Raw genomic sequence first — 46,982 nt, forward strand, 5'->3', positions numbered from 1 at the left:
AAAGCATAGACAGACTTCGGGGGCACTGCCATCAGCCCTCTGAGCAAGGTCCCTTCGCCGGGACGATGGATGGGTTAGGCCGCAACCGCTCACGCAGCACTCAAATGACTGCGCATCTTTAGATTGGCCAGCCGGTCCTCAGCAGACCCCATACAGCAGCGGCCCCAGCGTCGACTGCGGACAGAAGCAAGCACTCGGCGAGGGATTAAGCTCAAAAGGGATTGACTCAATGCCCGTTACAGAAGAGCGTTTTTGCGATTCGAAGGATAGCGGAAATGCTCTATTGGGCGGCGGCGAGCCGCTCCTTGCTTGCCGCATAGTCGCGCACGGCATCGCCGAAGGCGACGAAGAGCTTGCGTGACGGCGAATCCGTCTCAGCCCAATATTCCGGATGCCATTGCACGCCGACGGCAAAGGCCCTGGCGCCGATAACGGAGACGGCCTCGATCGTGCCGTCCTCGGCCAGTGCTTCCACCTGCAGCCTCGGCGCCGTATCGGCAATCGCCTGGCGATGCAGCGAGTTGACGCGCACTTCGCCCGGGCCGACGACGCGGGCGATGCACGAGCCTTCCTTGACGAAGACGCTCTGGCGGATCGAATACATCGTGTCGCGATCGACATTCTGCGGTTTGCGATGGTCCCAGATGCCAGGCTGCTCCTGGATCTCGCTGGCAAGCGTGCCGCCGAGCGCGACGTTCAGCTCCTGAATGCCGCGGCAGATGGCGAGCATCGGAATGGCGCGCTCGATGGCGCGGCGGATGAGCGGCAGCGATGTCGCGTCGCGCGCCGGATCGAAGGGGCCGTCGCTGTCGCGTGCTTCTTTCCCATAGAGCGAGGGATGCACGTTACTGGCGGAACCGGAGACGAGCAGCCCGTCGACGCGGTCCAGAATGGCGTCCGCATCGTTGCCGTCCTCCAGCGCCGGAACGATCAGCGGCATCAGTCCTGCAGCCTTGACGGTGGCGCGGACATACTGCTGCTGAACCGCATGCCAGGTCGTTCCGTCGAACTCGCGGATGTCGGCGGGGATGGCGATGATTGGTCTGGACATTCAAGGCTCCGGAAGGTGCAAACGGCTATTCGCTGAGACCCCTGGAAGACGAAAATGTCAATCCGAGGGCGGATTATCCTTGCTTTCAATCTACGCGCATATAGGCCTGCCGGCAACGCGGAGTGGTTTCAGTAAGGCTTTGCCTTCATTCGTCACAAGGATGTACAGGAATCGCCATAATGCGATGCGAGAGCAAACTTGAAAGACCGTGTGCGGCGTGGTTAGCTCCATCGCTTGCGCCAATCGGGGAGCGTTCCGCTCTCCAGCATAGCCGTCCGTATGGGAGATTTCGATGGATCGCCGTTCCTTCATAAGGCGGGCAGGAGCAGTTGGCGCAGGTGCTGCCGCCTCCGCGCTTGCCAGCCCGGCTCTGGCTCAGGAGTATCCAAAGATCACCTGGAAGATGACGTCTTCCTTTCCGAAAAGCCTGGACACGATCTATGGCGGCGCCGAAGATATCGCCACCCATGTTTCCGATGCGACGAACGGCAATTTCACCATTCAGATCTATGAGGCCGGCGAAATCGTGCCCGGCGCGCAGGTTGCAGATGCGGTGAGCGCCGGCACGGTCGATGCCGCGCATACCTGCTCCTATTATTTCGCGGACAAAGATCCGACCTACGCCATCGGCACGACGCTGCCGTTCGGCCTCAATGCCCGGCTGACCAATGCCTGGTTCTACCAGGGCAACGGCAACAAGCTGATGAACGAGTTCTATGCCACGCAAGGCATATTGGGGCTTCCCGCCGGCAATACCGGTGCGCAGATGGGTGGCTGGTTCCGCAAGGAAATCAACACGCTCGACGATCTCAAGGGCCTGAAGATGCGCATAGCCGGCCTTGCCGGCAAGGTGGTGCAGAAGATCGGCGTTGCCCCGCAGCAGGATATCGCCGCGAATGATGTCTACAATCTGCTGGACAAGGGCGCCGTCGATGCGGTCGAATGGGTCGGCCCCTATGACGACCTGAAGCTCGGACTGCAGAAGATCGCCAAATACTACTATTACCCCGGATGGTGGGAGGGCGGTGCCGTGGTGCACGCCTTCTTCAACCTGGAAAAATGGAACGGGCTGCCGAAGAACTATCAGGCCATCCTCATCGATGCCTGCGCTTTCGCCAACACCAACATGCTGGCGAAATATGACGTGAAAAATCCCCAGGCACTGAAGGATATCGTGCAGCAGGGCGTGACGCTACGCCCCTTCAGCCAGGAGATCATGGAAGCCTGCTTCCAGGCCGCCAACGGACTTTATGCCGATCTGTCCAAATCCAACGATTCCTTCAAGCGTATCTATGCGGATCAGGTCGCTTATAAGAAGGACGCGTATCTGTGGATGCAACTCTCCGAGTATACGTTCGACACATTCATGATGATCCAGCAGCGGGCGGGCAAGCTCTGATACGTATTCCACAAGTGTCTAATGGTGTTTTATTTTATCTATTAGTCACTTAAATATTGTCTCGGCGTTCGAATTCACTTAGGTCGATTGCACGAATACGATGCGTTTCGTGATCTAAATTCAACCTAAGTTGCCGACATAATTGGAAAATCTGTCCATATACGTGCTATTTGGGCAATCAAATTTTAAAAAGTTTCGACTAGGGTGTCCGCCGCATCAGGGGAACTCTGAATGAAGCCTCCAAGCCCGGACACCGTGCCGACGGATGTTTATCTGTCGTTCGTCAGTTCGCTTTTCGGAAACCGTAAAACGCTGTTTACGGGCGTGGTGGTTCATATCCTGACGTATGTCGTCGTGTTTATGAGCACGCGCGCGAGCATCTATCTCGTTCTTTGCCTGGCTTTTGCAGCGGTTTTCGTGCTGCGGATATATTCGTTCCGGCTCTTCGACGCGGCCGACAAGCATAATTTTACGCGCGCCGACATTTCGAGTTGGGAAACGCGCTACGTCATCGGGGCGGCGGCGACGGCGTCCATACTCGGCATCGGCAGTGGCTATGCCATCCTGATCGTGCAGGACCCGCTGGCGGAATTCATCTGTATCGCCGTGACCATGGCGTCGATGGTATCGATCGTCGGCCGCAACTACGGCTCACAGAAGGCGATCGATCTCCAGACGCTTGCCTGCTGCCTGCCCATCATCATCGCCTGTCTGATGTCGGAGCAGCTCTACAAGGCGATCGTTTCCATCATGCTCGTTCCGTTCGGATTGACCACGCGCGCGATGGCGAACGGCGTGCGTGAATTTCTCTACAAGAACGTCATCGCATCGCGCGAGATATCGCAGATCGCCGACCGGTTCGATACCGCGCTCAACAACATGACGCATGGCTTGTTCATGCTCGACGCGCATAACCGCATTCTCGTGGTCAATCGCAAGGCATGCGAGCTGCTGAATTTCTCGCATCAGGAACAGCTCAAGGATTGTGAATTCGACGTCGTGCTGCGTTACGGCGCGCGTCACGCCTTCATCGACGGATCGCTGCCGGGGCTCATTCAGCGGCAGATGGCGCAGCTGGTCAGCGGCACGCTGTCGCGCACCCTGATCCAGTTCAATGAAGATCAGTTTCTGGAGTTTTCGGCCAGCCGCCGTGCCGATGGCGTCGTCATCCTGATTTTCGAAGATGTGACGGTGCGCATCCGGGCAGAGCGCAAGATCCTGCACATGGTTCGCTACGATCCTCTGACGGGGCTGCCGAACCGCGAATATTTCGTCGAGCTGGTCAAGGAAAAGCTTGCTGCGCGCAGCGGCGAAACCCAGGTCGGTATTCTCGTGCTCGACGTGGACGACTTCAAGCATGTCAACGACACCAAGGGACATGTGACGGGAGATCGTCTGCTGGTCGCTATCGGCGAGCGCTTGAAAGAGCTTGCGGGCACCACGGTACTTCCGGCCCGTCTGGTGGGCGATCAATTCGTGCTGTTCTTTCCAAATGAGAGCAATGAATCCGATATCGATTCACGCGTGCGCGCATTGCATGCCGCGATGACTGGCACCTACGATGTCGATGACAACAGCTTCCGGATCTCGTTCAGCGGCGGCTATGTCACCATGTCGAGCCGCGAGTTCCGTCCGGAAGAGTGGCAGATCAAGGCCGATCTGGCGCTGTTCGATGCCAAACTGCGGCTGAAGGGAAGCTGCAGCGCCTTCGAGCAGGAGATGGATGCGCGCTACGTCGAGCGGCAGAAGCTGAAGGACGATCTGCGCGAGGCGGTGGAAGCCGGCAATCTTCTGGCCATGTATCAACCGATGTTCACACCGGATGGCTCCCGCATCGATTGTTGCGAGGCTTTGGCGCGCTGGACTCATCCGGAAAAGGGTTCGATCCCGCCCAACATCTTCGTGCAGATCGCCGAAGAGATGGGCATTGTCGGCGGCATCACCCGCTTCATGATCAATCAGGCCTGCCGGGATTGCGTTTCGTGGCCGGGACAGGTCGCGGTTTCGGTCAATCTCTCGGCCCAGGATCTGCGCAGCAACGATATCGTCGATATCGTTGCGGAAGCGCTCGATGCATCGGGATTGGAGCCCTCGCGGCTGCATCTCGAAGTGACGGAAAGCTGCCTGATGGACGAGATGGCGACCGTTCGCTCCATTCTTGCGGATCTGCGCGCCAAGGGCATCACCATCGCCATCGACGATTTCGGCACCGGCTTTTCCAGCCTCAGCTATCTCGACTCCTTGCCGGTGGATGTTGTGAAGATCGACCGGTCGTTCGTTCGTGACATCACGACGGACAGCCGCCGTTTCAAGCTTCTGTGCGGCATCGTCGATCTTTCCCGCGCCCTCAGTCTCCACATCGTGATCGAGGGGGTCGAGACGCCGGAGCAACTGGCGCTGATCGTTGAGAACAATCTCGCCGATATCATCCAGGGCTATGTTTTCTCCATGCCCGTGCTGCGGGAACAGGTTGTCGGAACAGTGGACAGCCTCGCCCGCCGGCAATCGGGGCTGCGGCACGATCACGTCGCCTGATGCTTTGGTAGCCCCCTAAGTCATCTCTCGATGCTAGGGTCGTTCGCAACGATCACTCACCTCATTGAAGGCCAACTGACAGGGATCGAGCGTGGCTGGCGCTGGCTCATTTCCCCATGTCGGAGTGGAGAGTCGAAGCTGTGAGAGCGCCGCCTTGTAGCAATGGAAGCTAGAGCGCTTTCGCAACCTCAGCTTTTGCCGGTATTGGCCAAGAAAATTAACCTTAATGAACGAATAGTTAATAAAATTTAAAACAAATATTGATCAAATTTTGCTTTAATACCAAAGATGTTCCGTTAACCATTACGGAACATTAACCATGACTCATATGAGTACTTTGAAAAACAGCTTCGCCGGCAAGCTGATGGAGGTGCTCGATCACGTGGAGTACCGCCGGATCGAAAGCAGCGAAGACATGGAGGATGTCGCGCGGCTACGCTACAAGGCTTACAAGGCACGCGACGTCCTGCCCGTGGCCGCCCAAAACCTGATTGATGATATCGATTTCGATGATCACGCCTATATCTTCGGAGTCTATTACTACGAGGAGCTGGTGAGCACGGTGCGGATCCACCATGTGACGCCGGATCACCGGGTATGCCAGTCGACCGGCATTTTTCCAGACGAGATTCATGCCTTCCTCGATGCCGGCATGACGCTGATCGATCCCGCGCGCTTTGCCGTGGATCCCGATTTCGAGCTGGAACTGCCGGCTTTGCCCTATCTGACGCTGAGGCCAGCGATCGTCGGCGCCATTTATTTCAACACGGATCGGGTAATGCAGCACATTCGTCCGGCCCATGCGGCGTTCTACAAGCGTGTCTTCTATGCCGATACGGTCGTACCGCCCCGCATGACCAAGACCTATGGCTTCGAACTCACGCTGCTGGCGTCGCGGTCGAAGGAGATTCGCGGAAAACTGATGAAGCGCTATCCGTTCTTCGATTCGGAACCGTATGAACGGCGCATGATGTTCTCGCGCAGCGAGGACAATGGCTCGCCTCCGTTGACCATTCTGCCCACTGCGCGGCTGGCAAGCGGCGGCAGGCGCGAGATTGGCGCGCAATTCAGCTAAGCTGCGCACCGATGCGACCTTCTCGTGCATTGCATTTCCCGCCGCTTTGTGTAACCCCTCGATAGAGGAAATTTGGCTGCGGCACCTTAATACTGGGTGCCGCTGCTTTTGAGGACGAACTCCAGCTCCCGGTCAGTTTTTAGGCCTATGGAGTTGAGTGCATCGAGGGGAGATTTTTGAATGGCCGAACATCACACTGGACCCGCTGAAACTGGTGCTCCCATGGACTATAAGGAGCACGAGAAGACCTATGGTCTTTTCATCGCGGGTGCTCGGGTCGGGTCCGCGATCGTTGCAGCATTGATGATCGCGATGGCGGCCGGTTTCTTCGGTCATGCCGGGTTCCTCGGCGGCCTGCTCATTTTCATCGTTCTTTCCATCGCCAGCATCATTCTGCTGCGCTGACGTTCCAGCGCTGATCGACGCGCCGGACCTTTCTGGTCCGAGCCTTCCCGTGATTCTGCAGGCTGCAGCGCCGCCTCACCAGGCGTGCCGCCGTTCGATGCGAGGTGTTGTCGTTGAGCAATCTGGTTTTCGTGGCCAAGGAAAGCGTGGCGGAGGAGACGCGTGTTGCGGCCTCCGTCGAGACGGTAAAGAAGATGAGGAGCCTCGGTTTCGACGTCGTGATCGAAGCTGACGCCGGCGCCTTGTCGCGCATCCCGGATGCGGAGTATGAGGCCATCGGCGCGCGGATCGGCTCTGTCGATGATGCGAAAACGGCCGATGTCATCCTCAAGGTCAGGCGGCCGACGAGTGCTGAGATCGCCGGTTACAAGAGCGGCGCAATCGTCATCGCCATCATGGATCCCTATGGCAACGAGGCGGCGCTTGAGGAGATGGCGCGCGCCGGGCTCACCAGTTTTGCCATGGAGCTGATGCCGCGCATCACCAGGGCGCAGTCTATGGACGTGCTGTCATCGCAAGCCAATCTTGCCGGTTATCAGGCCGTGATCGACGCCGCTGCCGTCTATGACCGGGCGCTGCCGATGATGATGACGGCGGCGGGCACCGTGCCGGCGGCCAAGGTGTTCGTCATGGGTGCCGGCGTTGCCGGACTACAGGCGATCGCTACGGCGCGGCGTCTCGGCGCGCTGGTCTCTGCAACGGATGTGCGGCCAGCAGCCAAGGAACAGGTCGCCTCGCTCGGCGCGAAATTCGTCGCCGTCGAGGACGAGGAATTCAAGGCGGCGGAGACCGCCGGCGGCTATGCCAAGGAAATGTCCAAGGAATATCAGGCCAAGCAGGCGGCTCTTGTCGCCGATCATATCGCCAAGCAGGACATCGTCATCACCACGGCGCTGATCCCCGGCCGGCCGGCGCCGCGCCTCGTCAGCCGCGACATGCTGAAGGCGATGCGCCCCGGCGCGGTCGCCGTCGATCTTGCTGTCGAGCGCGGCGGCAATATCGAGGGCGCCGAATACGGCAAGGTCGCCCATGTCGAGGGTGTCAGGGTGGTCGGCTATCCCAACATGGCCGGCCGCATCGCGGCCAGCGCCTCGGCTCTCTATGCCAAGAACCTTGTCACCTTCCTGGAAACGATGGTCGACAAAGATAGCAAGAGCCTCGGCCTCAACCGCGCCGATGAACTGATCAAGGCGACGATGCTGACCGATGACGGCGAAGTCGTTCACCCGAATTTCGTCGATCCCGACCAGCCGACGGTCAACAAGGGAGATCTCTGAGATGGCCAGTCAAGCAATGGACCAGGCACTTCAGCAACTGAATGATGCCGTCACCGCCGTCAGGACCGCCGCTACGCAGGCGCCAGAAGTTGCCGGCGCGGCAACGGGCGGAGTGATCGATCCCTTCGTCTTCCAGCTTGCCATCTTCGTGCTGGCGATCTTCGTTGGCTACTACGTCGTCTGGTCGGTGACGCCGGCCCTGCACACGCCGCTGATGGCGGTCACGAACGCCATCTCCTCGGTCATCGTCGTCGGCGCATTGTTGGCGGTTGGAATTTCGGCGAGTGGTCTCGCCACCGGCTTCGGCTTCGTGGCGCTGATGCTTGTCTCGGTCAATATCGTCGGTGGTTTCCTTGTCACCCAGCGAATGCTGGCGATGTACAAGAAGAAGGACAAGTGAGGGCGGCATGCTGAGCAATATCGCGGCTTTCCTCTATCTCGTCTCCGGCGTGCTGTTCATCCTGGCACTGCGCGGGCTCTCCCATCCGGCAACCAGCCGGCGCGGCAATCTCTACGGCATGATCGGCATGGGCATCGCCATCGCCACGACGCTTGTGCTGGCGACGCCGTCTTTCGGCGGCTTCGTGCTGATCGTTCTCGGCCTTGCCATCGGCGGCGGGGCAGGTGCCTATATCGCCCGCGTCATTCCGATGACGTCTATGCCGCAGCTCGTGGCCGGTTTCCATTCGCTGGTCGGTCTCGCGGCTGTCCTCGTGGCCGCTTCTGCGCTCTATACGCCATCTTCCTTCGGTATCGGCGAAATCGGCCATATCCACACGGAAGCACGCATCGAAATGGCGATCGGCGTCGCCATCGGGGCGCTGACCTTCACCGGCTCGATCATCGCGTTCCTGAAGCTCGATGGACGCATGTCCGGCAAGCCGATCATGCTGCCGAACCGCCACATCATCAACGCTACCCTGCTTGCCCTGATCGTGTTCTTCATCATCAGCCTGGCGGCAAGCGAGAGCCATTTCGCCTTCTGGGCGGTCGTCCTGCTGTCGCTGGCGCTTGGCGTGCTGCTGATCGTGCCAATCGGCGGCGCCGACATGCCGGTCGTCGTTTCGATGCTGAACTCCTATTCCGGCTGGGCAGCCGCCGGCATCGGCTTCACGCTGGGCAATCTGGCGCTCATCATCACCGGCGCGCTTGTCGGGTCCTCGGGTGCGATCCTGTCCTACATCATGTGCAAGGGCATGAACCGCTCCTTCATCTCGGTCATTCTCGGTGGTTTTGGCGGCGAGGTGGCATCGGGCGGAGCCGATAATTCCGACAAGACCGTGAAGCTCGGTTCTGCCGAGGATGCCGCCTATCTGATGGCGAACGCCTCCAAGGTCATCATCGTGCCGGGCTATGGCATGGCGGTGGCGCAGGCCCAGCATGCGTTGCGCGAAATGGCCGACAGGCTGAAGGCGCATGGCGTCGAGGTGAAATATGCCATCCACCCCGTTGCCGGCCGCATGCCGGGCCACATGAATGTGCTTTTGGCCGAGGCCAATGTGCCGTATGACGAAGTCTTCGAGCTCGAGGACATCAATTCGGAACTCGCCCAGGCCGACGTTGCCTATGTCATCGGCGCCAACGACGTCACCAATCCGGCGGCGCGCGACGACAAGACTTCGCCGATCTACGGCATGCCAATCCTCGATGTCGACAAGGCCAAGACCTGCCTCTTCGTCAAACGCTCGCTCGGCTCCGGCTATGCCGGCATCGACAATACGCTGTTCTATAAGGACGGCACGATGATGCTTTTGGGCGATGCCAAGAAGGTGACCGAGGAAATCGTCAAGGCTATGAACGAGTAGGCGGCTAAACACCCTAGTCGTTCAATCGAAGCTTGCCCCATTTAGAATGTCGGATCTGCAGACCACCTCGACCGGAAAGCGGTCGAGGTGGTCATTGCGGCGTGCGGTGTTCCTCGCCTTTTGTCCTCCTTCGCGCGCCTCATAAGAAAATGCGTTTATTTTTCTGGCTCCCGTCGATTCTGCTATAGCTCGTTCGTCGTGTGGTATGTTCAACCCAACCAAGGAGAAAGAACCCATGCGATTCATGATGTTGATGATCCCCGGCGGCTACGCATCTGCTGCGCCCGATGCCATGCCCAGCCCTGAGGCAATCGAAGCGATGATGAAATACAATGAGGAGCTGAAGAAGGCCGGCGTGCTCCTGGCCCTGGAAGGGCTGCATCCGCCGGCTTCGGGGGCTCGGGTGAGCTTCAAGGGCGGAAAACCTGCCGTCGTCGATGGCCCGTTTGCTGAGGTGAAGGAAGTGCTGGGCGGGTATTGGATACTCGATGTGCGCTCGCGTGACGAGGCTATCGAATGGGCACGCCGCTGCCCGGCATCGGAAGATGATATCATCGAAGTCCGCCGCATCCATGAGATGAGCGAGTTTCCCGAGGATGTGCAGAAGGCAGCGGAAGGCTTCAGCGAGCTGAAGGGGTGACCACGACCGGTGCCATCGAAGCGGTCTGGCGGATCGAGCAACCAAAGCTCGCCGCCAGGCTGAACCGCTTGCTGCGCGATATCGGCCTCGCGGAAGAGATCGCGCAGGATGCCTTCGTGCTTGCCCTCGAACGCTGGCCTCGCGCTGGCATTCCGCGCAACCCGGCGGCCTGGTTGACGCGGGTTGCCAAGAACAGGGCGCTCGACCGGCTGCGCCGCACCACACTGATCGACGGCAAGCATCGCGAACTGTCCATAGACTTTGCCGAGCTTGAGCGCGAAACGCCCGATATCGAGGCGATGCTCGATGAGGACATAGACGACGATCTGCTGCGGCTGATTTTCACCGCCTGCCATCCGGTGCTGCCGGCCGAGCAGCGTGCAGCGCTTGCCTTGCGGTTGCTGGGCGGGCTGTCGACGCAGGAAATCGGTCGTGCGTTTCTTCTGCCTGAAGCCACCGTCGCGCAGCGCATCGTGCGCGCCAAGCGGACGCTGCGCGATGCCGAAATCGCTTTCGAGACGCCGCGGGGCGAAGAGCGCCGGGAGCGTCTCGCCGCGGTGCTGGAGGTGGTCTATCTGATCTTCAACGAAGGATACGTAGCAACGGAAGGGCCGCATTGGCTGCGTGCCGATCTTTGCGGTGAAGCCTTGCGGCTGGGGCGCTCGCTGGCGGCGCTGATGCCGCAAGAGCCGGAGGTACTGGGGCTTCTGGCTCTGATGGAGTTGCACGCCTCACGCTTTGCCGCCAGGGTCGATGGGGTGGGCAATCCAATCCTGTTGCTCGATCAGGACCGCAGCCGGTGGAACTGGTCGTTGATCCGCAGCGGCCTCGATGGTCTGGCCCGCGCCATGCTCCTGACGTCGATGCCCGGTCCCTATTTGCTGCAGGCGATGATCGCGGCCTGCCATTCCCGTGCAGCGACCGCCGCCGATACCGACTGGATCGCCATCGCCGCCTATTATCAGGCGCTCACCTTGGCAGCGCCGTCGCCGATCGTCGAAATCAACCGGGCGGTGGCCGTTGGCATGGCGTTTGGTGCTGCCCAGGGTCTTGCCATCGCCGACGCGCTGGCTGACGAGCCGCGCTTGAAGGGATCGCATTTGCTTCCGACGGTGCGGGGCGATCTTTTGGCGAAGCTGGGGCGCGTTGCGGAGGCTCGCGCCGAGTTCCGCCGCGCTGCCGAATTGACCGGCAATGAAAGGGAGCGCGCATTGCTGCTTGGCCGCGCCGAGGCTCCCGTCACCCAGTCATAAGCGTCAAGTCCGCTCGCGTTCCATCATGTTGCGCGGCGCGATCAGCGTCCAGACGAGGCCGGTAGGACGGAAGTCAACCTCGACATGCCCGCCGAAGGACGCAGCGGCATGGACTTTCGTAACGGTGGTGCCGAAGCCGGTTTCAACCGGCGGCTTGACCTCGGGACCGCCGCTTTCGGTCCAGATGAAGTGGATCATCGACCCGTTCTCGCCGATCTCATTCGTCCATTCGATGGCGATCCTGCCTTCTGTCGCCGAGAGTGCGCCATATTTCACCGAATTGGTCGCAAGCTCATGCAGGATCAGACCGAGATTTTGAACGGCTTCCGGCTTCAGCAAGAAGTCATTGCCCCGGACATCGAGCTGTTGCGGCGCTTGCAGGAAAGTCGCGAGATGGATGTCGATCACCCGTCGCAGCGAGACGCCGGACCATTGCTCGCTGGTCAGCACCTCGATCGAACGGGCCAATCCCTCCAAGCGGTCGGCGACCGCCCGCTGGAAGGTATCGACGCTGTCCGTCTGGCGCGCGAGCTGGCGGGTCATCGCCTGGGCAAGCGCCAGCAGGTTCTTGGTGCGATGGACGAGTTCATGCATGACGAAATGCAGGCGGTCTTCCGTGACGCTGCGGTCGAAAGACGCGTTGGAGAGCGCGACGGCCACCTGATTGGCTTCGATAACGCTGGTGTCGATCGGCGCGACGATCTCGCCGCGGCCCATGCGGTCGGCCATGTCGGCGATGCTTTGTATGGTGATGCGCACCTGCCGCGCCAGCGCGTAGACGGCGATCAGCGCGACCAGCAGCAGCGTGACGCCGCCATAGATGAGAAAGCGCCAGGTGCTCATCAGCGAGGATTGCGCCGAGGTGACCGGGCCCCAGACGATTGCCTTCCACGACCAGCCGGAGATTTGTGCGTATCCGAGCAGCGAGTGCGGCAGGATTTTGTCGTCCTGATAGACGCCACTTGAGGCGATCAGCTTCGACAGGATCTCCTTGTTGAATGCGTCACCCGGCGCATGGGTGGTCGGACCGCCGGCGGCAACGATATGGCCGGATTTATCGATGACGGCCGCGGACCAGCCCGGCGGCAATGCTTCCGTCGTTATAAGCTTGGCAAGATCGTCGGCATCCTGGGTTATGGCGAGCGCTGCACCGGCCGGGGAGTGCTCCAGGGGCAACGTGACATTGTAGACCCAGCGGCGGACTGTGGCGCCGATAAAGACATCGGAGGTTTCGATGCGCCCGGAATCAAGCGCCGATTGCAGCGCGGCCATGTTGCCGGTCTTGCCGAGCGCCTTGCCGAGCGGCCAGCGGGTATTCAGCCGGATCTGACCATCCTTCTCCATCAGCAGCACGAAGAGTGAATCGGTGCGCAGGACCGTCTCCGTTCGGGCGAAGAAGGTGGCGATGTCATTGTGCTCGAGTTCCGGCGAGGAAGACAGCAGCCGCAACGTCGTCGCCATGTCCTGCAATTGCCGGTCAATGACGCGCGCCAAAGCCTGTGCATCCTGAACCGTCTCGCCCTTCAACGCATCGCGCTCATTGTTTTCGAGCTGGACGAGAAGCAATGCGACGAAAGCCAGGATCGGCAAAGCGATCGCCAAGGCTATGGCGATGAGATAGGCCCCAATCGACGCTTTCGGGAAATGCGGCTTCCTCATGGGGCGATCAACCGATCGTATCTCCATGACGATCGAAAGCCCTGGCAAAAGCGGAAAGAGTGGTTCTGGTCATCATGCCAAGCGCCCCCAATGCCTAGACTTGAGCTACATGCTCTCGGAGCGCCCATGTTAGGGCTCGGTAAATTGCCTTGCAACATCTGAAAAGTCATTGCCGTGAAATCATAAGCGATCCCCGATATTTACGGCGCTGGTAATGCATCCCTTGAGTTGCGTTGGCGGCTTTCTTTGCCAGGTCAGGCAAAGCGGGAAAGGCGGAACGAGGCAAGTTGTGGATCTTCACTGTCGTCGACGAGCTCTTCTGCTGCAAGCAAGCCGACCAGCGGCGCGAGCGTGACTCCGGAATGCAGGACCGCGAGATAGAGACCCGGCGCTGCATCGACACGACCCAGGATGGGGAAGCCGTCCTTCGGTGTCGGGCGATAGCCGATGCTGTGGAAATCGAGCTCCAGCGTCTCGCCGCCTTTCAAGGCCGCTCTGGTTTTGGCGAAAAGCTCGCCGGCAGCCACCTGCGGATCGTCGCCGGGGTCGGTGCCGCCGAAGTCGCTGCCGGCGATGATCCGCCCCTCCAGCGTCTGGCGCATATGCAATTCCGGCGCCATCACCAGACCGTTCAGCATTTTGTGCACGGGGCGGGAATGGACGATGAGCCCCGGCGGCGTTTCGAGCGGCACCAGGATATCGGCCGATGCCGCAAGCGCCGCCGTGCCGGCGCCGGCGGCAAGAACGACATGATCGGCGTGCATCGCCCCTTCGCTCGTTTCGATGCCGACAATCCGGTTGCGCTCCGAGAGCAGACGCTTGACCTCGATGCCGGATAGAAGCGCTGCGCCACGGTGCCTTGCATCGTTCAGCAGCAGCTCGGCGGCTGCAACCGGCTCGACGGCGCCTTCCTCGGCGACATGTAGCGCATAATCCGGCAGGTTTGCGAGGTTCGGTTCGATCAGCGCGCTGGTCGCGCGATTGACCGGCTGTATGCCGTAGCCCCATCCATGATGCTGTGCGGCATAGGCATCCAGTTCGGCCTCTGGGAGATCCCAGCACAATCCGCCACACCATGACAGTGGCAGGCCGGGCAGTTCCGCCGCAAGCCGCGACCATTCGGCCATCGAGGGGTGACGAAGACGGAAATAGAATTCTGGGTTTCCCCAGCTGGCGTTGATCCAGGAGAAAGAGTTCGGTGTTGCCACGCCGCCGATCGTCTGCGCGACCACCGTGACGTCGGCGCCTTTGCGCTGGAGATGCCAGGCGATGGAGGCACCGATGATTCCAGCGCCGACGACGATGATTTTCTGCGGAGAGGGCATGTGGCTGTCTCGTTCGGATAAGGGTGTTGCGAGACTAAGCGCTCGATCGCGCAAAGAAAAGCCGCCGGGCAGGGATTGCCGGCGGCTGAACGTCTCTTATTGCTATGCCGTTATTTTAGGAGCCGGCGCCGACGCGTGCCAGGCCGTCTCTGGCCGGCTGATAGTTCTGGTCGAGATTGACCGCGTGCTGATAGGAACGGCGGGCCTTTACCTTGTCACCCTTGCGCTCGTAGACGAACGCCTGGTTTGCCCAGGATTCTGCGACCTTGTTGTTCAGATCGATGGCGTGATTGAAGTCGGCGAAGGCGTTGTCGTCGTCATTCTGCGCGAGATAGGAGATGCCGCGGCTGTTGTAGGGCTCCGGCGAGTTCGGCGACAGCGAGATCGCCTTGGAGAAATCGTCGATCGCCTTGTCCTGCTGATTGCGCTTCTGGAAGATCACGCCGCGGCCATTATAGGCGCGGCCATCCGTCGTTCCCAAGCTGATCGCCTTGGAATAGTCGTTGAAGGCATCGTTGTCGCGACCTGCCTGGCGGTAGAGATTGCCGCGGCCAATATAGGCGACGTCATAATTACCGTTGATCTGCAGCGAGGCATTGTAGTCTGCGATCGCCTCCGGCAGCTTGCCCATATTGCGGTAGATGAGCGCGCGGTTGGCATAAGCCTGGTAGAATTTCGGATTGAGCTGGATGGCCTGATTGAAGTCCGCAAGCGAGCGGCTGAAATCGCCGCCGCGGCCATAGGCCGTGCCGCGCACGTTGTAGCCTTCCGGATCCTGTGGATTGGCATTGATGACCGAGGTCAGCGAAGCGATATTTTCCGAAGAGCCTTGCGCTTTGTCGATGCGGATCACGCTATCGGTGGAGGCTGTCTGGCAGCCGGAGAGGCTGATCGCGGCAAGAACCGCCAAGGCCGGCAGGGCCGCAATCTGCTTCGAAACACGGGAGGAGAGGTTCGAAGTGCGGTACTTTTCGAAAGTCGTCATTGCCATTATCGGGTTCGCTTTCCCCATGCGTCATATCAGACGGTTCTGATTTAATCCGATTTGCGCAGAGAACAAATCAAAAAGGCGGCGGCGAACGACTCGCCCCCGCCACACATGCATCTGAAAACGTCGAAAAAACGGCGATTACTTGGCAACCAGGCCTTCGCGCTGAGCGCGCTTGCGAGCAAGCTTGCGAACGCGACGAACAGCTTCTGCCTTCTCGCGAGCACGCTTCTGCGACGGCTTTTCATAGTAGTCGCGCATCTTCATTTCGCGGAAAATACCTTCGCGCTGCATCTTCTTCTTGAGAGCGCGGAGAGCCTGGTCAACATTGTTATCGCGGACAAGTACCTGCACGAGAATCACGTTCCTTTGGTTTGGTTGATGCCAGCGGCGACGGCAGCGCCAGGAGGCAAAAATATAACGTTCGCGCAGCCGCGGCCTTGCGATTGGTTAGGCGAGATAGCAGATCGGTTTGTCAAAGTCTAGCCAGATCGTGAGTTTGCAGAGGAAAAAGCGGTTTGTCGAGTACCGACTTTGGCTATTGATGCCGTGTCTGCGCTGTTGCGGCTATGGGATGCGGGCTTGATTTTCCGTCTTTTGCAGACTGGCATGCCTAAGGGAAATTCCCGATCCCTGTCATTCGGGCAATGGCGACAGCCTGATTCTCGCAGTTGCCAGATAATAAGAGGGAAGCGCACTATGACGTCGTTCGATCTCGCCACCGCCTGGAGGCTGCTCGTTGCGCCTGCGCTTGCCTTTATTCGTCCTGACCGCAACGCTTTTGCCTGCGGCGGCCGGCGAAGTGCGTTTCGGCAAGAACGTGCGCGTCGGCGGCCACGATTTTTCGAACCAGACCTTCGATAACAAGCATCGCGCGAAGATTTACCTTTACAGCCAGAAGCCGCGCAAGGAAGGATGCGTCTGGCGCAGCGACGGCCATGCCGGCCGGGTAAAGGTTTGTCACCTGCAGCGCAAGTAGGACGGGGGGACTATGAACGATCAGACCATGCCGAAGAGCGTTCGGTACTACGAACGCCTCACATATGCTGGGATGGTGGTCGTTTTTATCAATCAGTTGGTGAACTGGGATAGGACGGCCAGTCATTTTGCTGAAGCGCTGCACATTTTTACGATTGTACAAATTATGTTTCCTTGTGTCCAAATCTTCTGGGTTTGGCTGGTTGTTCGTAAAAGGGTGAACTGGGCGCGCTGGATGACGCTTGGCGCTCAATTCGCGGTGATGTTCGTCATTGGTTTCGGCTTCGGCATAATCGCCAATAAGGGCCACGCCGACGGAACCGTTTTGGAACTCGTTTTCCTAATTCTGGCGACGTCGCTTTATCTGCTTGCGGCGTGTCTTCTTTTTACGCGTGACGCAATACTGTGGTTTGTTCCTCAGAGGGCTGAATTCGGCCATGCGGTCGCGGGCTCCTCAGATAGTTCGGCCTCGCCGCCCGCTCATTCTTTTAGCCGTGTCGAAAGCTGGTCCTGAATGCGTCGCAAAAGAGCCGTTGTGTCGGTTTCTGATTTGCGATTTGTATGACCCATAAAGAAGGCGTCTTGCCTGAAGGAGTTGAGGGCGAATGCGTAAATACTCGGTTTTTGCCGTGGCAAGGGAAGCGATGCGGGCTCACAAGGGCTGGGAGGCTCAGTGGACCTCGCCGGAGCCGCGCAAGGAGTATGACGTCATCATCGTCGGCGCCGGCGGTCATGGCCTGGGTGCGGCCTACTACCTCGCCAAGGAACACGGCATCACCAATGTTGCCGTCATCGAAAAGGGCTGGCTCGGCGGCGGCAATACCGGCCGTAACACGACGATCATCCGCTCGAACTATCTCTATGAAGAGAGCATGCACATCTACGAGCATTCGATGAAGCTCTGGGAGGGGCTGTCTCAGGATCTCAATTATAATGTCATGTATTCGCCGCGCGGCGTGATGATGCTGTCGCACAATGTGCACGACCAGCAGTCCTTCAAGCGGCATATCCACGCCAACCGTCTTTACGGCATCGACAATGAATGGCTGACGCCCGAACAGGCGAAAGCCTATTGTCCGCCGCTCGATATCGCGAAAACGGCGCGCTACCCGATCAACGGCGCTGCGCTGCAGCGTCGCGGCGGCACGGCACGACACGATGCTGTCGCCTGGGGTTTTGCCCGCGCTGCTTCCGATCGCGGCGTCCACATCATCCAGAACTGCGAAGTGACCGGCATCCGCCGCGGGCCGGATGGCCGAGTGACCGGTGTCGACACGAGCAAGGGCTTCATCGGCGCCAAGAAGGTCGGCGTTTCGGCGGCGGGCCACACCACCGTCGTCATGCAGATGGCGGGCGTCCGTGTGCCGCTGCAGTCGAGCCCGCTGCAGGCGCTGGTTTCCGAGCCGCTGAAGCCGATCTTCCCCTGCGTCGTCATGTCGAACACGGTGCATGCCTATATCTCGCAGTCCGACAAGGGCGAGCTTGTTATCGGCGCCGGTACGGACCAGTACAACTCCTATAGCCAGACCGGCGGTCTGCAGATCATCACCCATACCCTGGATGCGATCTGCGAGCTCTTCCCGATGTTCCGTCGCGTCAAGATGATGCGCTCCTGGGGCGGCATCGTCGACAATACGCCGGACCGTTCGGCGATCCAGTCGAAGACGCCGGTGCCGGGTCTCTATGTCAATTGCGGCTGGGGCACGGGCGGCTTCAAGGCGACGCCGGGTTCGGCCAATCTCTTTGCGCATCTCATCGCCCGCGACGAGCCGCATCGATTCAATGCCGGGCTTAATCTGGATCGCTTCCGCACCGGCCGATTGATCGACGAGGCTGCGGCTGCGGCCGTGGCGCACTGATGCCGACGGCGGTCGGGATCGTTCTTGCTGCAGGGCTTTTGTTGCCGGCAGGAGCGATCGTGACCGAAGTCAACGATCTCTTTCCAGGGGCCGAGGATTTTCGCATGCAAGTGATCCATAAGGCGAAGGATGAGGTCGAATGGCCCTTCGTGGCCGAAAGCGGAACGCTGATCTGCGCCAAGGTACTAAACAAGCCGGGTGTCTTTTTCGTCCCGGAGCAGAAACCTGAGGCAACGAGGGCTTTCGTGCTCGACACGGATCTATTCGCCATGGGCCTGGTCAATCTGGGAATGACCAACGTGCTGAAACCCTACGGATCGCTGGAGGCGCTCCTGAAGCGCATAACGCCTTTCGTCACCATGGGACGGCGGCTTTGCGCACAGCCTCCCGGTACAAGCCTCTCGGGCTCCGAGCTTTAACACAGGTAGAAAACGATGCTGCTGATTTACTGCCCCTATTGCGAGGAAGAGCGTTCGGAACTCGAATTCCGCAGCGCCGGCGATGCGCATATCGTGCGGCCCGCCAATATTGCCGGGATCTCGGATGAGGAGTTCGAGGAATATTTCTTCATGCGCGACAATCCGAAGGGCCTGATCTTCGAGCGCTGGCGGCATATCCATGGCTGCGGCCGTTTCTTCAATGCGGCGCGCGACACCGTGAGCGATCATTTCTACCGCACCTACAAGGCCGGCGAGCCGAAGCCGGATCCGGCGACGCTGCTATCGCGCACTTCCGAGCCGGTAGCACAGCATCAGAACGAACAAGAACAGACGGCACAAACAGAGGGATTTGCTGAATGAGCGGCGCCAATCGTATCGCGGGCAAGGGACGTCTGACGCCGGCCAGAACCGCTCGCTTCACTTTTGACGGCAAGACCTATACGGCGCTCGAAGGCGATACCGTCGCCTCCGCGCTGCTTGCCAACGGCGTCCATCTCGTCGGCCGATCCTTCAAATATCACCGTCCGCGTGGCATCCTTTCGGCCGGAGCCGAGGAGCCGAATGCACTGCTCGATATCTCCCGCGATGCGGCGCGGCGGCAGCCGAACGTGCGCGCCAGTGTGCAGGAAGTCTTCGACGGCATGAAGGCGCAGTCGCAGAACCGATGGCCGTCGTTGGCTTTCGATATTGGCGGCGTCAACAATTGGATGTCGCCGTTCTTTGCGGCCGGCTTCTACTACAAGACTTTCATGTGGCCGAAGTCTGCCTGGAAGCACATCTATGAGCCCTTCATCCGTCGTGCAGCCGGTCTTGGCGTCGCGCCGACGGAAGAGGATCCGGATCACTATGCCAGCCGCTATGCCCATTGCGACGTGCTCGTCGTCGGTGCCGGCGTCGCCGGTCTTTCGGCAGCGCTCGCCGCTGCCGAAACAGGCGCCAAGGTCATCCTCTGCGACGAGCAGCCGGAAGCCGGCGGCGCGCTGCGCTTCGACACCGGCGTCAAGATCGACGGCGTCGAAGGCTATGACTGGGCGCAGGCTATCGTCGCCAAGCTCGAGGCGATGCCGAATGTTCAGGTGCTGACCCGCACGACCGCTTTCGGCTACTACAATCACAATTTCATCGGCCTTGCCGAACGAGTGACCGACCATCTGGCGAAGCCGGGCCGCAACCTGCCGCGCGAGCGCCTGTGGCAGGTTCGCACCAAGCGTGTCATTCTGGCGACGGGTGCCATCGAACGTCATATGGTGTTTCCGAACAACGATCGGCCGGGCATCATGCTCGCTTCGGCTGCTCGCGCTTACCTCAATCACTATGGCGTCGCCGTTGGCGCCAAGATCGGCGTCTATACGGCGCATGATTCGGCCTATGAAGCCGCCTTCGATCTGAAGCGTGCTGGCGTTTCCATTGCTGCCATCGTCGACAGCCGCGCGCGGCCGAGCGAGGCAGTGTTGGCCGAGGCAAAGCGGCTCGGCATCGAGGTGATGACCGACTATGCCGTCGTCGATACCGCCGGCAAGCTGCGCGTTTCCTCCATGACCGTCGCGCGCAACGGCAGCTCCGCCACTCGCAAGATTGCCATTGATGCATTGCTGGTCTCGGCCGGCTGGACGCCATCGGTCCATATGTTCTCGCAATCGCGTGGCAAGCTGAAGTTCGAGGCGGAGAAGCAGCGCTTCCTGCCGGGCACTTACGTTCAGGATTGCCTTTCCGTCGGCGCCTGCAACGGCACGGATGGCCTGCAGGCCGCGATCGAGGAATCGCTGGCGGCCGGCGAGCTGATGGCGCGCGCTACGGGTAGCACCAATGGCGGCGAGAAGATCCAGCTTCAGGCGGAGCAGGCTTTCGAATGGACGGGCGGCATGATCGGTGCGGCCGAAGGGGCAGGGCCGAACACGAATGCCAAGGCCTTCGTCGATTTCCAGCACGATGTCTGCGCCAAGGATATCCGTCTCGCCGTGCGCGAAGGCATGCATTCCATCGAGCATATCAAGCGCTTCACCACCAACGGTATGGCGTCCGACCAGGGCAAGCTTTCCAACATGCACGGGCTGGCGATCGCTGCCGAAATGCTCGGCAAAGATATTCCGCAGGTCGGTCTCACCACCTTCCGCGCGCCTTATACGCCTGTCACTTACGGCACGCTGATCAGCCATTCGCGCGGGTTCCTCTTCGATCCCGCCCGCAAGACGCCGATGCATGCTTGGGAAGAGGCACATGGCGCCATCTTCGAAGATGTCGGCAACTGGAAGCGCGCCTGGTTCTATCCGCGCGCCGGGGAGACCATGCATCAGGCCGTCAATCGCGAATGCCGCACGGCGCGCGAAGTGGCCGGCGTGTTCGATGCCTCGACGCTCGGCAAGATCGAAGTGGTCGGGCCGGATGCGGCCGAGTTCCTGAACCTGATCTACACCAATGCTTGGGATACGCTGAAGCCCGGCCGCTGCCGCTACGGCATCATGACTCGCGAGGACGGCTTCGTGTATGACGACGGCGTCGTCGGTCGTCTTGCCGAGGATCGCTTCCATGTGACCACCACGACCGGCGGTGCGCCGCGCGTGCTGCATCATATGGAAGATTACCTCCAGACCGAGTTCCCGCATCTGAAGGTGTGGCTCACTTCCACCACGGAGCAGTGGGCCGTCATCGCCGTGCAGGGGCCGAAGGCGCGCGAGATCATTGAGCCGCTCGTCGAGGGCCAGGACCTGTCCAACGAGGCCTTCCCGCATATGAGCGTGGCCGAGTGCAAGGTCTGCGGCGTGCCGGCACGGTTGTTCCGCGTCTCCTTCACCGGCGAAGTCGGCTATGAAATCAACGTGCCGGCCGATTACGGCCAGTCGGTTCTGGAAGCCGTCTGGGCCCGCGCCGAGCCGCTGGGCGCTTGCGCCTACGGCACCGAGACCATGCACGTCCTTCGCGCCGAGAAGGGCTACATCATCGTCGGCCAGGATACGGACGGCACGGTGACTCCTGACGATGCCGGGCTTGCCTGGGCCGTTTCCAAGAAGAAGACCGATTTCGTCGGTATTCGCGGCCTGAAGCGGCCGGATCTCGTCAAGGAAGGGCGCAAGCAGCTGGTCGGTCTCATCACCCGAGATCCGAAGGTGGTGCTGGAGGAGGGCGCACAGATCGTCGCCGATCCGAACGAGCCGAAGCCGATGACCATGCTCGGCCATGTCACCTCGGCCTACTGGTCCGAAAATCTCGGCCGCTCCATCGCCTTTGCGCTGGTTGCCGGCGGACGCGAGCGCATGGGCAAGACGCTCTACGTGCCGATGCCCGACAAGACGATTGCCGTCGAGGTGACGGATCTGGTGTTCTTTGACAAGGAAGGAGGCCGGATCAATGGCTGAGCTCGCTACCCGCAAACTGCCACTCGCCGGCCGCCACGGCGGCTCCGCCACCGTCCGGCTGACGGCCGCAGCACCCGCAAGCCGGATTGCATTGAGAGCGCCTGCCGATTCCATCGGCAGCCTTTCGCAGGCGCTCGGCTTGCAAGTGCCGACCCGGCCCAAAACCTCGGCCAGCAACAATGGTCGTCACGCGCTCTGGATCGGCCCGGACGAATGGCTTGTTATCGACGAAAATGGCGCTGATCTGGTGGGCGTGGCTGCATCGTCTGGCGTGTTGCACTCGGCGACCGATGTGTCGCATCGCAATACCGCTGTCATCGTGTCCGGCCCCGGTGCCGAAGCGACGATCTCGGGCGGCTGCCCGCAGGATCTGTCGCGCGAGGCCTTTCCGGTTGGAGCCTGCTCGCGCACGCTGCTCGGCAAGGTCGAAGTCGTGTTGCTGCGGCTGGATGAGGAAACGTTCCGCGTCGAGGTCTGGCGTTCCTTTTCCGATTATGCCTTCGGCCTTCTGAGCGAAGCTGCGGAGGATGTGGGCCTTTAAGGCCCACATTCGCTCAGGTCAGACCTCTTCCGGCCGATCCTTGGGGTCGAACTGCGATATGGTCGTCCATGTCGCCGTCAGCGCCGGCTTGCGCTCGCTTTCGATCTCGACGGTCACGTCATAAGTCAGCATCAGCATGCTGGCGCCGCGCAACCGCGTTTCGGCAAGCAAGAAGCGGCCGCGCACGCGTGCGCCGCATTTGACCGGCGACATGAAGCGGATCTTTTCAAAGCCGTAGTTGATGCCCATGGTCTGCTCGCGGATCTTGGGCAGGCCGCTATAGTTCATCGCAGAAAGCAGGGAAAGCGTCAGGAAGCCATGGGCGATGGTGCCGCCATAGGGCGTTTCCGCCTTGGCGCGTTCGGGATCGACATGGATGAACTGATGATCGAGCGTGGCATCGGCAAAGGTATCGATCATCGTCTGATCGACCGAGATCCAGTCGGAGACGCCGATCTCCGTTCCCACCAGTTTCATGATCTCAACAAGCGAGATATCGCCAGGCATTCCGTCCTCATCGTTCCGAATGGTCATTGCTCCTTTCTGGCGAATCGCAACGGAAAGTGCAACGAAGATCAGGTCTCAACGAGGAAGATGACGGAGCGCGCGGGAATGGTGATCTGCTCGCCGGCCGGCGTTTCGCCTGCTGCGATTAGCAGCGACCAGCCGCTTCTTTCGGATGGTGGTGGCCTGATGCCAAGTTCATTCGGTGTGCGATTAACGACAACGGCGAGACGTGTGGATCGGCCGTTGTCGAGATCCTGCGTTCTGATCGCCATGCCGAGCATATCGGCATCCGGTGCTTCCCACTCAGCTGTCGTCAACGACGATCCCGCCGCGGAAAACCAGCTCACGTCGCCATCGCCGCGGAAAAAATCCATCTCGCCGAAGGCGCCGAAGCGGCGGCGCAGGCCGGAAAGCCAGGCGGTATGGCCGATCAGTTCCTCGTCGAGAGTCGTCCAGTCCATCCAGGTGATGGCGTTATCTTGGCAGTAGGCGTTGTTGTTGCCCTGCTGGCTGCGTCCGCCTTCATCGCCTGCCGTCAGCATGATCGTGCCGCGCGTGGCAAACAGGGTCGAAAGCATGGCTTCGATGTCGGCGCGGCGTTTACGCTGGACCGATGGATCGGCCGTCTTGCCTTCGACGCCATTGTTCCAGGAAAAATTCTCGTTGTGGCCGTCGCGATTGTTCTCGCCGTTGGCCTCATTGTGCTTGTTCTCGTAGGAAACGAGATCCATCAGCGTGAAGCCGTCATGGGCGGCGAGGAAGTTGACGCTGCGGGTCTGCGTGCGGCCGTCGCGGCCGAAGATCGAAGAGGAGCCCGCAAGCACCGTTGCCAGGTCGCCGATCCTGGCGTCGCCGCGCCAGAAGCGGCGCAGATCGTCGCGGGCGCGATCGCTCCACTCGAGAAAGGGTGCTGAAAAATTCCCCAGCTGGTAGCCGCCGGGACCGATGTCCCAAGGTTCGGCGATCAGGATGCGATCCCGGAGAACCTCGTCCGCCAGCATCGCGCGTAGCGTCATACTGTCGGGATCGAAGCCCTTGCCGCCGCGTCCGATCACGGTGGCGAGATCGAAACGGAAACCATCAATGCCGGCGTGCCGGACGAAATGGCGCAGGCTGTCCATAATCAACCTGCGCGTCGCCGGCTGGTCGCAGGCGACGGTGTTGCCGGTGCCGGTATCATTGACCAGCGTGCCGGGCTGATCCGGTAGGTGGCGGAAATAGGTGGGATTGTCGAGGCCGCGCAGCGAAAGCGTCGGCCCGTGGCGATCGCTCTCCCCGGTGTGATTAAAGACGAGATCGAGGATGACGGCGATGCCTTCGGCGTGAAGGGCGGCGACGGTCTCGCGCAATTCCTTCATACCGCCGGGGACAAGACGCGGATCGAGCGCCATGAAGGCGACAGGATTGTAGCCCCAGCCATTGGTGAGGCCGAGCGGCGGCAGGTGCCGTTCATCGATCCAGGCGGTGATCGGCATCAGCTCGACGGCATTCACGCGCAGCCGTTTGAGATGGGCAATCACAGAGGGATGGGCGAGGGCGGCGACCGTGCCGCGTTGTTTCGCCGGCACATCCGGATGCAGCATGGTGAAAGGCTTGACGGCGATCTCGTATATCAGGCCGCCTGGCTGGAACAGCGGCTTGGCCGGGGCAACGGCGACGTCCCGCGTGACGATCGCCTTCGGCATCAGGTCCCGCGTGTCTTCGCCGACAATGCTCAGGCGCGGATCATATTGGAAAGGCCGATCCAGTTCCTTGGCATAGGGATCGATCAGCAGCTTGGATGGGTCGAACCACAGGCCCTGATCGGGATCGTATGTGCCATGAGCGCGCAGGCCGTAGCGCATGCCATGTTTGGCGTTCTTGACGAACAGACGATGCTCGTCGCCATCGCGGGTGAATGGCAGGCACAGGATTTCCTTCTTGCCCTCCGCATCGAACATGCAAAGCTCGATCCGCTCGGCATTCCTCGACCATACGGCAAATTCAACGCCGGTGTCTGTGAAGGTAGCGCCAAGGGAACGGATTGTCTGATCTGACATGTCTCGTGGGCTTTCCGGGTCGCTAGGAGTAGTCCCCTCTCCCTGCTTGCGGGGAGAGGGTCAGGGTGAGAGGCGGAGCGCTCGGCGAGTTATGCGGTTGCTGTGAATTTTGAGAAGGCCACTCATCCGACCAGTCGCCGCCCAACTTCTCCCCCGCGTTTGCGGGGCGAAGTTAGGCTCACGCCATCATCAGGTGATGACCGTCGGCGCGTCGCGGCCGGTGTGGCCCTTGATATCTGCGATAGCCTGAGCTGCGGCAATCAGGTCGGCGAGCGCTTCCTGCGTTTCGATATTGTGACGGGTCGAATCGGGCTCGTAACGTTCGATGTAGACGCGTAGCGTGGCGCCCGTCGTGCCGGTGCCGGAGAGGCGGAAGACCACGCGTGAGCCGCCTTCGAACATGATGCGGATGCCCTGATGCTGGCTGACGGACTTGTCGACCGGATCGTGATAGGCAAAGTCGTCGGCGGCGGAAACGGTGAGATCACCAATCTGTGTACCAGGCAAGGTCGGCAGCTTTCCGCGCAGCGCTGCAATCAGGCCATTGGCGGCATCGGTGTCGACGCCTTCATAATCGTGGCGGGAGTAATAGTTGCGGCCGTAGGTGGCCCAATGCTGCGTGACGATGTCGATGACGCTCTCGCCGCGCACGGCCAGGATGTTCAGCCAGAGCAGAACGGCCCACAGGCCGTCCTTCTCGCGAACGTGGTTCGAGCCGGTGCCGGAGCTTTCCTCGCCACAAATCGTCGCCATGCCCGCGTCGAGCAGGTTGCCGAAGAATTTCCAGCCGGTCGGCGTCTCGTAGATGCCGATACCGCGCTTTTCGGCAACGCGGTCGGCAGCGCCGCTGGTCGGCATGGAACGGGCAATGCCGGCGATGCCGTGCGAATAGCCGGGGGCGAGATTGGCGTTGGCCGCCAGGATCGCCAGGCTGTCGGACGGGGTAACGTAGATGCCCTTGCCGATGATGAGGTTGCGATCACCGTCGCCGTCCGACGCCGCGCCGAAATCGGGCGCATCGTCGCTCATCATCTCGTCGTAAAGCTCCTTGCAGTGGACGAGATTCGGATCCGGGTGATGGCCGCCGAAATCTGGCAGCGGCAGGAAATTGCGCACCGAGCCATCGGGCGCGCCGAGGCGGATCTCGAAGATTTCCTTGGCGTAAGGGCCGGTTACGGCGCTCATCGCATCGAAGTTAAGGCGGAAGCCGAGGCTGATCAGGTTGCGGATCGCACCGAAATCGAACAGCTCTTCCATCAGAGCCGCGTAGTCTTCGACCGGGTCGATAACCGAAACGATCATACCGCCGACATCTTCGCGGGCGATGCGATCGAGGTTGATATCGGGGAAGTCCGATATCTTGTAGCTGTCGATGACCTTGGAGCGCTCAAAAATGGCGTCGGTGATCTTTTCGGGCGCCGGGCCGCCATTGCCGATATTGTACTTGATGCCGAAGTCTTCCGTCGGTCCGCCGGGATTGTGGCTGGCCGACAGGATGATGCCGCCGAAGGCCTTGTACTTGCGGATGATGTTCGAAGCTGCGGGCGTCGAGAGGATGCCGCCCTTGCCGACCATCACCTTGCCGAAGCCGTTCGCGGCGGCCATCTTGATGGCCTTCTGGATGACCTCGCGATTGTAGTAGCGGCCGTCACCGCCGATGACCAGGGTTTTGCCCTGGTAGCCCTCGAGCGAATCGAAGATCGACTGGATGAAGTTCTCCGCGTAATTCGGCTGCTGGAATTCGGGGACCTTCTTTCGCAGGCCCGAGGTGCCGGGCTTCTGATCCGCATAGGGGGTGGTGGATACGGTTTTAATCATCGGGTTAAGCGCCTCTCGAGACTAGACTGGAGTAGAGAGCGGCATAGCGTTCTGCGCTCCTGCCCCAGGATACGTCGGATTTCATGCCCTGCTTTTGCATCTGCGTCCAGACCTTTCGATCCTGAAAAAGATGCATGGCACGGCGCATGGCTTGTAGCAGTCCTTCGGCGGTGACGGGCGAAAATTGAATGCCGGTGGCGACTTTCGCCTGAAGTGCGGCGTGATTGGCGTCGATAATGGTATCGTTGAGCCCGCCCGTACGCGCAACGATCGGCAGGCAGCCATAACGTAAGCCATAAAGCTGCGTGAGGCCACAGGGTTCGAAGCGCGAGGGGATGATAATCGCGTCACAGCCGGCCTGCATCAGATGCGACATCGGCTCATTATAGCCGGCGGAAACGCCGACGCGGCCGCGATGACGGCCGGCTGCGGCAAATAGCGCGCCTTCCAGTGCCGCGTCGCCGGCACCCAGGATGGCAAGCTTGCCTCCCATCTGGACAATTTCGCTGGCAATACTCGCCAGAAGGTCCATGCCTTTCTGCCAGGTCAGGCGGCTGACGACGCAGAAGATCGGGCCGTCATCGGCATCGAGGCCGAAATGCTCGATGATGCGCTGACGGTTGATGGCGCGATCCTTCAGCGTTGCCGCGCTATAGGTCTGCGCGATCATCGCATCGGTTGCCGGATTCCAGATGTCGTCGTCGATGCCGTTGACGATGCCGTGCAGGCTGTCCGCCCTGCTGGCGATGACGCCTTCCAGACCCATGCCGAATTCCGGCGTCAGGATTTCCGCGGCATAGGACGGGCTGACGGTGGTCAGTGCATGGGCCGTCTGCAGGCCGCCCTTGAGGAAGCCGACATCGCCATAATATTCGATGCCTTCCATGGAAAACGCATGCGCCGGCAGGCGCAGGCCGGGGAAGATGTCGGGGCCGAACTGGCCCTGAAAGGCAATGTTGTGGATGGTGAGCACGCTCGGAAGTTCCGGCGCCGGATAGTAGCGCATGTAGACCGGCACCATGGCGGATTGCCAGTCATGCGCATGCACCAGATCCGGTTGCCATCCGGGCAGTCGGCCGGCGGCGATTTCCGCACCCGCCAGCGACAGAGCGGCGAAGCGCCGCCAGTTGTCGGGATAATCCTTACCGGTAGCATCGACATAGGGGCCGCCGGTGCGATTGTAGTAGGCTGGCGCATCCAGAACGAGAAAGGAAATGCCAGCGTGCTCGACTTCCAGCACAGTCGCCTTTTCGCCGAGCAGGTCGGCAAACTCGAGGCAGACGACCGGATCGCGAATGACCTTCATGACCGCGGGATAGCCCGGGATCAGGGTCTTGGTTTCAATGCCATAGGGATTTAGTGCAATAGGCAGGGCGCCGGCCACATCGGCCAAGCCCCCTGTCTTGATCAGGGGGAAGACTTCGGACGATACCGAGAGAACCTTCATAAGTTACAAATCCAGCTTGTCGATCATCGTCTGCGTGATGAGGCAGATGCCGCTTTCCGTGCGGCGCCAGCGCTTGGCATCCAGCTCCGGATCCTCGCCGACGATCAGCCCTTCGGGAATGGTGACACCATGATCGATGACGACGTTCTTGAGCTGCGCGCGGCGACCGACCTTGACGCTGGGCAGCACCACGGCTCCCTCCAGCTTGGAGTAGGAGTTGGCGCGCACGCCGGTAAACAGCAGACTGTTGTAGAGGCTGGCGCCTGAGATGATGCAGTCGCCGGCGACGACGGAAGAGACTGCCGAACCGCGGCGATCCTCGTCGTCATGGACGAACTTGGCCGGAGGGCTGATTTCGGCATAGGTCCAGATCGGCCAGGACTTGTCGTAGATGTCGAGCTCCGGCACCACGGCGGTCAGGTCGATATTGGCCTGCCAATAGGCATCGATCGTGCCGACATCGCGCCAATAGGCCTCACGCTCGAAATCCGAGCGGACGCAGGATTGCGTGAAGCGATGCGCGACGGCTTTGCCGTTCTTGACGATGTAGGGGATGATGTCCTTGCCGAAGTCGCGGCTCGAATTCGGATCGGCCGCATCGCGCTTCAGGCATTCGATCAGGAACTTGGTGTGGAAGACATAGATGCCCATCGATGCTAGCGCGAAATCCGGATTGCCGGGAATGCCTGGCGGATCTGCGGGCTTCTCGACGAAATCGATGATCTCGTCTTTCTCGTTGACGTGCATGACGCCGAAGCCGACGGCTTCCATGCGGGGCACTTCGAGGCAGCCGATCGTGACTTGAGCGCCAGAATCGACGTGCTGCTGCAGCATCCATTCATAGTCCATCTTATAGATATGGTCGCCGGCGAGGATGACCATGTATTCCGGGCCATAGGGCTCGATGATGTCGATGTTCTGGTAGACTGCGTCGGCGGTGCCCTCATACCATTGCGTTTCCGACACGCGCTGCGAAGCCGGCAGGATATCGAAGCTCTCGTTTCGTTCCGGGCGGAAGAAGTTCCAGCCGCGCTGCATGTGGCGGATCAGCGAGTGCGCCTTGTACTGGGTGGCGACACCGATGCGGCGAATACCGGAATTGAGCGCGTTGGAGAGGGCGAAATCGATGATTCGGGTCTTGCCGCCGAAGTAGACCGCTGGCTTGGCGCGGCGATCGGTCAGTTCCTTCAATCGGCTGCCTCGGCCCCCGGCAAGAACGTAGGCCATGGCGTCGCGTGCCAGCGGCTGGAAACGTTTTTCTACCATTTTATTCCTCCCTGTCCGTAGTGATCTCAAAATTCCGGTTCGAGCATGATGGTCGCCAGCGGAGGCAGCGTTATTGTCGCTTGTATGCCACCGCCGGCACTTACGGCCTGCACACGCCCGCCGTTGCCCTTGCCGCTGCCGCCATAAATGTCGGCATCGGTATTCAGTATCTCACGCCACCGCCCCTCAACTGGCAAGCGCAAGGTATAATTTTCACGGTAGACTGGCGTGAAATTGGTGATGACTGCAACCGGTTTTTCGCCGGGCGCCTTGCGCAGCCAGGCAAAGACCGAATTCTCGAAATCATCGACAATCAGCCACTCGAAACCATCGCCCTCGCAGTCGCGGGCATGCAATGCCGGCTTGCTGCGATAGGTGAAATTGAGATCGCGCACGAGGCGCCGCATGCCTTCATGCATACGGTATTGCAGCAGATTCCAGTCCAGAGCGCGCTCTTCGCTCCACTCGCTCCACTGCGCGAATTCCTGGCCCATGAACAGCAACTTCTTGCCGGGATATCCCCACATGAAGGCATAATAAGCGCGCAGGTTGGCGAATTTCTGCCAGTCGTCGCCGGCCATTTTGGCGATCAGCGACCCTTTGCCGTGCACCACCTCGTCATGGGAGAGCGGCAGCACGAAGTTTTCCGAGAAAGCGTAGATCAGGCCGAAGGTCAGCTCATTGTGATGATATTTGCGGTGCACGGCCTCGCGGGAGAGGTAGCTCAGCGTGTCGTGCATGAAGCCCATGTTCCACTTGAAGCCGAAGCCGAGGCCGCCTTCGTGAACTGGTTGCGATACCTTCGGCCAGGAGGTCGATTCCTCGGCGATGGTCATGACGCCCGGATGCGCGCCATAGACCCTCGTATTCATCGACTGGAGGAAGCGCACCGCCTCAAGATTTTCGTTGCCGCCATATTCGTTCGGGATCCATTCTCCATGCTTGCGGGAATAGTCGAGATAGAGCATGGAGGCGACGGCATCGACGCGCAAACCGTCCAGATGGTATTTTTCTGCCCAGAAGAGTGCGTTGTTCTCCAGATAGGAGAGGACCTCGGTACGGCCGAAATTGTAGATCGCCGTATTCCAATCGGGGTGAAAGCCCTTGCGCGGGTCTTCATGTTCGTAGAGCGCCGTGCCGTCGAACCAGCGCAGGCCATGTTCGTCGGTCGGGAAATGTGCCGGCACCCAATCGAGAATGATGCCGATGCCGACTTTGTGGCAGCCGTTGACGAAACGGGCAAAGCCTTCCGGCTCGCCGAAACGGGCGGTGGGCGCATAAAGACCAGTGGTCTGATAACCCCAGGAAGGATCGTAGGGGTGCTCGGTGATCGGCAGGAATTCGATATGGGTAAAGCCCATGTCGACACAATAGGGGATCAGGCGCGAGGCCAGCTCATCCCAGGACAGCATCGATCCGTCATCGCGGCGTTGCCAGGAGCCTGCGTGCACCTCATAGATGCTGATGGGCTGGCGACGCTGGTCGACGCTTGCCCAATGCTCGCGATGGGCCGCATCTTCCCAGACCTGATTGAGTCCGTTGGCTGTGACGGACGCCGTCTTCGGGCGGAGCTCGCTGCGGCGGGCGAAAGGATCGGCCTTCAGCGGCAGCAGCACGCCATCTTGGCCGCGAATCTCGAACTTGTAGGCAACGCCGGCCGGAACATCCGGAGCAAAGATTTCCCAAATGCCGGAGTCGGAGCGGAAGCGCATGACATGCCGGCGGCCATCCCAACCATTGAAATCGCCGACGACCGAGACGCGCTGGGCGTTTGGTGCCCAGACCGCGAAGTGAAAGCCCTGAACGCCCTCGTGTTTCAGGGGATGGGCGCCCATCTTGTCGAAGAGGCGCAAATGCGTGCCCTGGCGGGCGAAATAGTCGTCCATCGGCCCGAGAACCGGGCCGAAGCTGTAGGGGTCGGTGATCGCCCATTCGGCATCGCCGCGCCTGGCGCGATAGCGCACCGGTTGCTGCTTGGAGAGTTTTACCTCGCCGGAGAAAAAGCCCGCCGGATCGAGACAATCCAGCTCACCGATTACGGTGCCATCCAGCGCGGTGGCGGTTACTGCCTCCGCGCCAAGGATGAAACAACGCGCTACAAATCCGTCATCCATCCGATGCACGCCGAGAACGGCGAATGGGTCGGAATGTGTGCCTGCGAGAATTGCAGCAATATCGCCTGCCGAAATGTCCCTCAAGCTTGTGCCGTCAGCGGGTCTCTTCGGCTTTTTCATCCAGCTCTCCAGATTTCCTTGGCATATTGACGGATCGTCCGATCGGAGGAGAACCAACCCATGCGCGCGGTGTTGTTGATCGTCTTGGCGTACCACTCGGACGGATTGGCCCAGAGGATGTCGACTTCGCGCTGGGCTGCGGCATAGGCATCGAAATCGGCGGCAACCATGAACCAGTCATGGCTGTAGATGCCTTCGATCAGGTTGGCATAGCGGCTGCGGTCGTCCGGCGAGAAGACGCCCGAGGCGATGGCCGCAAGCGCCTGAGCGAGCTCGCGCGAGCGTTCGATGACGGCGCGAGGGTCATGGCCGTCGCTGCGCAGGCTGGCGACTTCATCTGCCGTGAGGCCGAAGATGATGATGTTGTCCTCGCCGACATTATCGCGCATTTCGACATTGGCGCCGTCGAGCGTGCCGATGGTCAGCGCGCCGTTGAGGCCGAATTTCATGTTGCCGGTGCCCGACGCTTCCATGCCGGCTGTCGAAATCTGCTCGGAGAGGTCAGCGGCCGGAACCATGACTTCGGCGAGAGAGACGTTGTAGTTCGGCACGAAGACGACCTTCAGCAGGCCACGTACCGACGGGTCGTTGTTGATGACGCGGGCGACGTCGTTGATCAGCTTGATGATGAGCTTGGCGTTATGGTAGCTCGGCGCCGCCTTGCCGGCGAAGAGCTTGACGCGCGGCTGCCAATCCAGCTCGGGATGCGAGCGGATCTGGTCGTAAAGAGCGACTGTTTCGATGATGTTGAGAAGTTGACGCTTGTATTCGTGAATGCGCTTGATCTGGATGTCGAACATCGCATTTGGATCGAGCTTGATGCCCATGCGGCTCGCGACCAGATTGGACAACTGCACCTTGTTGGCGCGCTTGACGGCAGCAAACTTCTGCTGGAAGGCGCTGTCGCGGGCGAACTGATCCAGGGGTTTCAGTTTTTCGGCATCGTCGAGGAAGGCGTCGCCGATCGTTTCGCGGACGAGGTTTGTCAGACCGGGATTGCACTGCATCAGCCAGCGGCGCGGTGTGATGCCGTTGGTCTTGTTGTTGATGCGATCCGGATAGAGCTTATGCAGGTCGGCAAAGACGGTGACCTTCATCAAGTCGGTATGCAGCGCGGAAACGCCGTTGATCGAATGCGAGCCGACGAAGGCGAGATTGCCCATGCGCACGCGGCGATCGCCGTTCTCGTCGATCAGAGAGATCGAGCGGATTTCCGTATCGTTGAAGTTGCGAGCCTTGCGGGCTTCGACAAGAATCTTCGCATTGATGGCGTAGATGATCTGCATGTGTCGCGGCAGGAGCCGTTCGAACAGCGGCACCGGCCAGCTTTCGAGCGCTTCCGGCAGCAGCGTATGGTTGGTGTAGCCGAAGGTGTTGCGGGTGATATCCCAGGCTTTGTCAAATTCGAAGCCATGGACATCGACCAGGAGACGCATCATTTCCGTGACGGAAACGGCTGGATGCGTGTCGTTCAGCTGGATTGCGACCTTGTCGGCCAGGTTGGTCAGATCGTCGTACTGCTGGAGATGGCGGCGAATAATGTCCTGCAGCGAGGCTGACGAGAAGAAGAATTCCTGGCGCAGGCGCAGCTCCTGGCCGGCGGGCGTCGCATCGGCCGGATAGAGGACGCGCGTCAGGCTTTCGGCCTTGTTGCTTTCACGCAGCGCGCCGATGTGGTCGCCAGCGTTGAAGGCATCGAGCAGGATTGGGTCGATCGGCTGCGCCGACCAGAGACGGAGCGTGTTGACGCGCTTGGCGCGCCAGCCGACGACGGGCGTGTCGAAGGCAGTGGCGATAACGCGCTCGGCCGGCTTCCAGACATAACGGGGCTGATCGTCATGGCCACCGACGGTTTCGACGCCGCCGCCAAAGCCGATTTCATAGGAGCTTTCCTGGCGCTCGAATTCCCATGGGTTGCCATGGGCCAGCCAGGTTTCCGGCAGCTCCACCTGCCAGCCATCCGCCATCTGCTGCCGGAACAGGCCGTGCACATAGCGAATGCCGTAGCCATAGGCCGGCACATCGACGGTCGCCATGGATTCCATGAAGCAGGCGGCGAGACGGCCAAGGCCGCCATTGCCGAGCGCCGCATCAGGCTCGAGGCCGGCGATGACGCGGATATCGACGCCGAGCGAAGAGAGCGCGTTGGTGATCTCTTCCATCAAGCCGAGGTTGGAAACCGCGTCGCGCATGAGGCGCCCGATCAGGAATTCCAAGGATAGATAGTATACGCGCTTGGCGCCGGTCTCGTAGACCCGGCGGGTCGATTCCATCCATTTGTCGATGACGCGGTCACGAATAACGAGGATCGTCGCCGTCAGCCAGTCGTGCGGCTTAGCCACTTTCGCATCCTTGCCGATGCGATAGGTCAGGCGTTCGATAATTTCTTCCGCAAGGATTTCGGGGCGGGAACTGCGTGGGGCTGGAACGGGGAGATCAGCCTTCGTCAAATTATTCATACTATCAACTCTCGCCATTTGTGTTTTATATTCAGGGTGTTATGCCCGATTAAACCAAATTTCCTCTCCTCTTCACTATCAGTTTACGCACTGATGTAAAGCAGTTGCAACAGGGGAGTTGAGCAGATGCCAAAATAGCCGCCAAATGCTTGTTTCCGGCGGGAAATGACTTGATTCCGATGATGTTTCCGGCTCTTATTCGCGCATCATTGAAACGAAAAGCCGCGCGATACACGTTCCGCGCGGCTTTTTCTTTTGCATCGTCCTGTGATTGCTTCGCGCGAGGCGCCTGCAAGGTCAATTGGTCAGCAGTGTCATCTGCTTTGCCGCTTGAGCGCCGATGGTCTTGAAGGCGGTGACCAGATCGGACATTTGCTGCGCATCAAAATAATTGGATGGGCTTGATGCGCAGGAGGCGAGCAAGGTTTGTCCACGCGTCGGGGCCATGAAGGCGACCGTGTAAATCTGCACACCGGCATCTTTTGCGGCTTTACAGGTCGCCAGTGTTTTTTGATCCGAGCTCGTGTCGTTGTTTTCGCCGTCTGTCATCAGAACGATATATTTCTGGAAGCTTTTATTGCCTCCATTGCTCTGCGCAGTTGCTTCAGTCGTAGATGCGACGCTGTTATAGGCTTTTTTCATCGGGGCGTTCGACTCAGTGCCACCCGACGCATTCAGTCCGCTAACGACGTTGGTGCGCGTCGTCTTTGTTCCCCAAGCAAGGTTGCTGAAGCTATCAACCTGGCTGCTCCACGCAATGGCTGCAGTGCGAACATATTGTGACTTGGGATCGGCAGCATCCAGTTGGTCAAGAAGATTGCCAACTGCCGTCTTCAGCGCATCTATCTTTTTGACGTAGCAGGGGCTTAATGGATTTGGATACTGATAGAGATAGGTCCCATCAGTATAGTATTGCGTGCAGCTGCTCTGTGACTTGTCGATGGCATTCGTGTTCAGCAGCATCGATCCGGACTTATCGAGTGCGATCTCCATCGATAGGGCGGTTTTTTGAATAGCCGTTCCGCTTGTTGTCGAGCTGGATGCCGCGATGGATACCGATTGCATGCCAAGCAAGCGGCTCATGCTATTGACCGGCATGCTATAGGAAGCGTTGACCGTGACCGAATAGCTTGTGCCGCCGGATGAATTGCTGCTCGACGTTACCGAGGTCGACGTTCCAGCCTTTAGTGCATCCGCTGTCGCGCCATCTCCGGACAGGTAGTTAGACATCTGCCCCAGGACGAAATTGTTGCCGAGATCCTTGGCGGTCGTCGTGGTCGCCGTGCCATTGGCGAGCGCCGTTGCGGCGGCGAGCGCGGCGGCATCCGTTGCCTCCTGGAGCTGGCTGTGCGACAGCGTCATGTTCGTGACATCGAGCGCAACGCCGCCGGTAGCGACCAGCACCGGTATGGAAACTGCGGTCAAAATGCCGAAGTTTCCAGCGCTATTGGCCAGAAATTTCTTAAATATACCAAGTATATCCGAACCGGAGATCATCATGTCCGCCTGCTGGAGGGAGTTAAAAGCCTCAAGAATGGGCCGGACTATCGACGAAAAATATGAGTCAATCGTTTAAGTAGTAGTTTGAATTTTTACAAACCGCCTGATTGGTCTCATTTTGATGTGGTTCTATATTGTATTAGCTTTGTATTAGCTTTGTATTATATTAGAGGGATTACATCTACAGCTTGAACGGTTTTTTGGTCACCGTAACCTTTAAGCACGCCGATGACGGGTGCCACATCGGAATAATCGCGGCCATAGGCGACGACGATGTGATCTGTGCCGGCCGGGATATTGTTGGTCGGGTCAAGCTCGATCCACCCCGCCGTCTCCCCACACCAGACGCGCACCCAAGCATGCATGGCGTCGGCGCCTTCGAGCCTTTCCTTGCCCGGTGGCGGAATGGTGCGCAGGAAGCCGCTGACATAGCCGGCCGGAATGCCGAGGCTGCGCAGCGCGATGATCATCACATGCGAAAAATCCTGGCAGACGCCGCGCTTGATACGGAAAGCCTCCTTGGGCGTGGTGTCCACCGTCGTTGCCTTGGGATCGTAGGTAAAATCCTTGTGTATCTGCGCGCAGACCGCATGGGCGATCTGCAGAGTCGTCAGATTCGTAGCCTTCCACTGCCTGCTATAATCGGCAATCTCGCTTGTTTCAGGCAGGCGCGGGCTGCTGCCGCGGAAATGGTGAGGGGAAGAAGGATCGATTGACCAGCAATCGTCGATCTCTTCAGGCAACTTGGCGAGCAGGGGTGAAAAGTCGGCCGTGACAGGCTGGCTTTCCACCTGCACACGTGCCTGCATGCGGATGTCGAGCCTTTCATGCGGATCTCGCACCAGGATCGAGGTTGCCGGATGCTGGAAGAAATCCGTGAAGTTCGATTGCTCGTCCGGCCCCGGGGTTATTTTCACCGAGCCGGCGATCAGCCGTTGCCGATTGGGCAGGGAGAGCGGCATGACGCGCAGAATATGCCGCGCGCCGCTTGCCGGTACGTCATAGATATAGCCCATATGAAGCGAGAGGTCGTAGAGCATCACGTCATCCGAGATAGGTGCGTGCCAGCAGGTCGGAAAGCCGCTCCAGTTCGCGCGCGAGCTGCTGGTAGACCTCGACTGTCATCGTTTCCGGCGTCATCACGGCCAACCCCGAATGCAGCCGCATGGCCTCGCGATAGAAGGGCGACATCTGGCCGTTGACGAAAGCATTCGGCAGTTGCTCGACCTCACGGTGGATCTCATTCATCTGGAAGAGGATCGAGCGCGGGTTGAGGGGATCGAGCGCCAAAAGGTCCGTCACCGTCAGGCGAGCGGTATTGACGTTGTAGCGGCGGCGATGGGTCATGACGCTATCGCCGATTTCCAGCAGCATGTCGAGTGCGCCATCGGGCGCATCGGGGCCGGACATATGGCCGAGCAGTCGCGTCATGTGCAGGCCGCGTTCGATATAGCGGCCGAGCGACAGGAAGCGCCAGCCGGTGAAGCGATACATGTTCTCGTGCACGAGGCCGGCAAAGCCCGCGAGCTTGCGCAGCAGGATCGTCATCGCATGGCTGGCGTCATCGCCGTGCTTCACGCCTTCCTTGAAGCGGCGTGCCGTCTTGGCAAGGTCGTTCAGTGCCAGCCAGCCGTCCGGAGAGAAGCGATCGCGGATATTGCTGGCCGAATAGACTGCGCTATCGATGTTACGCAGCAGATTTTCCGGCACCGCCTGCTTGGTATCGATGTCGATGGCGGCAAGATAGTCGCTGACGTCGGCAAGCAGCGGCTGCTTCGGATCGGCCGCTTCGGCGAAACGCCCGTGCCAGGCGCGTAAGATGCGCAGCGCCCCTTCGGCACGCTCGATGTAGCGGCCGAGCCAGTAGAGGTTGTCGGCGGCGCGGCTCGGCAGGCTGCCCGGCATATTGCGGGTGAAAGTTTCTTCGGTCGGCAGCAGCGTATGGGCTTCGACGGGCTTGTCGGAGACGATCCAGACGTCGGCCGCCGAGCCGCCGGCCTGCATGGCGATGGCGGCGACATCATCGCCGCTGCCGATGCGGGCGAAGCCGCCGGGCATGATCTGCCAGCCGTTTTCCGTGCGGGCGGCGAACACGCGCAGGCTCATCGGCCGCGGCGTCAGCTTGCCGTTGACCCAGGCCGGCGTGGTCGAAAGCGTCACCACTTCCTGGCCGACCAGCTTCTGGCCTTCGGTCGCCAGCCAGTCTGCGATCGAATCGCGGGCGGTGCTGCGCAATGTCGAGCCCAGCACTGATTGGCCGTTGTCATCGAAGAATGGCATGCGGGAATAGGCTGGACCGATCACCATTTTCTCGATGTTGGCGGCGACATGCTCGCGTTCGCTCTTCTGGCCGCACCACCAGGTCGCGATCGACGGAAGCTTCAACTCCTCACCGCGCAGATGCCGGCAGATGGTCGGCATGAAGGCGAGCAGGGCGCGTGTCTCAAGGATGCCGGAGCCGAGGGCATTGACGATGGTTACCGTCTGTGCCCGCAACGCTTCGACTATGCCTGGCGTGCCGATATGGGATTGCTGGTTGAGCTCCAGCGGATCGGCATAGGCTGCATCGAGACGGCGCCAGAGCACGCTGATTGGCCGCAACCCTGCGACCGTGCGCACCATCAGCTGGTCGTTGACGACGGTGATATCCTCGCCTTCCAGCAGCATGAAACCGAGATAGCGGGCGATATAGGCGTGCTCGTAATAGGTCTCGTTGGCAGGCCCCGGCGTCAGAACGGCGACGCGTCCCTCGGTGCCGCGCTTGCCGCCGAGCAGCGCATCGCGAAAGGCGCCGAAGAAGGAGGCGAGGCGATGGACTTTGGTTTCGGCATAGATATCGGAGAACGCTCGGGTGGTGGCGACGCGGGTTTCGAGTGCGAAGCCGGCACCCGATGGTGCCTGGGCGCGGTCGGCGAGCACCCACCAATTACCATCCGGACCGCGGCCGACTTCGAACGCCAGGAAATGCAGGTAGTGGCCATGCGCAGGCTTAACGCCGACGAGCGGGCGTAGGAATTCGGGATTGGCCGCGATCAAGGCCGGCGGCAACAGTCCTTCGTTCACCAGACGACTGTCGCCATAGATGTCGGCGATAATCTCTTCGAGCAGATCGGCGCGCTGGCGCAAGCCCTCCGACAGCGACTGCCACTCGCGCTCATCGATGAGCACGGGAATATGCGAGATCGGCCAGCCGCGTTCGCTGACGCCCGTCGTCCCATAGGCTCGATAGAAAACGCCCGCATCGCGTAGATAGCGATCGGCGCGGGCGAAGCGCTCGGTCAGCTCCTGTTCCGACATGCGCGACAGCGCCGACAGAAGGTTTTGCCAGACCGGGCGGACGGCGCCTTTATTGTCGACCATTTCATCGGCGACACCAGGCAAAGGACGATAGGCAAAGGCCGGCGCCTTGCCGATGCCAGTCTTTACGTCGTCCCGCCGTTCCGTCGCCGGTTTTCTACTCATGCATAGTTCCGTCTCAAATTCCTGCCGGCCGCCTGAGGTCGAGTGTCAGCGGGAATTCCACCGATGCAGTCTCCGGTCTCAGGGCATAGCCACCCGCTGTATGCCCCCAAGGCTCGAAACGCGCAAGACGTCGCGCTTCCGCCTCGTTGCCATTGACGGGGAAGGTGTCATAGTTCCGGCCGCCCGGGTGAGCAACATTGTAGATGCAGCCGCCGATCGAACGGCGTGACCATGTATCGTAGATATCGAAGGTCAGCGGCGTGTCGATGGGCAGGACGGGATGCAGGCCCGAGGCCGGATGCCAGGCCTTGTAGCGCACGCCGGCGACCGAAACGCCCGCCATTCCCGTCGGCGTCAGCGGCACGGGACGGCCGTTGCAGGTAACCGTATAGCGGGAGGGATTGGCGGTCTCGAACCGAACCTGCAGGCGCTCGACCGATGAATCGACATAACGCACGGTGCCGCCGACAGCACCTTCTTCGCCGAGCACATGCCACGGCTCCAGCGCCTGGCGCAGTTCCAGCTTGCAGCCCTCATATTCCACCTCGCCGCAGAAGGGGAAACGGAATTCGAGCTGCGCCTGAAACCATTCCGGCCGCAGATCGAAGCCGTTTTCACGGAGATCGGCGAGCACGTCAAGGAAATCCTGCCAGATATAATGCGGCAGCATGAAGCGATCATGCAGCGTCGTGCCCCAGCGCACGAACCGGCCGTCGATGGGGTTGCGCCAGAAGCGGGCGATCAGCGCGCGCACCAGCAATTGCTGGGCAAGGCTCATGCGGGCATTCGGCGGCATTTCGAAACCGCGGAACTCGACGAGGCCGAGGCGTCCTGTCGGGCCATCCGGCGAGAACAGCTTGTCGATGCAGATTTCCGAGCGATGGGTGTTGCCGCTGGAGTCGGTCAGAAGATTGCGGAAAAGCCGGTCGACCAGCCAGGGCAGAGGCGAGTTGCCGCGGCCGGGCGCAGGCACCTGTGCAAGCGCGATTTCCAGCTCATAGAGGCTGTCATGGCGGGCTTCGTCGATGCGCGGCGCCTGGCTGGTCGGGCCGATGAACAGGCCGGAAAAGAGATAGGAGAGCGATGGATGGCGCTGCCAGTGCAGCACCAGGCTCTTCAACAGGTCGGGGCGGCGAAGGAACGGGCTGTCGTTCGGATTGGCGCCGCCAACGACGACATGATTGCCGCCACCGGTGCCGGTGTGACGCCCGTCGATCAGGAATTTGTCTGTGCCGAGACGTGTCTGTCGCGCCTCTTCGTAAACCGCCGTCGTGATGTCGACGCAGTCGTGCCAGTTCGACGCAGGATGGATATTGACCTCGATCACGCCCGGGTCGGGCGCGACGCGAATGACGTTGATGCGTTCGTCCTGTGGCGGCGAATAGCCTTCGATGTGAACCGGCAGCGCAAGTTCAGCCGCGGCATTCTCGGCGGCCGCCAACAGTTCGAGATAATGTTCGATCTTTTCGACCGGAGGCATGAAGACGCAAAGCCGACCGTCACGCGGTTCGACAGAGATCGCGGTGCGAACGGCGCCGCCGATTTCGCCGAGCGTCTGTTCGACCCGCGATTGCGAGCTTTCGTCCACCTGGAACGAGGCTTCTGGCATGGCGCGGCCAGCCGGCACGATGACGTCGGGCAGAGGCGTGCGCGGAATGGAGGGATCGGCCGTGTGGATATAGGGGTAGCGTGACGGCGGCACATAAGGGAGCGTGCCGAGCGGCAGGCGATAGCCGACCGGCGAATCGCCGGGGACAAGGAAAATCTTGCCGCGGCGTGTGCGCCACTTTTCACTGACCCAGCGGGTACCGCCGGCGCGCGCGTTCCATGCCTGTATGGGCAGTATGTAGCCGGTTGGAGTCGTCAGACCGCGCTCGAAAACACGGGCGATGCGGCTACGCTCCTCGGGATCCTTGAGCTTCGAATTGGAAGGATCGACGTTCTCGGGCAGGCTCCCCTCCTTGACGATCCATTCAGCCGGGTCTTCGTAAGCCGGTTGCACCATGTCAGGCTCGATCGCCAGTTCCTTGGCAATCGCATTCAGAAGCTTGCCGGCGCTCTCCGAGTCCGCACCGGTCTGTGCCGTTTCTTCGGCGATCAGAGCGGGGTTCTGCCAGATCGGCCGGCCGTCCTTGCGCCAGTAAAGCGAGAAGGTCCAGCGGGGCAGGCTTTCGCCGGGATACCATTTGCCCTGGCCATAATGCAGGAAGCCGCCGGGCGCGAAGCGCTCGCGCAGGCGCCGGATCAACTGATCGGCAAGGTCGCGTTTGGTCGGGCCGACGGCGGCGGTGTTCCATTCTTCAGACTGGAAATCGTCGATCGAGACGAAGGTCGGCTCGCCGCCCATCGTCAGGCGCACGTCGTCTTGTCTGAGGACGGCATCGACCTTTTCCCCGAGCTCATTCAACGCTTCCCAGCTTTCGTCGGAGAACGGCTTGGTGATGCGCGGATGTTCGGCGACGCGGGTGACCGTCATTGCGAAGTCGAATTCGGTCTTGGCCTCGCCGAAGTAGCCGCCGGAGATCGGGGCGGCATTGCGATAATGCGGCGTGGCGGCAAGCGGAATATGGCTCTCGCCGGTGAGCAGCCCCGAGGTCGGATCGAGGCCAACCCAGCCGGCGCCGGGAAAATAGACTTCCGCCCAGGCATGCAGGTCGGTGAAATCGACTTCGGTGCCGGAAGGGCCGTCGAGCGCCTTCAGGTCGGGCGTGAGCTGGATGAGATAGCCGGAGACGAAGCGGGCGGCGAGGCCGAGGTGGCGCAGCACCTGCACCAGCAGCCAGCTCGTGTCGCGGCAGGAACCCCTAGCCGCTTCCAAGGTCTCCTCGGGCGTCTGTACGCCGGCTTCCATGCGGATGACGTAGCCGATCTCATTCTGCAGGCGCGTATTGAGGCCGACGACCATGTCGACGGTTTTTTGTTCTGAGCGGTCGAGCGTGGCGAGGAAGGCTTTCAGCCGGGGGCCGGGCTCCTCTGGCTTCATATAGATCGACAGATCCTCGCGGATGGTCTCGGGATAGTCGAAGGGCCATCTGGTGGCTTCCTCTTCGACGAAGAAGTCGAAGGGATTGTAGACCGTCATGTCGGCGACGAGATCGACCTCGATCTTCAGTTCTGTCACCGGATCGGGAAAGACGAACCGGGCGAGATAGTTGCCGTAGGGATCCTGCTGCAGATTCACGAAATGATTTGATGGTGTGACCTTCAGCGAGTGGCTCAGCACATGGGTTTTGGAATGCGAGGCGGGTTTCAAGCGGATGATCTGGGGGCCAAGGCGGACCGGATTGTCATACTTGTAGTGAGTGAGATGATAGATGCTTGCCTTGATCGCCATATGTCTCTTCGCCTAGCCCGCATCATTGTGCGATGATTGCCGTTCCCACGGGCAGTGTGTGCAATGCAGCGAAAGAAAGCAAGGCGTGTCGGCATTTCATCAAAGTCTTGCGGTTCAAAGCCAAAAGCAAAGACGGCGAGCTTTCGCCCGCCGTTCTGAAATCTCAATCGATCTGCTTGCTGTCAGCTTCTGCCAAACTCGTCGACGAGGCGGATGATATCGTCTTCGCCGAGGTAGGAGCCGGTCTGTACTTCGATCAGTTCCAGCAGGATCTTGCCCGGGTTAGCCAGGCGATGCACTTCGCCAAGCGGAATATAGACCGATTCGTTTTCGCGCAGCATCTGCACATTCTCGCCGACCGTCACTTCCGCCGTACCCTTGACGACGACCCAGTGCTCGGAACGATGGTGATGCTTCTGCAGAGACAGCTTCTTGCCCGGCAGCACGAAGATGCGCTTGACCTGGAAGCGGTCGCCATTCAGCACCGACGTGTAGCCGCCCCATGGGCGATAGGAGGTCGGGTGCGTCTCTGTGAGCTTGGCGGTCTTTTTCTCGCTTGCCAGCAATTTGACGAGCTTGCCGACTTCCTGGCTGTCCTTGAGAGGCCCGACATAGACGGCGTCTTCACTGGCGATGACGGCGACGTCTTCAAGGCCTTGCACGGCCACATGGAGGCTGTGCGACATCACGAGCGAATTCTTCGTGTTGACCAGCGTCGCGGCGCCGGTGGAGACGTTGCCGCTTTCGTCGCGCTTGCCGACTTTCCAGACCGCATCCCAGCTGCCGAGGTCGGACCAGGTGAAGGGCGAGGGAACGACGGCGGCATTGGCGGTCTTTTCCATCAGCGCGTAGTCGATCGAGATGTTCGGGCTCTTGGAGAAATGATCCGCATCCAGGCGGGTGAAATCCAGATCGCGCGTCGATTTGGAAACGGCCTTGCTGGCGGCCTTTTCGACGTCGGGCGCAAATTCCTTCATCTCGGCGAGAAGCTGAGCGGCTGAGAACATGAACATGCCCGAGTTCCAGTAGAAATGGCCGCTCGCAACCATCTCCTCGGCCTTTTCCAGGACAGGCTTCTCGACGAAGCGCTTGACGGCATGCGCGCCTGATGGCAGCGCCTTGCCGCTTTCGATGTAGCCATAGCCGGTGGCCGGCTCGGTGGGCTTGATGCCGAAGGTGACGAGCTTGCCTTGAAGCGCGGTATCGCGCGCTAGGCGCACGCAATCGTAATAGGTCTTGCCGGCGTCGATCTCGTAGTCGGAACCAAGGACGTGCATGATCGCGTCCTTGTCGAAAAGCTCGGCAACAAGTTCCGCGGCGGCAGCGACGGCTGCGGCGGTATTGCGGGCGACCGGCTCCAGCAATATGGCTGCCAGCTTCAGATCCAGCTCGCGTGCCTGTTCGGCGACGAGGAAGCGGAATTCCTCATTGGTCAGAACGATCGGTGCCTCATAGAGCTCAGGATCCGCAACGCGCTTCAGCGTGTTCTGAAACAGCGTGCTGTCGCCGATGAACTGAATGAACTGCTTCGGAGCGGAAGCGCGCGACAGCGGCCAAAGCCGCGTGCCCTTGCCACCTGCCATGATCACCGGAACGATTTTTGCCGCCATGCTCTGCCTCTCCTGGACATCTCACTTGGAGCGTCTTTTAACGATGCACAACCATTGTGCTTTCGCCAAGCTCCTTCGACAATTTCCATCGCGATTGCGATATTTTTTCTTAAAGCGCAGCGTTAATACGTCGAGATCGTAAACAATCGGCGACTTTAATCTGGAAACATCAGTGAAAGTTCTCGGCTAGGCTCAGGACCTATTAAATTTCTTGCATGATGGGTACGAGATTGATTCCATAACGGCGAACAAGAGCCGTCATGAGCGATTTGTTTTGGCTGTCGCAGGCGCAGATGAAGCGCATCGAGCCGTGTTTTCCGTCGTCTCACGGCGTTCCGCGCGTTGACGACCATCGCGTCCTGAGCGGCATCGTCATCCGCAACGGCCTGCGCTGGCGCGACGCATCTGAAGGCGCATCGCACCGCTGCGAGTCTGCTCAAAAAAGGGCTCCTTCCCGCTGTCTCGGTCGGACGAAAGGCGGCCTGAACTCCATTAGCCCGTCCAGACCTCGTTCAGCAGCTTTCGGCCAGAACGGCTGACCGGCAGCACCGTGTCGTCATTGACGCGAACGCCGCGCCGGCAGGCTCGCATCGAGGCCTTTTCGGCGAGCTGGTGTGACACCCAATGCGAGCGATGGACACGCACGCCGCCATCCTCGCCAAGCGCCGCAATCGCGGCTGCGAGATTCATCAGGATCAAGGCCTCGCCGCGGTCGGTCCGTACCCTCACGTAATGGTCCTCGGCGCTCAGGGCGAGGATGGCGGCGTTGCGGATCCCGACCGGAAGCTTCGCGCGCAACGCCTGGTCGGTAGTCGGATGAAGCTGCTGCTGCGCCTCGCATGCGGTGCTTTGTGGGCGGGACTGCCGGAGCAAGGTCCAGCCGAGACTTGCGATCGCGAGATTGGACAGCAGCACCTGGATCGTCAGCTCGGAATAGGTAACATGGGCAAGCGCCCGAGGCGCCGACAAGCCCAAGGCTTCGAGAACGATCCAGCCGCCGACCGGAGCTGTGATGGCGCCAATTGCAAGCATCGCCCAAAATGGCAATGCGCCGCCGAACCAAAATCGCTGAACGATTTCGCAGAGCGCAAAGGCGATCGCGCAGATGGCAATGGCGACCCCGGCGAAATGCAACAGGCGGAGTGGAAGCGTCATGCTGACATAAGTGCCGAACGCACCCGTTACGGCAAGCGCCGTCGCGACGACGAGTGGGAGCAAGATGGCGGCGGGACGGCGCCACTGAAGGGGCGCAGCTGCCGAGAAGATGCCGGGAATGGTCACTGGCGAATAAACCCTACCGTTCGCGAAATCGGGCTCGACCTGCTCGGCTGCCCTTACGTAACAGGATAGCGGCTCACAAGAGGTGCATCAATGACAATTGCGATTTACAAGCGGCTCCGCGCGGCCGCCTTGCTGTTCTGCAGCACACCGATGGTGATGGGCCTGCTCTTCGGCGCAGCGAGCGCCGCCGAGGCAGGGTGGCGGCCCTACGAGGTCCCGCCCTCCGTCACCAACCCCGAGAAGATCCCGGCCGCTCTGTACTACCCGACGCAGGCGCCTATGCGCTCGATGGTGGTGGGGTCGTTCACGGTCAACGCAACCCCCATGGCCGCTCCGGAGGCAAAGACCAAAGGCCTCATCGTGATCAGCCACGGAACAGGTGGTTCGGAATTCGGGCAAAGCAGCTTGGCCGAGGCCCTCGCGCGGGACGGCTATTTGGTGGCGGCGCTGCGTCATCCGGGCGACAGTTACCAAGACAGCTCGCTGTGGCAAAAGCCGCTGGGCGCGTACTTCACGGAGCGGCCCCGGCAGGTCTCGCGCCTGATCGACGCGCTGCTTGCGGACCCCGAATGGAAGGACCGCATCGCGACGGATGCCAAAGGTCCGCGGATCGGCGCTGCCGGGCACTCGGCCGGCGGCTACACCGTGGTGGCCTTGGCGGGAGGGCAGGTCGATCTATCCCGGATCGGCGCGCATTGCGCGAAGGACACCGCGGAAGACCCGATCTCCTGCGGCATGGTCCGCGACATGCGCCAAATGCAGGCGCCACTTGTGCTCGAGTCGACCGCCGATCCGCGTGTCCGCGCGATCGTCGCCATGGCGCCCGTCGGCGTCATGTTCACGGAGCAATCCCTGAAGGCCATCACCGTGCCGAGCCTGATCTACGCCGCGGAAAAGGACCGCTGGTTACCGCCACGCTTTCACGCCGCATGGATCGGGCAGAACCTTCCCGGAGCGGGCTATCGCGTCATCGCCAATGCCGGGCACTTCGCCTTCATGAACCCCGCCAGCGCTCCGATTCCGACATTGGATGGCGACATCAGCGCCGACCCGCCCGGCTTCGATCGCACGGAATTTCTGAAGCAACTCGGCGAAGAAATCCCGGCATTCTTCGATCGAGCGCTCGCACCGAATGCGATCAATAGTAGAGTATCGCCATAATTCTCTTGTCTAGAGCGGTTCAGTTTTTCAGGGAATCTGAGAGCCGCTCTTCTGTAACGGGCATTGAGTCAATCCCTTTTGAGCTTAATCCCTCGCCGAGTGCTTGCTTCTGTCCGCAGTCGACGCTGGGGCCGCTGCTGTATGGGGTCTGCTGAGGACCGGCTGGCCAATCTAAAGATGCGCAGTCATTTGAGTGCTGCGTGAGCGGTTGCGGCCTAACCCATCCATCGTCCCGGCGAAGGGACCTTGCTCAGAGGGCTGATGGCAGTGCCCCCGAAGTC

General features: G+C 60.5%; 35 protein-coding genes and 1 pseudogene. 18 read left to right on the forward strand and 18 right to left on the reverse strand.

The features are described 5' to 3' along the window. Positions 1-280: 280 nt before the first annotated feature. Positions 281-1,051 (reverse strand): gamma-glutamyl-gamma-aminobutyrate hydrolase family protein, encoded by a 771-nt coding sequence (locus QD409_RS28460; RefSeq protein ID WP_430764265.1) that lies wholly within the window; start codon positions 1,049-1,051, stop codon positions 281-283. Positions 1,052-1,343: 292 nt separating this feature from the next. Here QD409_RS28460 and QD409_RS28465 point away from each other — a divergent pair, with 292 nt between their 5' ends. The 9 genes from QD409_RS28465 to QD409_RS28505 all read left to right on the forward strand — a co-directional run bounded on the left by QD409_RS28465 (position 1,344) and on the right by QD409_RS28505 (position 11,440). Further along, positions 1,344-2,450: a TRAP transporter substrate-binding protein gene (locus QD409_RS28465; protein ID WP_430764266.1), complete on the forward strand. Its 1,107-nt coding sequence runs from the start codon at positions 1,344-1,346 to the stop codon at positions 2,448-2,450. A gap of 231 nt (positions 2,451-2,681) precedes the next feature. Then, positions 2,682-4,985, forward strand: a complete 2,304-nt coding sequence (locus QD409_RS28470; protein ID WP_430764267.1) for a putative bifunctional diguanylate cyclase/phosphodiesterase — start codon at positions 2,682-2,684, stop codon at positions 4,983-4,985. 319 nt (positions 4,986-5,304) lie between these two features. Further along, on the forward strand, positions 5,305-6,060 hold the full coding sequence (locus QD409_RS28475) for an N-acyl amino acid synthase FeeM domain-containing protein (RefSeq protein ID WP_430764268.1): 756 nt from the start codon (positions 5,305-5,307) through the stop codon (positions 6,058-6,060). Positions 6,061-6,240: 180 nt separating this feature from the next. Then, on the forward strand, positions 6,241-6,465 hold the full coding sequence (locus tag QD409_RS28480) for an aa3-type cytochrome c oxidase subunit IV (protein WP_092850178.1): 225 nt from the start codon (positions 6,241-6,243) through the stop codon (positions 6,463-6,465). 113 nt (positions 6,466-6,578) lie between these two features. Further along, on the forward strand, positions 6,579-7,742 hold the full coding sequence (locus QD409_RS28485) for a Re/Si-specific NAD(P)(+) transhydrogenase subunit alpha (protein ID WP_430764269.1): 1,164 nt from the start codon (positions 6,579-6,581) through the stop codon (positions 7,740-7,742). Position 7,743: 1 nt separating this feature from the next. Further along, positions 7,744-8,142 carry an NAD(P) transhydrogenase subunit alpha gene (locus QD409_RS28490; RefSeq protein ID WP_430764270.1) on the forward strand — a complete coding sequence of 133 codons (399 nt, stop codon included), beginning with the start codon at positions 7,744-7,746 and terminating at the stop codon, positions 8,140-8,142. Between the two features lie 10 nt (positions 8,143-8,152). Then, a complete protein-coding gene (locus QD409_RS28495) occupies positions 8,153-9,547 on the forward strand; it encodes an NAD(P)(+) transhydrogenase (Re/Si-specific) subunit beta (protein WP_430764281.1) in 1,395 nt (464 codons plus the stop codon). A 235-nt stretch (positions 9,548-9,782) separates the two neighbouring features. Next, the gene (locus tag QD409_RS28500; RefSeq protein WP_430764271.1) at positions 9,783-10,187 is read left to right on the forward strand and encodes a YciI family protein; all 405 of its coding nucleotides are present in this window, start codon (positions 9,783-9,785) and stop codon (positions 10,185-10,187) included. Continuing rightward, entirely contained in the window at positions 10,184-11,440 is a 1,257-nt protein-coding gene (locus QD409_RS28505; protein WP_430764272.1) for an RNA polymerase sigma factor, read from the forward strand. The genes QD409_RS28500 and QD409_RS28505 overlap by 4 nt, the downstream gene beginning before the upstream one ends. A gap of 3 nt (positions 11,441-11,443) precedes the next feature. On the opposite strand, the gene QD409_RS28510 is transcribed toward QD409_RS28505, so the two are convergent. The 4 genes from QD409_RS28510 to rpsU all read right to left on the reverse strand — a co-directional run bounded on the left by QD409_RS28510 (position 11,444) and on the right by rpsU (position 15,766). Further along, positions 11,444-13,099 carry a sensor histidine kinase gene (locus QD409_RS28510; protein ID WP_092850155.1) on the reverse strand — a complete coding sequence of 552 codons (1,656 nt, stop codon included), beginning with the start codon at positions 13,097-13,099 and terminating at the stop codon, positions 11,444-11,446. Between the two features lie 254 nt (positions 13,100-13,353). Next, positions 13,354-14,424, reverse strand: coding sequence for an NAD(P)/FAD-dependent oxidoreductase (locus tag QD409_RS28515; protein WP_430764273.1), 1,071 nt, complete (start codon positions 14,422-14,424; stop codon positions 13,354-13,356). A 115-nt stretch (positions 14,425-14,539) separates the two neighbouring features. Further along, positions 14,540-15,415 carry a tetratricopeptide repeat protein gene (locus tag QD409_RS28520; RefSeq protein ID WP_092850151.1) on the reverse strand — a complete coding sequence of 292 codons (876 nt, stop codon included), beginning with the start codon at positions 15,413-15,415 and terminating at the stop codon, positions 14,540-14,542. A 138-nt stretch (positions 15,416-15,553) separates the two neighbouring features. After that, complete coding sequence (rpsU, locus tag QD409_RS28525) at positions 15,554-15,766, reverse strand: 30S ribosomal protein S21 (RefSeq protein WP_004117638.1); 213 nt, start codon at positions 15,764-15,766, stop codon at positions 15,554-15,556. Positions 15,767-16,151: 385 nt separating this feature from the next. On the opposite strand from rpsU, the gene QD409_RS28530 reads away from it, so the two are divergent. The 7 genes from QD409_RS28530 to QD409_RS28560 all read left to right on the forward strand — a co-directional run bounded on the left by QD409_RS28530 (position 16,152) and on the right by QD409_RS28560 (position 22,583). Next, complete coding sequence (locus QD409_RS28530) at positions 16,152-16,391, forward strand: hypothetical protein (protein WP_092850148.1); 240 nt, start codon at positions 16,152-16,154, stop codon at positions 16,389-16,391. 12 nt (positions 16,392-16,403) lie between these two features. Then, complete coding sequence (locus tag QD409_RS28535) at positions 16,404-16,904, forward strand: hypothetical protein (protein WP_430764274.1); 501 nt, start codon at positions 16,404-16,406, stop codon at positions 16,902-16,904. A gap of 91 nt (positions 16,905-16,995) precedes the next feature. Further along, complete coding sequence (locus QD409_RS28540) at positions 16,996-18,249, forward strand: sarcosine oxidase subunit beta family protein (protein ID WP_430764275.1); 1,254 nt, start codon at positions 16,996-16,998, stop codon at positions 18,247-18,249. Then, the gene (locus tag QD409_RS28545; RefSeq protein WP_425348534.1) at positions 18,249-18,668 is read left to right on the forward strand and encodes a hypothetical protein; all 420 of its coding nucleotides are present in this window, start codon (positions 18,249-18,251) and stop codon (positions 18,666-18,668) included. Before QD409_RS28540 ends, QD409_RS28545 begins: the two co-directional genes overlap by 1 nt. 15 nt (positions 18,669-18,683) lie before the next feature. Further along, positions 18,684-19,049: a sarcosine oxidase subunit delta gene (locus tag QD409_RS28550; protein ID WP_430764276.1), complete on the forward strand. Its 366-nt coding sequence runs from the start codon at positions 18,684-18,686 to the stop codon at positions 19,047-19,049. Continuing rightward, a complete protein-coding gene (locus tag QD409_RS28555; protein ID WP_092850127.1) occupies positions 19,046-22,042 on the forward strand; it encodes a sarcosine oxidase subunit alpha in 2,997 nt (998 codons plus the stop codon). Before QD409_RS28550 ends, QD409_RS28555 begins: the two co-directional genes overlap by 4 nt. Beyond that, entirely contained in the window at positions 22,035-22,583 is a 549-nt protein-coding gene (locus QD409_RS28560; protein WP_092850124.1) for a sarcosine oxidase subunit gamma, read from the forward strand. Before QD409_RS28555 ends, QD409_RS28560 begins: the two co-directional genes overlap by 8 nt. An 18-nt stretch (positions 22,584-22,601) precedes the next feature. Here QD409_RS28560 and QD409_RS28565 read toward each other — a convergent pair whose 3' ends face one another. The 12 genes from QD409_RS28565 to QD409_RS28620 all read right to left on the reverse strand — a co-directional run bounded on the left by QD409_RS28565 (position 22,602) and on the right by QD409_RS28620 (position 44,259). Then, positions 22,602-23,090, reverse strand: a complete 489-nt coding sequence (locus QD409_RS28565) for a MaoC family dehydratase (RefSeq protein WP_430764282.1) — start codon at positions 23,088-23,090, stop codon at positions 22,602-22,604. 68 nt (positions 23,091-23,158) lie between these two features. Further along, a complete protein-coding gene (gene glgX / locus QD409_RS28570; RefSeq protein ID WP_430764277.1) occupies positions 23,159-25,129 on the reverse strand; it encodes a glycogen debranching protein GlgX in 1,971 nt (656 codons plus the stop codon). A gap of 189 nt (positions 25,130-25,318) precedes the next feature. Continuing rightward, complete coding sequence (locus QD409_RS28575) at positions 25,319-26,947, reverse strand: alpha-D-glucose phosphate-specific phosphoglucomutase (protein ID WP_092850118.1); 1,629 nt, start codon at positions 26,945-26,947, stop codon at positions 25,319-25,321. A 4-nt stretch (positions 26,948-26,951) separates the two neighbouring features. Then, entirely contained in the window at positions 26,952-28,394 is a 1,443-nt protein-coding gene (gene glgA / locus QD409_RS28580) for a glycogen synthase GlgA (RefSeq protein ID WP_430764278.1), read from the reverse strand. Positions 28,395-28,397: 3 nt separating this feature from the next. Further along, positions 28,398-29,660 (reverse strand): glucose-1-phosphate adenylyltransferase, encoded by a 1,263-nt coding sequence (gene glgC / locus QD409_RS28585; RefSeq protein WP_092850114.1) that lies wholly within the window; start codon positions 29,658-29,660, stop codon positions 28,398-28,400. A 26-nt stretch (positions 29,661-29,686) separates the two neighbouring features. Then, positions 29,687-31,894, reverse strand: coding sequence for a 1,4-alpha-glucan branching protein GlgB (glgB, locus tag QD409_RS28590; protein ID WP_092850112.1), 2,208 nt, complete (start codon positions 31,892-31,894; stop codon positions 29,687-29,689). Beyond that, positions 31,891-34,353: a glycogen/starch/alpha-glucan phosphorylase gene (locus QD409_RS28595; protein ID WP_092850106.1), complete on the reverse strand. Its 2,463-nt coding sequence runs from the start codon at positions 34,351-34,353 to the stop codon at positions 31,891-31,893. The genes glgB and QD409_RS28595 overlap by 4 nt, the downstream gene beginning before the upstream one ends. A 297-nt stretch (positions 34,354-34,650) precedes the next feature. Next, positions 34,651-35,853, reverse strand: a complete 1,203-nt coding sequence (locus tag QD409_RS28600; protein WP_342588035.1) for a vWA domain-containing protein — start codon at positions 35,851-35,853, stop codon at positions 34,651-34,653. Positions 35,854-36,014: 161 nt separating this feature from the next. Further along, entirely contained in the window at positions 36,015-36,893 is an 879-nt protein-coding gene (locus tag QD409_RS28605) for a transglutaminase family protein (RefSeq protein ID WP_092850092.1), read from the reverse strand. Positions 36,894-36,897: 4 nt separating this feature from the next. Further along, positions 36,898-39,315: a circularly permuted type 2 ATP-grasp protein gene (locus QD409_RS28610; protein WP_430764279.1), complete on the reverse strand. Its 2,418-nt coding sequence runs from the start codon at positions 39,313-39,315 to the stop codon at positions 36,898-36,900. A gap of 13 nt (positions 39,316-39,328) precedes the next feature. Further along, positions 39,329-42,649, reverse strand: a complete 3,321-nt coding sequence (locus tag QD409_RS28615) for a DUF2126 domain-containing protein (protein WP_092850083.1) — start codon at positions 42,647-42,649, stop codon at positions 39,329-39,331. 182 nt (positions 42,650-42,831) lie between these two features. Further along, positions 42,832-44,259 (reverse strand): mannose-1-phosphate guanylyltransferase/mannose-6-phosphate isomerase, encoded by a 1,428-nt coding sequence (locus tag QD409_RS28620; RefSeq protein ID WP_092850080.1) that lies wholly within the window; start codon positions 44,257-44,259, stop codon positions 42,832-42,834. A gap of 260 nt (positions 44,260-44,519) precedes the next feature. Between QD409_RS28620 and QD409_RS28625 the strand changes: the two are divergent. Further along, positions 44,520-44,663 (forward strand): annotated as a pseudogene (locus QD409_RS28625) (transposase); the annotation flags it as partial. Between the two features lie 88 nt (positions 44,664-44,751). On the opposite strand, the gene QD409_RS28630 reads toward QD409_RS28625, so the two are convergent. Next, positions 44,752-45,540 (reverse strand): LytTR family DNA-binding domain-containing protein, encoded by a 789-nt coding sequence (locus QD409_RS28630; RefSeq protein WP_092850074.1) that lies wholly within the window; start codon positions 45,538-45,540, stop codon positions 44,752-44,754. 90 nt (positions 45,541-45,630) lie between these two features. On the opposite strand from QD409_RS28630, the gene QD409_RS28635 reads away from it, so the two are divergent. Next, positions 45,631-46,701 carry an alpha/beta hydrolase family protein gene (locus tag QD409_RS28635; RefSeq protein ID WP_430764280.1) on the forward strand — a complete coding sequence of 357 codons (1,071 nt, stop codon included), beginning with the start codon at positions 45,631-45,633 and terminating at the stop codon, positions 46,699-46,701. Positions 46,702-46,982 lie beyond the last annotated feature (281 nt).

Source organism: Rhizobium sp. BR 315, assembly GCF_050577975.1.
Lineage (GTDB): Bacteria > Pseudomonadota > Alphaproteobacteria > Rhizobiales > Rhizobiaceae > Rhizobium > Rhizobium miluonense.

What these genes read in the sequence shown, in the direction of transcription:
- glgC (WP_092850114.1), bottom strand. Translation starts at nt 29,660, where the DNA reads ATGGTAGAAAAACGTTTCCAGCCGCTGGCACGCGACGCCATGGCCTAC.
- QD409_RS28595 (WP_092850106.1), bottom strand. Translation starts at nt 34,353, where the DNA reads ATGAATAATTTGACGAAGGCTGATCTCCCCGTTCCAGCCCCACGCAGT.
- QD409_RS28520 (WP_092850151.1), bottom strand. Translation starts at nt 15,415, where the DNA reads ATGGCAATGACGACTTTCGAAAAGTACCGCACTTCGAACCTCTCCTCC.
- glgX (WP_430764277.1), bottom strand. Translation starts at nt 25,129, where the DNA reads ATGTCAGATCAGACAATCCGTTCCCTTGGCGCTACCTTCACAGACACC.
- glgB (WP_092850112.1), bottom strand. Translation starts at nt 31,894, where the DNA reads ATGAAAAAGCCGAAGAGACCCGCTGACGGCACAAGCTTGAGGGACATT.
- QD409_RS28510 (WP_092850155.1), bottom strand. Translation starts at nt 13,099, where the DNA reads ATGAGGAAGCCGCATTTCCCGAAAGCGTCGATTGGGGCCTATCTCATC.
- QD409_RS28575 (WP_092850118.1), bottom strand. Translation starts at nt 26,947, where the DNA reads ATGATTAAAACCGTATCCACCACCCCCTATGCGGATCAGAAGCCCGGC.
- QD409_RS28535 (WP_430764274.1), top strand. Translation starts at nt 16,404, where the DNA reads ATGAACGATCAGACCATGCCGAAGAGCGTTCGGTACTACGAACGCCTC.
- QD409_RS28565 (WP_430764282.1), bottom strand. Translation starts at nt 23,090, where the DNA reads ATGCCTGGCGATATCTCGCTTGTTGAGATCATGAAACTGGTGGGAACG.
- QD409_RS28550 (WP_430764276.1), top strand. Translation starts at nt 18,684, where the DNA reads ATGCTGCTGATTTACTGCCCCTATTGCGAGGAAGAGCGTTCGGAACTC.
- QD409_RS28515 (WP_430764273.1), bottom strand. Translation starts at nt 14,424, where the DNA reads ATGCCCTCTCCGCAGAAAATCATCGTCGTCGGCGCTGGAATCATCGGT.
- QD409_RS28555 (WP_092850127.1), top strand. Translation starts at nt 19,046, where the DNA reads ATGAGCGGCGCCAATCGTATCGCGGGCAAGGGACGTCTGACGCCGGCC.
- QD409_RS28560 (WP_092850124.1), top strand. Translation starts at nt 22,035, where the DNA reads ATGGCTGAGCTCGCTACCCGCAAACTGCCACTCGCCGGCCGCCACGGC.
- QD409_RS28465 (WP_430764266.1), top strand. Translation starts at nt 1,344, where the DNA reads ATGGATCGCCGTTCCTTCATAAGGCGGGCAGGAGCAGTTGGCGCAGGT.
- QD409_RS28500 (WP_430764271.1), top strand. Translation starts at nt 9,783, where the DNA reads ATGCGATTCATGATGTTGATGATCCCCGGCGGCTACGCATCTGCTGCG.
- QD409_RS28620 (WP_092850080.1), bottom strand. Translation starts at nt 44,259, where the DNA reads ATGGCGGCAAAAATCGTTCCGGTGATCATGGCAGGTGGCAAGGGCACG.
- QD409_RS28545 (WP_425348534.1), top strand. Translation starts at nt 18,249, where the DNA reads ATGCCGACGGCGGTCGGGATCGTTCTTGCTGCAGGGCTTTTGTTGCCG.
- glgA (WP_430764278.1), bottom strand. Translation starts at nt 28,394, where the DNA reads ATGAAGGTTCTCTCGGTATCGTCCGAAGTCTTCCCCCTGATCAAGACA.
- QD409_RS28610 (WP_430764279.1), bottom strand. Translation starts at nt 39,315, where the DNA reads ATGAGTAGAAAACCGGCGACGGAACGGCGGGACGACGTAAAGACTGGC.
- QD409_RS28460 (WP_430764265.1), bottom strand. Translation starts at nt 1,051, where the DNA reads ATGTCCAGACCAATCATCGCCATCCCCGCCGACATCCGCGAGTTCGAC.
- QD409_RS28540 (WP_430764275.1), top strand. Translation starts at nt 16,996, where the DNA reads ATGCGTAAATACTCGGTTTTTGCCGTGGCAAGGGAAGCGATGCGGGCT.
- QD409_RS28480 (WP_092850178.1), top strand. Translation starts at nt 6,241, where the DNA reads ATGGCCGAACATCACACTGGACCCGCTGAAACTGGTGCTCCCATGGAC.
- QD409_RS28475 (WP_430764268.1), top strand. Translation starts at nt 5,305, where the DNA reads ATGACTCATATGAGTACTTTGAAAAACAGCTTCGCCGGCAAGCTGATG.
- QD409_RS28490 (WP_430764270.1), top strand. Translation starts at nt 7,744, where the DNA reads ATGGCCAGTCAAGCAATGGACCAGGCACTTCAGCAACTGAATGATGCC.
- QD409_RS28470 (WP_430764267.1), top strand. Translation starts at nt 2,682, where the DNA reads ATGAAGCCTCCAAGCCCGGACACCGTGCCGACGGATGTTTATCTGTCG.
- QD409_RS28615 (WP_092850083.1), bottom strand. Translation starts at nt 42,649, where the DNA reads ATGGCGATCAAGGCAAGCATCTATCATCTCACTCACTACAAGTATGAC.
- QD409_RS28605 (WP_092850092.1), bottom strand. Translation starts at nt 36,893, where the DNA reads ATGCTCTACGACCTCTCGCTTCATATGGGCTATATCTATGACGTACCG.
- QD409_RS28635 (WP_430764280.1), top strand. Translation starts at nt 45,631, where the DNA reads ATGACAATTGCGATTTACAAGCGGCTCCGCGCGGCCGCCTTGCTGTTC.
- QD409_RS28600 (WP_342588035.1), bottom strand. Translation starts at nt 35,853, where the DNA reads ATGATGATCTCCGGTTCGGATATACTTGGTATATTTAAGAAATTTCTG.